Annotated in this window: 56 protein-coding genes (2 of these 56 running past the window's edge); 38 read left to right on the plus strand and 18 right to left on the minus strand. The window is 70.0% G+C overall.

Going from position 1 to position 56368, the window contains the following annotated elements:
* Nucleotides 1-118 carry the 5' portion of a glutamine synthetase gene (locus tag AB0F03_RS01495; protein ID WP_361985168.1) on the minus strand. 17 nt of this gene lie to the left of the window's left edge, so the window shows 118 of its 135 coding nt (coding positions 1-118); its start codon is at nt 116-118; the stop codon falls past the left edge of the window.
* A gap of 690 nt (nt 119-808) precedes the next feature.
* Here AB0F03_RS01495 and AB0F03_RS01500 point away from each other — a divergent pair.
* From AB0F03_RS01500 to AB0F03_RS01510, 3 genes are all read left to right on the plus strand, one after another.
* Nucleotides 809-2515: a tetratricopeptide repeat protein gene (locus AB0F03_RS01500; protein WP_361985170.1), complete on the plus strand. Its 1707-nt coding sequence runs from the start codon at nt 809-811 to the stop codon at nt 2513-2515.
* A 356-nt stretch (nt 2516-2871) separates the two neighbouring features.
* Nucleotides 2872-4107: a helix-turn-helix transcriptional regulator gene (locus AB0F03_RS01505; protein ID WP_361985173.1), complete on the plus strand. Its 1236-nt coding sequence runs from the start codon at nt 2872-2874 to the stop codon at nt 4105-4107.
* A gap of 50 nt (nt 4108-4157) precedes the next feature.
* Entirely contained in the window at nt 4158-4667 is a 510-nt protein-coding gene (locus tag AB0F03_RS01510) for a flavoprotein (protein ID WP_361985807.1), read from the plus strand.
* A gap of 216 nt (nt 4668-4883) precedes the next feature.
* Here AB0F03_RS01510 and AB0F03_RS01515 read toward each other — a convergent pair whose 3' ends face one another.
* The gene (locus AB0F03_RS01515; RefSeq protein WP_361985176.1) at nt 4884-5279 is read right to left on the minus strand and encodes a GntR family transcriptional regulator; all 396 of its coding nucleotides are present in this window, start codon (nt 5277-5279) and stop codon (nt 4884-4886) included.
* 447 nt (nt 5280-5726) lie between these two features.
* On the opposite strand from AB0F03_RS01515, the gene AB0F03_RS01520 reads away from it, so the two are divergent.
* From AB0F03_RS01520 to AB0F03_RS01600, 17 genes are all read left to right on the plus strand, one after another.
* Nucleotides 5727-5906 (plus strand): hypothetical protein, encoded by a 180-nt coding sequence (locus tag AB0F03_RS01520; protein ID WP_361985179.1) that lies wholly within the window; start codon nt 5727-5729, stop codon nt 5904-5906.
* An 89-nt stretch (nt 5907-5995) separates the two neighbouring features.
* Nucleotides 5996-6262 carry a DUF6284 family protein gene (locus AB0F03_RS01525; protein WP_361985182.1) on the plus strand — a complete coding sequence of 89 codons (267 nt, stop codon included), beginning with the start codon at nt 5996-5998 and terminating at the stop codon, nt 6260-6262.
* The gene (locus AB0F03_RS01530; protein ID WP_361985184.1) at nt 6259-6708 is read left to right on the plus strand and encodes a Pycsar system effector family protein; all 450 of its coding nucleotides are present in this window, start codon (nt 6259-6261) and stop codon (nt 6706-6708) included. Before AB0F03_RS01525 ends, AB0F03_RS01530 begins: the two co-directional genes overlap by 4 nt.
* The gene (locus AB0F03_RS01535; RefSeq protein WP_361985187.1) at nt 6705-7736 is read left to right on the plus strand and encodes a DUF2637 domain-containing protein; all 1032 of its coding nucleotides are present in this window, start codon (nt 6705-6707) and stop codon (nt 7734-7736) included. Before AB0F03_RS01530 ends, AB0F03_RS01535 begins: the two co-directional genes overlap by 4 nt.
* The gene (locus AB0F03_RS01540; RefSeq protein WP_361985189.1) at nt 7733-8068 is read left to right on the plus strand and encodes a hypothetical protein; all 336 of its coding nucleotides are present in this window, start codon (nt 7733-7735) and stop codon (nt 8066-8068) included. The genes AB0F03_RS01535 and AB0F03_RS01540 overlap by 4 nt, the downstream gene beginning before the upstream one ends.
* A 33-nt stretch (nt 8069-8101) precedes the next feature.
* The gene (locus AB0F03_RS01545) at nt 8102-9589 is read left to right on the plus strand and encodes a DNA cytosine methyltransferase (RefSeq protein WP_361985192.1); all 1488 of its coding nucleotides are present in this window, start codon (nt 8102-8104) and stop codon (nt 9587-9589) included.
* Nucleotides 9590-9752: 163 nt separating this feature from the next.
* Nucleotides 9753-11993 (plus strand): cell division protein FtsK, encoded by a 2241-nt coding sequence (locus AB0F03_RS01550; protein ID WP_361985195.1) that lies wholly within the window; start codon nt 9753-9755, stop codon nt 11991-11993.
* A gap of 141 nt (nt 11994-12134) precedes the next feature.
* Nucleotides 12135-12389, plus strand: a complete 255-nt coding sequence (locus AB0F03_RS01555) for a hypothetical protein (RefSeq protein WP_361985198.1) — start codon at nt 12135-12137, stop codon at nt 12387-12389.
* A gap of 16 nt (nt 12390-12405) precedes the next feature.
* Complete coding sequence (locus tag AB0F03_RS01560) at nt 12406-12600, plus strand: hypothetical protein (protein ID WP_361985201.1); 195 nt, start codon at nt 12406-12408, stop codon at nt 12598-12600.
* Between the two features lie 14 nt (nt 12601-12614).
* A complete protein-coding gene (locus AB0F03_RS01565; protein WP_361985204.1) occupies nt 12615-13076 on the plus strand; it encodes a hypothetical protein in 462 nt (153 codons plus the stop codon).
* Nucleotides 13077-13094: 18 nt separating this feature from the next.
* Nucleotides 13095-13283 carry a hypothetical protein gene (locus AB0F03_RS01570; RefSeq protein WP_361985207.1) on the plus strand — a complete coding sequence of 63 codons (189 nt, stop codon included), beginning with the start codon at nt 13095-13097 and terminating at the stop codon, nt 13281-13283.
* Nucleotides 13280-13639: a hypothetical protein gene (locus AB0F03_RS01575; protein ID WP_361985210.1), complete on the plus strand. Its 360-nt coding sequence runs from the start codon at nt 13280-13282 to the stop codon at nt 13637-13639. Before AB0F03_RS01570 ends, AB0F03_RS01575 begins: the two co-directional genes overlap by 4 nt.
* Before the next feature lie 91 nt (nt 13640-13730).
* Nucleotides 13731-14606: a DNA primase gene (locus tag AB0F03_RS01580; RefSeq protein WP_361985213.1), complete on the plus strand. Its 876-nt coding sequence runs from the start codon at nt 13731-13733 to the stop codon at nt 14604-14606.
* A 130-nt stretch (nt 14607-14736) separates the two neighbouring features.
* Nucleotides 14737-16143, plus strand: a complete 1407-nt coding sequence (locus AB0F03_RS01585) for a phage/plasmid primase, P4 family (protein ID WP_361985216.1) — start codon at nt 14737-14739, stop codon at nt 16141-16143.
* Nucleotides 16144-16250: 107 nt separating this feature from the next.
* A complete protein-coding gene (locus AB0F03_RS01590; RefSeq protein ID WP_361985219.1) occupies nt 16251-16493 on the plus strand; it encodes a helix-turn-helix domain-containing protein in 243 nt (80 codons plus the stop codon).
* Nucleotides 16494-16571: 78 nt separating this feature from the next.
* A complete protein-coding gene (locus tag AB0F03_RS01595; RefSeq protein ID WP_361985221.1) occupies nt 16572-17822 on the plus strand; it encodes a site-specific integrase in 1251 nt (416 codons plus the stop codon).
* Between the two features lie 108 nt (nt 17823-17930).
* On the plus strand, nt 17931-18824 hold the full coding sequence (locus AB0F03_RS01600) for a Shedu anti-phage system protein SduA domain-containing protein (protein ID WP_361985224.1): 894 nt from the start codon (nt 17931-17933) through the stop codon (nt 18822-18824).
* Between the two features lie 153 nt (nt 18825-18977).
* Here the strand turns inward: AB0F03_RS01600 and glnA are convergent, their stop codons facing one another.
* A complete protein-coding gene (glnA, locus tag AB0F03_RS01605) occupies nt 18978-20339 on the minus strand; it encodes a type I glutamate--ammonia ligase (protein ID WP_121791281.1) in 1362 nt (453 codons plus the stop codon).
* A 373-nt stretch (nt 20340-20712) separates the two neighbouring features.
* Between glnA and AB0F03_RS01610 the strand changes: the two genes are divergently transcribed.
* Nucleotides 20713-21897 carry a globin domain-containing protein gene (locus tag AB0F03_RS01610; RefSeq protein WP_361985227.1) on the plus strand — a complete coding sequence of 395 codons (1185 nt, stop codon included), beginning with the start codon at nt 20713-20715 and terminating at the stop codon, nt 21895-21897.
* Nucleotides 21898-21936: 39 nt separating this feature from the next.
* Here AB0F03_RS01610 and AB0F03_RS01615 read toward each other — a convergent pair whose 3' ends face one another.
* The gene (locus AB0F03_RS01615) at nt 21937-22380 is read right to left on the minus strand and encodes an Rrf2 family transcriptional regulator (RefSeq protein ID WP_361985230.1); all 444 of its coding nucleotides are present in this window, start codon (nt 22378-22380) and stop codon (nt 21937-21939) included.
* A gap of 138 nt (nt 22381-22518) precedes the next feature.
* Here AB0F03_RS01615 and AB0F03_RS01620 point away from each other — a divergent pair, with 138 nt between their 5' ends.
* The 3 genes from AB0F03_RS01620 (at nt 22519) to AB0F03_RS01630 (ending at nt 25979) form a co-directional block, all read left to right on the plus strand.
* Nucleotides 22519-23196, plus strand: a complete 678-nt coding sequence (locus AB0F03_RS01620) for a DUF3105 domain-containing protein (RefSeq protein WP_361985233.1) — start codon at nt 22519-22521, stop codon at nt 23194-23196.
* Nucleotides 23193-23825, plus strand: coding sequence for a DUF305 domain-containing protein (locus AB0F03_RS01625; protein WP_361985236.1), 633 nt, complete (start codon nt 23193-23195; stop codon nt 23823-23825). The genes AB0F03_RS01620 and AB0F03_RS01625 overlap by 4 nt, the downstream gene beginning before the upstream one ends.
* Before the next feature lie 210 nt (nt 23826-24035).
* The gene (locus tag AB0F03_RS01630; protein ID WP_361985239.1) at nt 24036-25979 is read left to right on the plus strand and encodes a S53 family peptidase; all 1944 of its coding nucleotides are present in this window, start codon (nt 24036-24038) and stop codon (nt 25977-25979) included.
* A gap of 65 nt (nt 25980-26044) precedes the next feature.
* On the opposite strand, the gene AB0F03_RS01635 is transcribed toward AB0F03_RS01630, so the two are convergent.
* Nucleotides 26045-26248 (minus strand): DUF397 domain-containing protein, encoded by a 204-nt coding sequence (locus AB0F03_RS01635; RefSeq protein WP_361985242.1) that lies wholly within the window; start codon nt 26246-26248, stop codon nt 26045-26047.
* Entirely contained in the window at nt 26220-27083 is an 864-nt protein-coding gene (locus AB0F03_RS01640) for a helix-turn-helix transcriptional regulator (RefSeq protein ID WP_361985244.1), read from the minus strand. The genes AB0F03_RS01635 and AB0F03_RS01640 overlap by 29 nt, the downstream gene beginning before the upstream one ends.
* A gap of 116 nt (nt 27084-27199) precedes the next feature.
* Between AB0F03_RS01640 and AB0F03_RS01645 the strand changes: the two genes are divergently transcribed.
* From AB0F03_RS01645 to AB0F03_RS01665, 5 genes are all read left to right on the plus strand, one after another.
* On the plus strand, nt 27200-27421 hold the full coding sequence (locus AB0F03_RS01645; protein WP_361985246.1) for a hypothetical protein: 222 nt from the start codon (nt 27200-27202) through the stop codon (nt 27419-27421).
* The gene (locus AB0F03_RS01650) at nt 27421-27720 is read left to right on the plus strand and encodes an ATP-binding protein (protein WP_361985249.1); all 300 of its coding nucleotides are present in this window, start codon (nt 27421-27423) and stop codon (nt 27718-27720) included. The genes AB0F03_RS01645 and AB0F03_RS01650 overlap by 1 nt, the downstream gene beginning before the upstream one ends.
* A 988-nt stretch (nt 27721-28708) precedes the next feature.
* Nucleotides 28709-33625, plus strand: a complete 4917-nt coding sequence (locus AB0F03_RS01655) for an RICIN domain-containing protein (protein ID WP_361985252.1) — start codon at nt 28709-28711, stop codon at nt 33623-33625.
* On the plus strand, nt 33618-34007 hold the full coding sequence (locus AB0F03_RS01660) for a hypothetical protein (RefSeq protein WP_361985255.1): 390 nt from the start codon (nt 33618-33620) through the stop codon (nt 34005-34007). The genes AB0F03_RS01655 and AB0F03_RS01660 overlap by 8 nt, the downstream gene beginning before the upstream one ends.
* Nucleotides 34008-34673: 666 nt before the next feature.
* Nucleotides 34674-35888: a cytochrome P450 gene (locus AB0F03_RS01665; RefSeq protein WP_361985258.1), complete on the plus strand. Its 1215-nt coding sequence runs from the start codon at nt 34674-34676 to the stop codon at nt 35886-35888.
* A gap of 21 nt (nt 35889-35909) precedes the next feature.
* On the opposite strand, the gene AB0F03_RS01670 is transcribed toward AB0F03_RS01665, so the two are convergent.
* The 5 genes from AB0F03_RS01670 to AB0F03_RS01690 form a co-directional block, all read right to left on the minus strand.
* The gene (locus AB0F03_RS01670) at nt 35910-36311 is read right to left on the minus strand and encodes a hypothetical protein (protein WP_361985260.1); all 402 of its coding nucleotides are present in this window, start codon (nt 36309-36311) and stop codon (nt 35910-35912) included.
* A gap of 79 nt (nt 36312-36390) precedes the next feature.
* Nucleotides 36391-37605, minus strand: coding sequence for an MFS transporter (locus tag AB0F03_RS01675; protein ID WP_361985262.1), 1215 nt, complete (start codon nt 37603-37605; stop codon nt 36391-36393).
* Nucleotides 37606-37747: 142 nt separating this feature from the next.
* Nucleotides 37748-38785 carry an endonuclease/exonuclease/phosphatase family protein gene (locus AB0F03_RS01680; RefSeq protein WP_361985265.1) on the minus strand — a complete coding sequence of 346 codons (1038 nt, stop codon included), beginning with the start codon at nt 38783-38785 and terminating at the stop codon, nt 37748-37750.
* Between the two features lie 182 nt (nt 38786-38967).
* Entirely contained in the window at nt 38968-39603 is a 636-nt protein-coding gene (locus tag AB0F03_RS01685) for a TetR/AcrR family transcriptional regulator (protein WP_361985268.1), read from the minus strand.
* 76 nt (nt 39604-39679) lie between these two features.
* Nucleotides 39680-41266, minus strand: a complete 1587-nt coding sequence (locus AB0F03_RS01690; protein WP_361985271.1) for an MFS transporter — start codon at nt 41264-41266, stop codon at nt 39680-39682.
* 170 nt (nt 41267-41436) lie between these two features.
* Here AB0F03_RS01690 and panB point away from each other — a divergent pair, with 170 nt between their 5' ends.
* From panB to AB0F03_RS01720, 6 genes are all read left to right on the plus strand, one after another.
* Nucleotides 41437-42303, plus strand: a complete 867-nt coding sequence (gene panB / locus AB0F03_RS01695) for a 3-methyl-2-oxobutanoate hydroxymethyltransferase (protein WP_361985274.1) — start codon at nt 41437-41439, stop codon at nt 42301-42303.
* A 223-nt stretch (nt 42304-42526) separates the two neighbouring features.
* Nucleotides 42527-44053, plus strand: a complete 1527-nt coding sequence (locus AB0F03_RS01700) for a zinc ribbon domain-containing protein (RefSeq protein WP_361985277.1) — start codon at nt 42527-42529, stop codon at nt 44051-44053.
* A gap of 37 nt (nt 44054-44090) precedes the next feature.
* The gene (locus AB0F03_RS01705; RefSeq protein WP_361985280.1) at nt 44091-44474 is read left to right on the plus strand and encodes a hypothetical protein; all 384 of its coding nucleotides are present in this window, start codon (nt 44091-44093) and stop codon (nt 44472-44474) included.
* A 14-nt stretch (nt 44475-44488) separates the two neighbouring features.
* Nucleotides 44489-45193 carry a hypothetical protein gene (locus AB0F03_RS01710; protein WP_361985283.1) on the plus strand — a complete coding sequence of 235 codons (705 nt, stop codon included), beginning with the start codon at nt 44489-44491 and terminating at the stop codon, nt 45191-45193.
* Nucleotides 45194-45291: 98 nt separating this feature from the next.
* Nucleotides 45292-46317 carry an ATP-binding cassette domain-containing protein gene (locus AB0F03_RS01715; RefSeq protein ID WP_361985285.1) on the plus strand — a complete coding sequence of 342 codons (1026 nt, stop codon included), beginning with the start codon at nt 45292-45294 and terminating at the stop codon, nt 46315-46317.
* On the plus strand, nt 46314-47135 hold the full coding sequence (locus tag AB0F03_RS01720; RefSeq protein ID WP_361985288.1) for an ABC transporter permease: 822 nt from the start codon (nt 46314-46316) through the stop codon (nt 47133-47135). Before AB0F03_RS01715 ends, AB0F03_RS01720 begins: the two co-directional genes overlap by 4 nt.
* A 13-nt stretch (nt 47136-47148) precedes the next feature.
* Here AB0F03_RS01720 and AB0F03_RS01725 read toward each other — a convergent pair whose 3' ends face one another.
* Entirely contained in the window at nt 47149-50403 is a 3255-nt protein-coding gene (locus tag AB0F03_RS01725) for a BTAD domain-containing putative transcriptional regulator (protein ID WP_361985291.1), read from the minus strand.
* 22 nt (nt 50404-50425) lie between these two features.
* The gene (locus tag AB0F03_RS01730; protein ID WP_361985293.1) at nt 50426-50953 is read right to left on the minus strand and encodes a DUF6578 domain-containing protein; all 528 of its coding nucleotides are present in this window, start codon (nt 50951-50953) and stop codon (nt 50426-50428) included.
* A gap of 107 nt (nt 50954-51060) precedes the next feature.
* On the opposite strand from AB0F03_RS01730, the gene AB0F03_RS01735 reads away from it, so the two are divergent.
* The gene (locus tag AB0F03_RS01735) at nt 51061-51861 is read left to right on the plus strand and encodes a site-2 protease family protein (protein WP_361985296.1); all 801 of its coding nucleotides are present in this window, start codon (nt 51061-51063) and stop codon (nt 51859-51861) included.
* Here AB0F03_RS01735 and AB0F03_RS01740 read toward each other — a convergent pair.
* The 3 genes from AB0F03_RS01740 to AB0F03_RS01750 are packed head-to-tail and all read right to left on the minus strand — an operon-like array spanning nt 51851 to nt 53927.
* Nucleotides 51851-52093, minus strand: a complete 243-nt coding sequence (locus tag AB0F03_RS01740) for a hypothetical protein (protein ID WP_361985299.1) — start codon at nt 52091-52093, stop codon at nt 51851-51853. The genes AB0F03_RS01735 and AB0F03_RS01740 overlap by 11 nt on opposite strands.
* Nucleotides 52094-52105: 12 nt before the next feature.
* Nucleotides 52106-52810, minus strand: coding sequence for an NADPH-dependent F420 reductase (gene npdG, locus AB0F03_RS01745; RefSeq protein WP_361985302.1), 705 nt, complete (start codon nt 52808-52810; stop codon nt 52106-52108).
* A 37-nt stretch (nt 52811-52847) separates the two neighbouring features.
* Nucleotides 52848-53927, minus strand: a complete 1080-nt coding sequence (locus AB0F03_RS01750; RefSeq protein ID WP_361985305.1) for a sialidase family protein — start codon at nt 53925-53927, stop codon at nt 52848-52850.
* A 108-nt stretch (nt 53928-54035) separates the two neighbouring features.
* Between AB0F03_RS01750 and AB0F03_RS01755 the strand changes: the two genes are divergently transcribed.
* A complete protein-coding gene (locus AB0F03_RS01755) occupies nt 54036-54638 on the plus strand; it encodes a hypothetical protein (protein ID WP_361985309.1) in 603 nt (200 codons plus the stop codon).
* Between the two features lie 35 nt (nt 54639-54673).
* Here AB0F03_RS01755 and AB0F03_RS01760 read toward each other — a convergent pair whose 3' ends face one another.
* A complete protein-coding gene (locus tag AB0F03_RS01760; protein ID WP_361985312.1) occupies nt 54674-54907 on the minus strand; it encodes a hypothetical protein in 234 nt (77 codons plus the stop codon).
* A 58-nt stretch (nt 54908-54965) separates the two neighbouring features.
* Here AB0F03_RS01760 and map point away from each other — a divergent pair, with 58 nt between their 5' ends.
* Entirely contained in the window at nt 54966-55823 is an 858-nt protein-coding gene (gene map / locus AB0F03_RS01765) for a type I methionyl aminopeptidase (RefSeq protein ID WP_361985315.1), read from the plus strand.
* Between the two features lie 210 nt (nt 55824-56033).
* Here map and AB0F03_RS01770 read toward each other — a convergent pair whose 3' ends face one another.
* On the minus strand, nt 56034-56368 hold the 3' portion of the coding sequence (locus AB0F03_RS01770) for a PhzF family phenazine biosynthesis protein (RefSeq protein WP_361985318.1). It continues 313 nt past the right edge of the window; the window shows 335 of its 648 coding nt (coding positions 314-648); the start codon falls outside the window, past its right edge; its stop codon occupies nt 56034-56036.

A 56368-nucleotide genomic window follows, 5' to 3' on the forward strand; every position in this document is an offset into this window, starting at 1 on the left:
TCTTCCGCAGCTCGAACGCCGTCACCTCGGAGCGGTACTCCTCCCACTCGCTCTTCTTGTTGCGCAGGAAGTGACGGCAGCCCGGAGCGACCTCAAACGATCGACGTCGGCGCAGCACCAACCTGGGATCGGACGGTCGTCGTTGGTCGCTGTTGGTCGCTGTAGGCCACCCTTCGACGGCCCACAGACGGCCCCGACTCGTGCGGGACAGCAGGTATCCAGCGGGTCGACGATCTACCCCCATGAGCAACGCCCTACTGGGACTATGGACCACATGAGACTGCGTGGCAGGAGCAGGTGGGTGGCCTTGGCTGGCCCTCTGTTCTTCGTGCTGGTACTTACCGTGGGCCCGCAAGCGCTTCAGGCCGCGAACGTTACCTGGCCAAAGTGGGCGGTAACCTCCCTCGCTGCAACGGGAGGCGTCTTGCTCCTGGTGGCTAGCGCCTTCATGCAAGTCAAGCTTGACGCTCTAACAGCACAGACAGCCGAGGCGAATCGGCTAGACATGCAGCAGGATTCCGCCCTCAAACGAATAATCGGATCCAGCGAGAACTTTCCACTTGTCAAGAATGTCTCAGATCGAGCCTTAATTGGAATCCACGCCGCTATCCCACTGCCTCACAATTCCAATTCCATCCTATCTCCAGAATTTCCTACTTACATCCCCCGCGATGTAGACGCCGACCTACGAGCCGCCTTGCATTCCAAGGCAGCGACTGGTGGATTTTTCTTGCTTGTAGGAAGAGCGGCCTCAGGGAAGACCCGATGCGCTTACGAAGCAATCAGAAGCACACTTGGGGAGTGGCGCTTGTGCATTCCCCCAAACGCAGAATCGCTCAACCTACTCGTCGAAAGCGACGTTGATTTCACCAAAACAGTGATCTGGCTCGACGATATACAGAGGTTCCTAGAGCCAGGGAACTTCTCGCTCGAGACAACACAACGTCTCCTACTTCAGCGGGACAGACCAGCAGTGATCATAGGGACTATCTGGCCCGAAAAATACAGTCAATTGCGCGGCACCGGCAGCGAGGAATATAGCGACGACATTAGGCGCGTTCTTGAGTTGGGGCGACGTTTCGATATTCTCGATTTCACTGAAGCCGAACAGGCTCGCGCGCGTGAAATTTCTCAAGTGGATCCGAGAGTCTCAGAAGCCTTGACCGACGGACCGTGCCCTAGATTGACAGAACATCTTGCCGCCGCACCAGAACTCGTCCACCGCTGGGTACAAGCAGATAACCCGTTGGGGGGTGCAGTGGTCACCGCAGCAGTTTCTGCACGGCTGTTGGGACACCCGCAACCAATGGACAGGGAAATGCTTCTGAATCTTTCACTTTCACAGCTCGACGGAACTCAACGTGCCACCGCGCCCGAGGACTGGTTCGAGCAAGCACTCAACTGGGCTACGCTACCCGTCCGCGGAGCTAGCGCTCCGCTGGCAGCTTACGCTCGTGAGATAGGGAACATCTCGGGTTACATCGCTTCAGACCTCCTAGTCCAGTACGCCCAAAATCTCCTTGCGCTTAAGAAATTCACAATCCCTAACACTTTTGGGGAACTTCTAATTTCCCTGTCCACACCCGAGGCCTGCGCTGCTATCGGGCTGACGACAGAGAAATGGGAAGATTCCCGACTCAGCCTTTTGGCATACAAGACTGCCGCAGAACGTGAAAACGCCTTCGCCTCGACGGTGTGGGCCACTCACCTGGACGGAGAGGGGCAAGCCGAAGAGGCACGGCAATACCTGTTGCGCGCCGCAGCATCTGGGTATGTGCCAGCAATGACCCTGTTGGCGATTTCCTTGTCTCGACTCGGAGAGACGGAAGAAGCTATTCTCTGGGGACGGCGTGCCGCTGCGTCTGGAAACGCGTCTGCCACTGGAACCCTCGGAGCCCTGCTTTACGCCCAAGGAAACAGGGAAGAGGCACTTACTTGGACGAAGACGTCGATACGGGCAGGAAGTCATGTGGCCGTCGAACAACTTGCGCTACTTCTAAACGACGCCAGCGACATTGAGCCGGACATCGTAGACCGTGTTCGCGTTCGAGCAGAAGAAGGCAGCGTAGCCGCCATGCAGGCGCTTGGCAGGATCCTGATCAGCAAGGATGATTTCGTTCCTGGATTTCATTGGCTAGAATCAGCCGCCAATAAGGGGGATGGCATTGCTGCCAGGATTCTATTTAAGTACCTGACTGAAAGAGGGGAGAGCGATAGGGCTCTCGACCTTATACAGGCGTCTGCGGAGTCCGGTGATACTTTTTCCATGACTCTCCTAGGGATGACCCTAATTGATCAGGGAGGCGCGGAGGACGCCCTAAATTGGCTACGCCGAGCCGCCGCTGAGGGTGGAGCAATCAGCTTGTTGGCTCTAGGCGTCACGCTGTGGGAGAGCGGTCACCAAGAGGAGGCTCGCGAATGGTTCGCCAGAGTCGATGCATCAGGTGACGAAAAGGCACGAGAAATTTTGTCTAACTATTTGCGGGAAGAAGGAATCTCATCAATTGAGCAGTAGGGGTGCGTTCGCCTGGTTGGCGGAGACCGCCTCCCTAGAAGGTCACGTCAGCACGCCCATCGTCGGCCGCGGCGACGACCGGCGAGCGATGCCACCACTTGGTGGTCACCTGCGAGGGCTTATTCCCGCACTGCTGGCATCCGTAGAGTCACCCCACAGGCTGCGCTCATCGTTGACTGATCAAGCCCGCCTGCTACGGCAAGCTCTTGGTGAAAGGACCCGGACACAGTGTCCGGGTCCTTTCACCAGGAGCCGCTCATCCTTGTTCTGGCCCGGGAACCAGCAGGGCCAACTACCTGCCCGGTCACAAGCTCTGTACCGTGAGACGGGTCGCTACCCGCAGGAGGCAGCACATCGTGCGTGGTCTAGGAGATCACCTCAGCATCGGTGAACGCATCGCGTTCTACCGGAAGCGTCGCGGCTACACGCAAGAGGTGCTCGCCGGTCTGGTCGGGCGCAGCACCGACTGGTTGGCGAAGATCGAGACGGGGCGCCGGAAGCCTCCTCGAATCGACATGCTCGCGGAGCTGTCGCGCATCCTGCGCGTGCCCCTCGGGGACCTGCTCGGTCAGACCGTGCTCATGGAGGGCGAGAAGCAGCAGGACGACGTTCCGGCCGTGCGAGACGCGCTTATGAGCCCGCGCCGGCTGTCCCGTCTACTCTTCGGCCCCGAGGCTGAGACGCAGCTTCCCACGCCCGCGCCCGTGGCCGTGCGTGTGGAGCAGGCATGGAACGACTACCAGGGTGGGCGGCTCGGCAGCGTCATCGCCGCGCTTCCCGCGCTCCTTCAGACAGCGCAAGAGCTGGAGGAGCGAGCCTCACGCCGCGGTGAGGATCGTAGCGACTGCTGGGCAGTGTCGGCGCGCACCCACCACCTCGCAGCAACGACCCTCGCAAAGATCGGCGAATCAGACATCTCCTGGCTTGCTGCCGAGCGTGCGATGCGTGCCGCAGACGAGTCCGACGACCCGCTCGTGTTGGCCTCCGCCGCACGGTCCGGCACGCACGCCCTGCTGGCCAATGGCCGGTACGACGACGCGTTAGAACTGGGCAACACGGCCGCCGCATGGCTCTCGTCTCGGGTGACCGACAACGACCCTGCGGCACTGAGTCTGCTGGGGATGATCCACCTGCGCGCCGCAGTCGCAGCCGCTCGTCACCAGGACCGGCCCACCGCAACCAGCCTGCTGCAACGAGCCGAGGAACTCGCGGATGACCTTGGCTCGGATGAGAACCACTGGCAGACCGGCTTCGGACCCACGAACGTCCTGCTTCACCGTCTCTCGATTGAACTGGACCTCGACAACGTGACGTACGTGGTGGAACACGGCCGGATCAACGTCGATCACATGCCACAGGAACGCAGCGTGTCGCACCGCATCGACTTCGCACGCGCTCTGTCGCTCAGCGGACAGGGCGATGAGGCATTCGCAGAACTCCGTACGGCTGAGCGCACATCACCGCAGCTCGTGCGAAACAATCCAAGGGTGCGCGAGACGCTGCGGGATCTGATCAAGCAATCACCGGTCACGGGCGGCTCGCGATCGTCCGAGGTGTTCGTGATGGCTCAGAGGTGCAGGGCGGTCCAGTGAGTTCAGGAAAGCGCGGGGTGCTTGGAGTCGTCGGGTCAGCAGCCGGAGGGGTGGAGGGGTTGCGCGCCGGCCTGGTCGAGCCCGCGATGGGACGCGGATGGCAGGTAGCCGTCACCCTGACTCCGACCGCCGGCCAATGGCTGCGGACAAGCGGCGAGGTCGAGCGACTGGAAAGGCTGACTGGCTTTCCCGTGCGAGATGAAGCCCGTCTGCCTGGCGAGACTCGCCCACACCCACCGGTTGACTGCTACGTGGTAGCTCCCGCGACGGCCAACATGGTGGCCAAGCTCGCCACGGGCCTGATGGACAATCAAGCGCTGACGCAGGTGGGGGAGGCAATCGGCACCATCGGGCTGCCGGTAGTCGTCTTCCCTAGGGTCAACGCGGCGCACGCTCGTCACCCGGCATGGCAGCGCCACATCGAGACCCTCGAAGTGGGCGGCGTGCGCATCGTCTCCGGACCAGAGGTCTGGCCACTGTACGAGCCGCGCGAGGCGTCGGCAGGGCGCGGCCTTCCCTGGAAGGCCGTCCTGGACGCCGTGGACGAGGTCACCGGGTGACGGCTGGTCAACACTCCTGACCTGCGAGGAAAGAGGACCCGGACACTCTGTCCGGGTCCTCTGCCGTTCACGGTTACATGCTCATTGGCATGCCAGGAATCACTGAGCGAAGCGGCGAGCTGGAATGCATGACTCCGGCTGAAATCGCGCTGATCAAGGTGAGTTTGCGGGACGCGCGTGTCACAGTCGAACGACTGCTGAGGCGTGCCGAGGAACTCACGGCGAGCGTGGAGTCTCGCTACCCACCAGCCGCTCAAGCCGGTCAAGCCGCTCCCCGAGCAAACGGAGAGCGTCATGAATCGTGCTGAGTTCCGCGGCGAGGGCTGCGAAAGCGGGACTGCTGCCCGGCTCGCTGCCGAGGGGTGCCGAGGGGTCACGGACGAACGTCCCGCGTCCCTGCTGGGTGAGAATCAACCCTTCGTCGCGCAGCTGGCCGTATGCGCTCTGAACCGTCATGAGCTGCACGCCCAGTTCCTTGGCAAGCGCGCGAGCTGCTGGGAGCCGGTCCCCTGCCCCGTACTCGCGGTCGGGGCCCGTGATCTTCTCGCGGAACTGCGCCGCAATCTCCCTGGCCGTCGGCGTGGGTGTAGGCACTTCCCGGCTCTGATCCATACCCCTGAGAGTAACCGGACCTAGGTCAATCTCCTGCCCGCCCAGTGCACCTCCTTGACATTAAGATTGACCTAGGTCAATCTGAACTCATCGCCGCAACGCGAGGCCCGAAAGGGCTTCACCGGCCTGTCAGTGCCCGGATGCAAGGCCCGGAATCCGCACTGCGAAGAACTCAACAGAGTGCCGACCCAGCCATCTGCACACGGGTGGTCGATGGGTGCGGGTTACCACCCCGACCGCCCATGTCGGGCCGGGTGACCTGCCCAGATCCGTCCTTCGGGGCGGTGATGGCATCGCATGAAGTGCGATCAGCGGACCTTCCGTGAAGCGCACCTCAACCTCTCCGCCTCGCTCGCCGAGGCGGTCGGTTGCCTCCTCCGCTCGTCTCGTACGAGCGGAGCTGAGGGGAGCCGAGCGAAGGCTTCGCACCTGCCGAGAGGACTGTTCATGGACCGTCTGAAGAAGGCCGCCGCCGCTAACCGCGAGGCCGCTGCCGTGCAGCGGGCTCACAGACGAGAGGGCGTGGCCGAGCGCTGGGAGGCCCGCGCCGACGAGCTGGAGTCGGGCGCGGTCACCGACGTCACCGACTCCGTCAGCGGCTTGGTCCGCTGGGCCTTTGGGCGTTGACCCACCTTCACCCATAAACGGCGCGCGGCTCCCGGGGTGCCTCCCGGGAGCCGCAGTGGGCCGTTCCGTCTGAGAGGAACCACGACCCAATGAAGCACATCGTCACTGTTCAGGACGCCGTTACCGCGTTCGCTCCGTGGATGGAGCCGACGGACGCGGAGCTGAACGCGATCGAGCAGGAGATGCCCGCCATCCTGGCGGAGGTCGAGCTGCTGGACGCGCACATCGTCACGCTGGACCGCTCCCCGTCCGAGCTGGACGCCCGCCGCATCCGCCGTGCCCGCCGCCGGTTCCTCGCGGAGCGGGCAGCGCTCGCCAACCGCGCCACCACAGTGCCGACGGATGGTGCCGCGTGACCGCCCCCGATCAGGCCCTTTCCGCCATGCACGCCGAGGTGAAGGCGGAGATCGCGCGGACGGACACCAAGACCGGGCTACTGCTGGCGTTCGTGGGAGCCGTGCTGGCCGGGGCCTGGTCCATCGGCAGGGACGTACCCCTGAATGTCATCGTCTGCATCGTGGGCGGTCTCGGGCTGGCGGTGCTGGCCACATCCGCCGGACTGCTGCTGCGATCGACGCGGCCGAACCTGCGCGGCCGGCACGGCTTCCCCCTGTGGGCCACGCTCACCGCCGACCAGGTCGCCACCGCCGCAGCGTCTCGCGAACTGTCCGCCGAAGTCGCCGGGCTCTCCCAGCTGGCGGTGGCCAAATTCGCCGACCTGCGGCGCGCGATCGACCTGGTCTATGTCGGCGGGGCCTTGCTCATCCTCGCGGTCCTGTTCGCCCTTGGAGGTGCGGCATGAGCCCAGGGAGTCCCGCCACGCTCGATGCTTCCACGGGGCCAGTGGGGGTGCCGCCGCTGACCCGCCCGGAGATGGGCCTTGCCGGTCTGGGGGCGCTGGCCGCCGCGGGTGTCGGTGCGCTCGGTTTGATCTCGTCGTTCGCCGCCGTCTCGCAAGCGGCCGCGCGGTGGGGGTTCGGTGAGCCGTGGATGCTGCCGGTCGGCATCGACACGGCCATCCCCGTATTCACGCTGGCCAACCTGCTGCTGATCCGGATGGACATGGCGCTTGCCTGGGTGCGGTTCGTGCCCTGGGTGCTCACACTGATCACCTGCGGCCTGAACGTCGCGGCCGGGCACAGCCTGTGGGCAAAGGTGGCCCACGGCACGATGCCGCTGCTGTGGGTGGTGTTTTCCGAGATCGGCGCGCACGTCTACGCGGTGCGGATCGGTGCCGCGACCGGTCGGCGCATGGAGAAGATCCGTTTCTCACGGTGGCTGCTGGCGCCGTTGTCGACGTTCGCGCTGTGGCGGCGGATGACGCTGTGGGAGGTCACCTCCTACGGCGTGGCGCTCGGTCTGGAGCGCGAGCGGCAGTTGGTCCGCGCGGACCTGCGCGAGCGTTACGGCTGGCGGTGGCGTTCGCGGACGCCCCGGCGTGAGCGGGTGATGCTCCGCATGGGCGACCATGCCCCGGCCGCGAGGGAAGAGGCCACCCCGCCCGCGCCGCCCACCGACACCGCCACGGACACGCCGGTGGACAGTGCTCCTCGGCCGTCGCGCCGTTCCGCACCGAAGGCGAAGGCGAAGACGAAGGCGAAGGCGGTGAAGCCGCGGGCCCGGTCGTTCGAGGACGTGCTGAGCGAGGCCCGCACCGTCACGGCCGGCTGGCCCGAGGGGGAACTGACCGCTGACCGGCTGCGGACCACGCTGCGGATCTCGCAGGACAACGCCCGCAAGGTCCGCGACGCCCTCAAGACCGAGCGCACCGGACCCACTCTGCACGCCGTGGATGCCACCGACGCCGGCGGCGAGGAGGTGGCGGCATGAAGTCACAGCCTCTCGCGGCGGTCGACACGTGGCTGCCGGTGATGGAAGCAGCCGGCTACCGCTGCCAGTGCGCGGGCGAGTGCGGCAACCCGCACGCCAAGACGGACGGGCGGTGCCCGCGCGAGCACGACGGCTACACCAGCAAGCACGGCCACCGCGTCCGCCTGATGGCCGCGCCCGCCGACCCGTCGACCCCGCCCACCAGGGCGGTCACACTGCCCGCCAGCGACCTGCGCGCCTGGTGCCCGGAGTGCTACGTCGCCGCCATCCGCCGGGCCCGCGCACAGTCGGCCCCGCCCGCCGACGATGCACCGGGCCTGTTCGACCTGTAACCCGCCTGCACTGCACCTGAAGGGAGTTCGGGCGTGAGCCTGACGTTCACCGACCTGTTCTGCGGCGCGGGCGGGTCCTCCACAGGCCTGGTCGCGGCCGGTCTGGAACTGCGCCTCGCGGCGAACCACTGGAAGCGCGCGGTCGAGACCCATGCGGCCAACCACCGCGACGCCGACCACCTGTGCGCGGACATCAACAACTACGACATGCGGCGCCTGCCCCGGACGGACATCCTGTGGGCCTCGCCGATCTGCACGGAGATCTCCCCGGCCGGCGGGCGCCGCCGCACCCACGGCCAGCTCGCCCTGGAGCTGGAGGAGTACGGCCGGGTGGACGACGCCGGGTGGGAGCGCACCAGGGCGACCGCCTACGACGTGATCCGGGCGACCGAGGTGCACCGCTACAAGGCGGTGCTGTGTGAGAACGTGCTGGAATTCGCCGTCGACTGGGAGCTGTTCGACTGGTGGCGCAAGGGCATGGAGATGCTCGGCTACCGCTCCCAGATCGTCTCCGCGTCCTCCGCCCACGTCGGCGGCGAGGGCAACGCCCCGGCCCCGCAGTGGCGGGACCGGATCTACATCGTCTTCACCCGCACCGACATCCCCGTCCCCGACCTGGCACCCCGGCCGGCCGCCTGGTGCCCCGATTGCGGTGAGGACGTGGCCGCGGTGCAGACGTGGCGCAACGGCCGCAGGGTGGGCAAGTACAAACAGCAGTACGACTACCGCTGCCCCAACACCACCTGCCGCCACGCCCTGGTGGAGCCATACGTACGGCCGGCCGCGTCCATCATCGACTGGACGAACCTGGGGGTGCGGATCGGCGACCGCCCCGCGCACGGGCTGCGGCCACTCGCGGCGAACACCATCAAGCGCATCCGCGCCGGGCTCAGCCTGCTCGGCAGTGAGCGGATGGTGCTCACCGTCAACCACGGCGGACACGACGGCCGCGCCGTGCCCGCCGACAGCGCCCCGCTCGCCGCCCGCACCGTGAAGATCGGGGACGCGGTACTGGTCCCCGCTGGCGGGACGTGGAACACGCAGCCGACGCACACGGGTGAGCCCATGCGGACGCGGCTGGCCAACCCCAAGGGGTTCGAGGCACTGCTGACCCCGCCGCAGGCCGATGACTCGTTCATCGTCACCCTGCGCCGCAACGCCACCGCCCGCCCGGTCTCCACCCCGGTCGACACCGTCACCGGGCAGGGACGGCATCACTGGCTGGTCATCCCCTACCGCAACGCCGCCAGCAAGTCGGCCGGCGAGCCGCTGCACACGCTCGGCACAAAGGACTCCGCCGCGCTGCTCGGCCCGGCACCCGAGCTGGACGACTGCCACTACCGGATGATCCAGCCGCGTGAACAGCTCCTCGCCCAGCGCTTCCCGGCCGACTACATCGTCCACGGCAACAAGGGCGAGCAGACCATGCAGGCCGGTAACGCCGTCTCCTGCAACGTCGCCCAGTGGATCGGCGAACGCGTCACCGACGCCCTCGCCCGCACCGCCGCCCACGCCGCCTGAGGCAGTGGCCTAAAGCAAGGGGCCCAAATTGGGACAGGGGTACAACCTGTACCCGTTACCGCCGAGTACGGCGCCCATCATCTGCGCACGGGCCCGGCCGCCCACCTCCTACAGCGTCGGCCGGGCCCGCTTTCCCTCACACCCGAAAGTGGAAGGACTCTCAGTGAAGCACCCCGACGACGACGAACTGTTCAACCGGCTGGAAGCCGAGATGGCCGCCGACACCGACCCCGACTCGGGAACCAACGTGGTCGACCTCGACAAGGCCCGATCCGCACGCGAGCAGTCGGCCGACCCGAGTGTCCCGGCCCATGGCGGGCAGTCGGCCGACTCGCCCGGACACGAGTCGGGTGAGGAGTCGGCCGACCCGACCCGCCGCGTGATGGTCGACCAGTCGGCACCGGCCGTGACCGGTCCCGGCTACCTCGGTCGGCTCGCCGCCGCAAGGCGCCGGGACGTGATCCCGCTGTGGCTGCACTCGGTCGCCGAACTCAAGACCGCGTCCGCGTGGGTGGCCCGCCACTACACCCACGCCACCGCCTACCACGCCCTTCGCTCCCCCGTGTACGCCGCGCGGCTGGCCATGCAGGCCCCCACGGGGCTGGCCCGGTTCGTCGGCGGCACCATGCGGTGGGTCGCCGACCGCGAGGGCGAACCGGTCCGGCTCGCCGCCGTGCGCCGCGAGGACGCCGCCGAATATCTCAAGCTCTCCCGCCAGCGTGACGGACGGGTCCGGCTGCGGACCCTGGTCGCCGTGCTGGCGATGTTCACCGGCATCGGCGCCGCGCTGGCCATCTACGTCCTCGCCCCCGACTGGCTGCAAGCCCTGTCGGTCAGTGCCCTGGTGCTCGCGCTGGGCTTCAACGGCCGCAAGGCCGACGACCCGGTCATCCACCGCGCGGTGGAGGTGCCGAAGGCCAGCAAGCTGACGTCGGACATCGTTCTGCGGGCGCTGGGGGCGCTCGGTATCCCGGCGATCAACCAGGCGCAGGCCAAGGGGCGGGACGGGTTCGAGTTCACTGCCCCGATCACCCGTGACGGCCCCGGCTGGCGTGCGGAGGGCAACCTGCCCTACGGCGTGACGGTGACGGACGTGATCGAGCGCCGGGAACGCCTCGCGTCGGGTCTGCGCCGGCCGCTGGGCTGTGTGTGGCCGGAGGCCGTCTCCGAAGAACACACCGGGCGCCTGGTGTTGTGGGTCGGTGACCAGGACCTCAAGTCCGCGCCCAAGCCCGCATGGCCGCTGCTGAAGTCCGGCACCGTGGACCTGTTCAAGGCCATCCCGTACGGCACCGACCAGCGCGGACGCTGGGTGTCGGTCACGCTCATGTTCATCGCCGGAGTGATCGGCGCGATCCCCCGCATGGGCAAGACCTTCCTCCTGCGGCTGCTGCTGCTCATCGCCGCCCTCGACCCGCGCGCCGAGCTGCACACCTACGACATGAAGGGCACCGGCGACCTCGACCCCGTGGGCGAGGCCGTCTCCCACCGCCACGGCGTCGGCGAGGAGGACGAGACGATCCTGTACGCGCTGCACGACTTCCGCGCCCTGCGCGAGGAACTGCGGCGCCGTACCAAGGTGATCCGCTCGCTGCCCCGGGACATCTGCCCCGAGTCGAAGGTGACCAGCCAGCTTGCCGACAAGCGCTCGCTCGGCCTGCACCCCATCGTGATCGGGGTGGACGAGTGCCAGGTGCTCTTCGAGCACGAGGAACACGGCAAGGAGTTCGAAGCCATCGCCACCGACCTGGTCAAGCGCGGTCCCGCCACCGGGATCGTGCTGCTGCTGGCCACTCAGCGACCCGACGCCAAGTCCCTGCCCACCGGCATCAGCGCGAACGCCGGCGCCCGCTGGTGCCTGAAGGTCATGGGCCAGACCGAGAACGACATGGTGCTGGGCACCTCCTCCTACAAGCGCGGCGTGCGCGCCACGATGTTCTCCTGGGGCGACAAGGGCCTGCACTACTTCGTCGGTGAGGGCGCGGACGCCCGGATCGTCTACGGCGCGTTCATCGACGCCCCCGGCGCGGTGGCCGTCGCCGCCCGCGCCCGCACCGTCCGCGAGAAGGCGGGACTGCTGTCCGGCTACGCGCTCGGAGAGGCACCGGAGGCGGTCACGGGTCCGTCCTACGACCTGCTCGCCGACGTGGCGGCGGTCGTACCGGAGAAGGAAGAGCGGGTGTGGAACGAGCGGATCGCCGCCCGTCTCGCCGAACTGCGGCCCGAGGTCTACGGCGGCTGGAAGGGCGAGAACGTCACCTCCGCACTGAAGCCGCACGGCATCAAGACCCGCGACGTGGCGGGCACCACGGAGGACGGCACCCGCACCACACGGCGCGGCATCGTCCGCGCCGACCTCCTCAAGATGATTGCGGAGCGTAACGAAAAGCCGGGCGCGGCATAGGCCCGACACGGTGCTACCGGTAGCACCCACACCTGCTACCGGTAGCACCCCTGCTAGCGCCCCAAACCCGCACTGATCTGCGATCTAGCGGATAGCACCCCACCTGCGGAAACCTCTGCGAACCCACCCGGAGGGCCCTTCATGACCCCCATCCTCCTTGCTATCGCCTGCCTGATAGCCGTCACTTTCGGTTACAGCGGGCTGTGTGCGGCCTCGCCGTTCGGCGACTGCCGCAGGTGCCGTGGCATGGGCCACGCGCTCAAGCACGACCGCAAGGGACGCCTCAAGCGCGGCAAGGACTGCCGCCGCTGCCGCGCGACCGGCAAGCGCATCCGCGTCGGCCGCTGGCTCTACAACCGCGCCGCGCGCATCCACCGCGCCGGCACCACCGACTGAACCAGGAAGGCCCCTGATGACCCTGAACATCTCCGCCGTGCTCCTGTTCGGCGCCGCGTCCGCCTTCGCCGTCAGGACCAGGTCCGCCGGGGGCGGCGCCGCCCTGGTGCTGTTCCTCTTCGGCTTCTTCACCGCCGGGACCGGCGCCTACGAGCCCATTCACAACCTCGTGCAGGCATCCGCCGAGGCCCTCTCCGCGCTCGGCAAGTGACGGGAGACGACGACGTGAACCAGCCCACCCACTACCCGGCCGCACACGAGATGTCGGCCCTGGAGATTCACCGCCTCGTCCCGCTCGTGCCCTCCCCCACCGCGCCGCTCGCACCTGTGCAGTCCGGCGGCGTCCCGGCGGTCGCGAGCATCGTCCTCCCGGACGGCCGCGTCGTCACCGGCTACGCCGTCGCCCCCGCACAGCCCGAGCCGATCACCGCCAAGCCGGCCGTCTCCCGCGCGGCGGTGAACGTCGCTCTCGGGGGCGTCGGGTTCCTCGCCGTCTGCGGCGGGCTGTTCCTGCTCACCGCGTTCATCACCACCCTGACCGCCCTGGTCACCCAGCTCATCATCCTCGCCGCCGTCATCTTCGGCGGATGGATCGCCGTGCAGGTGTTCAGCAGGAGCGGCCACCGGGGCGGGACCACGGTCAACATCCGCAAGGCCGTCATCAAGCGCAGCCACTTTCACGGCTGACCGCGAGGAGACCCACCCGTGTTCGAGATCCGCGTGATCTGCCCGCCCGGCGACGCCGACCAGATCGCGGCCACCCTCACCGCCGCGTTCCGCGTTGGCGGCTTCCGCCGCTACCCCGCCCGCGACGGACAGCGCATGCGCATGCGCCTGTACGTCACCGCCGAACCCCACCCCATCCCCGACCATGCACCGAAGGACACCGCATGAGTGGCGACACCCAGTCCGCCCCCGGCCCGGTGTGGCCGGCGCCGGAACAGGCGTACGCACTCGCACCGAACCTCATCCGAGAGATCGGCTGGACCGCGCGCACCGCCCGGCTCGCCGCCGGCGAGTCGTTTCGCGAGGAGGACGCCCGCGAGTACTGGCTGCGCAAGGCCGCCGTGCTGGACCGCATCGCCCTGCACGGCGAGGCCGACGGCATTCACGACAACGACGCCGCCGAACTCGCCGACGCCGCCGCCGCGCACCTGATCGACACCGACCAGGCCCGTACCCCCGCGACCGACGCCGATCCGCGCGGCTACGTCCGCCAGGAGTATGCCCGCTGGATCAGGCACCACTAGCTACGCCAAGGGCGGCCCCCAGCATCTCGCCAAAGAACCCGGGGCCGCCCTTGCCAACGAGTCCACAACAGACCTGTTGGAGGTCCCCAGCATGACCCAATCCGTCCCCATCCGGCGAGTGGCCCTCAGCCTCGCCGCAGCCCGTGTGCCTGTGCTGCCCCTGCGGGAGGGCAAGGTGCCCGTCGGCAACTGCCCCGCCTGCACGGGCAACGCGTGCGGCGGACGACCGAACATGAAAGCCGCGGGTCCCTGCACCTGCCCGGCACCCTGCCACGCCTGGGCTGCCGCCACCACCGACCCGCGCGTCATCGCCTCACCCGCATGGGCGCCGGCATGGCGGGAGGCTGCGGCCGTCGCCTACCACCCCGGCGGCGCCGGACTCACCGTGGTGGACCTCGACAACGCCGACGCCATTGCGTGGGCACGGCAGAACCTGCCCGCCACCCGAACCGTGCCGACCACGCGCGGCCAGCACTGGATCTACCGAGGCACCATGCCCTCCGCCAACGCCGTCCGCCCCGGCATCGACATCAAGTCCCGAAATCAGTACGCCCGCTGGCTCGGTCCCGGCACCGGACGCATGACCGCGTTGCCCCCTGCCGTGCGCGCCCTGGTGGTGAAGGAAGAGGCCACCCCCGCCCGGCGGGGGGTGGCCTCTTCACCTCCCCGCACCACATGGGACAGCACCGTCGCCACCGGCTGCCGCCACACCCAGCGCTACGTGCGCACCGGGCTCGACCGCGGCCTCGCCCTGATCCGCTCACACACCGAATCCGGCGCCGGATCAAAAGCGTTCGGAGTCGCCCGCTTCATCGCCGCCCAGCACACCCACTGCCCCGGCCCCTGCGGCCTCGACGCCATCGGCGACGAGATCACCGCCGCCGCCGTCCTGGTCGGCGTCCCCGAGCCCTACGCCCGCCGCGCGGTCGCCAACGGCTTCAAGACGGCAGCGGAGCGTACGGCATGACCATCGCACCGCGTGACACCACCTGCGGCCGCCAGCGCGCCGTACGGGCCGCGCCACAGCCGTGCGTGGGCGCACGAGAGGTCGCCGCCCGTAAGGGCGCCCGCATTGTCCTTGAGGGGAGGGCCGCAGCATGACCGACGAACCCGCCACCGAGAACGAGGAACTGCCACCACCGTCCAACCCTCTCGCCGTCGCCCGCCGGCTCCTGCCGGATTGGCAGACCGAGGACGGACACCTGGTGTGCCACCGCTGGCGGGCATCCTGGATGCGCTGGACCGGAACCCACTGGCGCGAGGTGGATGAAGCCCAGGTACGCAAGGCGATGTACGAGCGCCTGGAACACGCCATCTACCTGGTGCCTGTCAAGGACGGCCAGATAGAGGAACGCGAGTGGGCACCGACGAAGCAGAAGATCAGCAACCTGCTCGACGCCCTCGGCTCGATCACGCTGCTGCCCTCCGACGTGGACGCTCCCGCATGGCTGGAGAGCGGTGGGGCTGGCTTCACCGATGGAGGACCCATCGTGGCATGCGCGAACGGACTGCTGCGCATCCGCGACCGCGCCCTACTGCCGCACACCCCCGGGTTCTTCAACCACGTCTCCGTGCCGTTCGCCTACGACCCGGACGCCACCGCCCCGGAGTGGGAACGGTTTCTGGCGAAGATCTGGCCCGACGCCCCTGACGCCATCGCCGCGCTTCAGGAGTGGTTCGGCTACATCCTGTCCGGGCGCACCGACCAGCAGAAAATCCTGCTCATGGTCGGCCCGTCACGCTCGGGCAAGGGCACGATCGCGCGTGTGCTGAAAGAGTTGGTCGGCAAGGAAAATCTCGCAGGCCCCACGCTCGCCGGGCTTGGCACGAACTTTGGGTTGTCGACCCTGGTGGGCAAGCCGCTCGCGGTCATCTCGGATGCCCGTCTGTCCGGCCACGACAGCAGCCAGGTCGTAGAACGGCTCCTGACCATCTCCGGTGAGGACACCATCGACGTGGACCGTAAGTACCGAGCGGTGTGGACCGGCAAGCTTCCGACCCGGCTGATGATTCTTTCCAACGAGTTGCCGCACTTCGGCGACTCCTCCGGGGTCATCGCCCGTCGGTTCGTGGTGCTCAACATGACCGTGTCGTGGCTGGGCAAGGAAGATCCCACCCTGTTCGACCGGCTTGTCACCGAGATGCCCGGCATCTTGAACTGGGCTTTGGCCGGACTCGCCCGCCTGGAGGCCAAGGGGCGCATCACGGAACCGGAATGTAGCCGCGAGGCAGTCACAACCATGCAGGACACCGCCTCACCCACCAGCGCCTTCATCCGGGAACGCTGCATCACCGGGCCCGCATGCAGCGTCCCGGTGGACACCCTGTGGGTGGTCTGGCGCGAGTGGGCCGAGGACAACGGCGTCCGCGCGGTCGGCACCAAGCAGATGTTCGGCCGCAACCTGCTCTCTGTCATTCCCCAGCTCCACCGCACCCGACCACGCGACGCCTACGGCCGACAGGTGATCACCTACAACGGGATCACGGTGAAGCAGTCCGACTGACATTGGCCTGAGTCGCGTCTCATCGCGTCTCACAGCCTCTCGAAGCGCCTTTGAGTGCCGATGAGTCGCGACTCAGCGCAATGTGACTCCAACCCTCGGAGGACACAGTGACTCCCCAGATCTTGCAGGAGACCGGCTCCCCCGCCACCCTCCGGAGCGGCCTTCCGGATCGGTACCTCACCCCTGACGACATCGCCGAGATCTTCGGCGTGCCCGTCGAGACGGTCTACCAATGGCGCAAGAAACGCACCGGCCCGCTCGGTTTCCGTGTCGGCAAGCACCTCCGGTACGACCCGGCCGACGTACGCGCCTACGTCACCGAACGTAAGAGCGCCGACACCGCCGCATAACCCCACACACCTCAAGACAGCAGGGCGAGCCGACCGCGGCTCGCCCTGCTGCGCGTCGCGAGAGGACTCCGTCACCGCATGGCAGGCCATATCCAAGACCGCTGGTACAAGACCGACACCGACACCAACGGCAAGCCCCGGCGCGTGCGTACCGAGCGACACGGCACGGGCCTGCGATACCGCGCTCGGTACATCGGCCCCGATGGAACCGAGAAGAGCAAATCCTTCCCTGACGGCCAGAAGCGGTTGGCTGATCAATGGCTGGCTGCCATCGAGGCGGACATGTCGCGCGGACAGTATGTGGACCCCGCCGCCGGCCGCGTGACGTTCGGGCAGTACGCCGAGAAATGGTTGAAGACCCAGACCACCGACATGACGACCCGCGAATCGGTCGAATCGGCAATCCGGGGCCACGCCATTCCCTACCTGGGGCCGCGGCCCCTGGGTTCCTTCAAGCCGGAGCACATCCGGGACTGGCTGAGCAACCTGGAACAGGTCGTCCCCGCATCCTCGTATCGGCGCGTGATCTACAACAACGTCTCCACGATCCTCAGCGCCGCCGTTGATGACGGTCACCTGTCCAAGAACCCATGTCGTGCTCAGTCCGTACGTCCCCCCGCCGCGGGCACCGGACGAGTCGTCCCCTGGAGCGCGGATCGGGTCTTCGCCGTGCGAGCGGCCCTGCCCGAGCAGTACCACGCGGTGGTCGATCTGGGCGCCGGGTGCGGTCTTCGCCAAGGGGAGATCTTCGGACTCACCGCTGATGCGCTCGGCTTCGACTCGGGATGGCTTCACGTCGGGAACCAGGTGAAGGTGAGCAGGGGACGTCTCGTGTTCTCTCCGCCGAAGCGGAACAAGGTGCGGGACGTTCCCTTGCCCGATCGAGTGGCGCACGTCCTCAAGGCGCACATGGAAGCGTTTCCCTCGGTGGAGGTCGCTCTTCCATGGCTTCGGCCGGACGGTCCGCTCGTCACGAAACGACTGTTGTTCACTCGGCTGGATGGTGCCGGCGCCGTTCGGCGAACCGACTTCAACGTCCACGCGTGGAAGCCCGCCCTCGTGGCGGCCGGCGTGATCCCGCAGCCCAAGCAGGGCCAGAGGCACCAGGCCGCCCGCGAGCACGGCATGCACGCCCTGAGGCACTTCTATGCCTCAGTCCTGCTGGACGCCGGCGAGAACATCAAGGCCCTGAGCCACTACCTCGGACACAACGATCCGGGGTTCACGCTCCGGGTCTACACGCACCTCATGCCGAGCAGCGACGCACGGGCCCGGAAGTCGGTGGACAGCATGTACGACGCCTTCAGCACCGCCGTAGACCGGACCTGAGCGACCGGACGTCAGGGAGAAATGCGCATTCTATATGCTCTCCCAGACGTCCGGCCGGTTTTCTCGTTTTCGCTACCCAGGCCGTCAGCGATCCCCCAGAATCGGACCATGGACCTGCTTCGCCATGCAGTAACCGACGAGAATCCCGACCGCCCTCTGGCGCCGACCTGGGACGAATACCGGGATTGGCTTCTACCTAAGTGGAATACGTTGCTGGATTCGAACCCCGATGAGCGACAGATGCAGGAGTTTCTGGAGTCACACCCCTGTCTCCTGCCCGGAGCGACTGACAGTGTCGGCCACGGAGGACACCATGGGGCTTCTTTCAGTTCAGTAATCAGGCAGCCTCCTCTGCAGGGCCTTGGGCCGAAGCGTGTACCAGACTTCATGTGGGTGAGGCGAGACACGGGCGCTATCAGACCTATCTGCATCGAAATCGAAAGCCCTGGAAAGTCATGGTTCAACAAGAACAGAACTCCGACAGCCGAGCTAACTCAGGCCATTGATCAACTTACGGAATGGAAAATCTGGTTCAACTCCCCTGAGAACCGCTTAATCTTCGCTAAAACCTACGCCCCCTCGTACTCTCATCGTCCAATCGAACCTCAATTCGTACTTGTCTTCGGCAGGAATGCCGAGTTCAAAGTCGGATCATCCAAGCATGATGATCCGGACTACATGCGCCTAAAACGTGACCACATGCTTCGCAGGGATGAGCACTTCTTCACTTACGATCAACTGCGACCGGAACGTGAGGCGGAAGACTACGCAACGATTACCAATAGCGTCTATGAGTGGTTCCTGAACTCCATTCCGCCAACTTTCGGCACTGGCGCCCACATCACGGAATTGAGCAGAATCGTGAGCGACCCGTCTGAGGCCATCACTAAAACTGCCCTCGCCAGTCCGGCGCGGAAGGCGTATCTGCTGGAGCGCTGGAAGTACTGGCGCTCGGTGGCGCTGGCCCCTGAGTCGTATGCCTACGGCTTGGGACGGGAGTAACCCGGATAGCCGCGATCACCGTCGCCTAACGCGCCCACAGCAGCGTTGGACGGCCCAGAGACGGCCCAGGGGCAGTGAGACGCCATGGGGCCGACGGTCCGCGACCGTCGGCCCCATCCGGCCGATCAGGGGGAAAACAGCCCTGACCTGGGCTTACAGCACCGGCAGGTTCTTGCGCAGCTCGAACGCGGTGACCTCGCTGCGGTACTCCTCCCACTCCGACTTCTTGTTGCGCAGGAAGAAGTCGAAGACGTGTTCGCCGAGGGTCTCGGCGACCAGGTCGCTGCTCTCCATGAGGGTCAAGGCCTCGCCGAGGTTCTGCGGGAGGGGTTCGATGCCCATGGCGCGGCGCTCGGCGTTGGAGAGGGCCCAGACGTCGTCCTCGGCGCCCGGCGGGAGTTCGTAGCCCTCCTCGATGCCCTTCAGGCCGGCGGCCAGGAGCACCGCGTAGGCCAGGTAGGGGTTGGAGCCGGAGTCGATGGAGCGGACCTCCACGCGGGCGGAGCCGGTCTTGCCGGGCTTGTACATGGGGACGCGGACGAGGGCGCTGCGGTTGTTGTGGCCCCAGCAGATGTACGAGGGGGCCTCGCCGCCGGCGCCGGCGGTGCGCTCGGAGCCGCCCCAGATGCGCTTGTAGGAGTTCACCCACTGGTTGGTGACCGCGGAGATCTCCGCCGCGTGCCGGAGCAGGCCGGCGATGAAGGAGCGGCCGACCTTGGAGAGCTGGTACTCCGCGCCGGACTCGTAGAAGGCGTTGCGGTCGCCCTCGAAGAGGGAGAGGTGCGTGTGCATGCCCGAGCCGGGGTGCTCGGAGAACGGCTTGGGCATGAAGGTCGCCTGGACCCCCTGCTCCAGCGCCACCTGCTTCATGACCAGGCGGAACGTCATGATGTTGTCGGCCGTGGAGAGGGCGTCGGCGTAGCGCAGGTCGATCTCCTGCTGGCCCGGGGCGCCCTCGTGGTGGGAGAACTCCACGGAGATGCCCATCGACTCCAGCATGGTGATCGCCTGGCGGCGGAAGTCCATGCCGACGTTGGTGGGCGTGTGGTCGAAGTAGCCGGAGTTGTCGGCGGGGGTGGGGCGGGAGCCGTCGAGGGGGCGGTCCTTCAGCAGGAAGAACTCGATCTCCGGGTGGGTGTAGAAGGTGAAGCCCAGGTCGGAGGTGCGGGCGAGGGCGCGCTTGAGGACGTAGCGCGGGTCGGCGAAGGACGGGGAGCCGTCCGGCATGAGGATGTCGCAGAACATGCGGGCCGTGCCGGGGGTCTCCGCGCGCCAGGGCAGGACCTGGAAGGTGGACGGGTCCGGCTTGGCGATCATGTCGGACTCGTAGACCCGGGCGAAGCCCTCGATGGCGGAGCCGTCGAAGCCGATGCCCTCGTCGAAGGCCTGTTCCAGCTCGGCGGGGGCCACGGCGACGGACTTGAGGAAGCCCAGCACGTCCGTGAACCACAGGCGTACGAACCGGATGTCGCGCTCCTCCAACGTCCGGAGCACGAACTCCTGCTGCTTGTCCATCTTCCGCTTCCCCATCCTTGCTGGTCAGGCCGCCTGTCTCCCGCATCACGGGAGGCGGTCGGGCACCTGAGCATCCCACCACAACACCATTTCGTGCGCGTTGCGGACCTTGATCGCCCGAGCGTCCTGGATCTGAACGCCTCTCTTACGGCCGGTGTACCGCTCTGCTGCCCATCTTGCCTGCTCGGGCCGCCATCCGTAATGGCCGGTCCGCTCCGCCCCGACGGCCGGCCCGCACCGCCCCGACAGCCGGTCCGCTCGGCCCCGATGGCCGGTCCGGTTCCCCGGTGAGCGACACCACGTCCGTTTAATTTGCATCTCATATGCAAGTTTTCATAGCGTGCCGGTCAGCCGAGTCCTCCGAGGAGTCCCGATGCTGACCGAGCAGTCCGCAGCCACCGTCCGCGCCACCCTGCCCGCCGTCGGCGCGGCCATCGGCGAGATCACCGAGCGCTTCTACAGCCGTCTGTTCGCCGCCCACCCCGAACTGCTGCGGGACCTGTTCAACCGCGGCAACCAGGCTTCCGGCGCCCAGAAGCAGGCCCTCGCCGGTTCGATCGCCGCGTTCGCCACCCACCTGCTGGACCACCCGGACCGGCGGCCCGACGCGATGCTGGCCCGGATCGCGCACAAGCACGCCTCCCTCGGGGTGAGCGCCGAGCAGTACGAGGTCGTCCACGAGCACCTCTTCGCCGCCATCGCCGAGGTCCTCGGTGACGCCGTCACGCCCCAGGTGGCCGCCGCCTGGGACGAGGTGTACTGGCTGATGGCGCACGCCCTCGTCGCTGTCGAGAAGCGGCTGTACGAGGAGAGCGCCGGCCGGGGCTTCAGGGAGTTCGAGGTGGTGGAGCGGGTGACGGAGACCGCGGACGTCGTCACCTTCCGGCTGCGGCCGGCCGACGGCGGCCCGGTGGCCGGTTTCCGCGCCGGGCAGTACGTCTCCGTCCGCGTCACCCTGGACGACGGGGCCCGGCAGATACGGCAGTACAGCCTGTCCGGCGCGCCGGGCGAGACGGTGCGGCAGATCAGCGTCAAGCGGGTGGACGGCGGTACCGCCCCCGACGGCGAGGTCTCGAACCACCTGCACGCGCGCGTGCGCCCCGGTGACCTGCTGGAGCTGTCCGAGCCGTACGGCGACCTCGTCCTGGCCGGCGGACCGGACACGCCCCTGCTGCTCGCGTCGGCGGGCATCGGCGTGACCCCGATGGCCGCGATGCTGGCGCACCTCGCCGCCTCGGGCCACCGCGGCCCGGTCACCGTCGTGCACGGCGACCGCTCCCCCGCCGACCACGCCCTGCGCGCCGACCAGACGGCGTACGCCGGCAAGCTGCCGGAGTCGGCCGTGCACCTCTTCTACGAGCGGGACGCCGAGCCGGGCACCCGGACCGGTCTGGTCGACCTGGCCGGCATCGCCGTGCCGCCCGGCACGCACGCGTACCTGTGCGGCCCGCTGCCCTTCCTGCGCGCGGTCCGCGCCCAGCTGATCGCGCGGGGCGTGGCTCCGGCGGACGTGCACTACGAGGTGTTCGGTCCCGACCTGTGGCTCGCCCAGGACTGAGCGGCGGCACCGGCGGCGCCGGGGCCGGCCGCGGAGTGTTCAGGCCGGTCCCGGTCCCCGGGTCAGGCCCAGCAGCAGCGGCCCGGTCGGCTCGGCGACGATCTCGGCGACCGTGACGGAGTCCAGCGTGGCGTAGAAAGCCTCCTGGGCGCGGCGCAGGGCACCGCGCAGGCGGCAGCCGTCGCGCAGCGGGCAGGGGGCCGCGCCCTCGCACTCGACCACGTCGCCGTCCCCCTCGAAGGCGCGCACCACCGCGCCGACCGACGCCGTCCGCCCCCGTTCGGACAGGGCCAGGCCGCCGCCCCTGCCGCGGCGGGCGTCGACGAGACCCAGGTGCCGGAGTTCGGCGACGACCTTCGCGGCGTGCGTGTAGGGCACGTCCATGTCCGCGGCGACCTGGCGCGTGGTGGGCGTGGCTCCGGCGGCTACGGCGAGTCGCATCAGGACACGCAGAGCCAGGTCGGTGGAGCGCAGCAGCCGCATACCGCGAGGGTAGGTAACGCGCATCCGTGCTCCAAATCAGCCGGTTCCCGCGCCCTCCCTACGGAAGTACGGCCCCCGCGCATTACGATCAGCGGGCCCCACCGTCCACGTCCCCCCTTCCGCAGAAGGACACGCCTCATGGGTTCCGGCAAGAACAGCAGCACCGCGGCGCGCAAGGCGCGCATAGAGGAGATGCGGCGCGCGGAGCGTGTCCGCGACCGCCGTAACCGGGTGCTCACCATCGCCGCGAGTGTGGTGGTCGTCGCCGGTCTCGTCGTCGGCGGTGTGGTCCTCGTGCACAAGCAGTCCGGCGACAAGGACACGGCCGCGAGCGGCGACGCCAAGGGTGCCGGGGACTCCGGGCACTTCACCACCGGCAAGGACGGGGTGCGGACCTGGTCGGGCAAGCTGTCGCGGACGCACGTGACGACCAAGGTGTCGTACCCGATGCATCCGCCGGTCGGCGGCAACCACAACCCGGTCTGGCTGAACTGCAACGGTGACGTGTACACCAAGCCCGTGCAGGACGAGAACGCCGTGCACGCGCTGGAGCACGGCGCGGTCTGGGTGACGTACACGGGCAAGGCGCCGAAGGCGGACGTCGACGCGCTGGCGGCGAAGGTGAAGAAGACGCCGTACTCGCTGATGAGCCCGTACGAGAACCAGGCCGCCCCGCTGATCCTGTCGGCCTGGGGCCACCAGGTGGCGGTGAAGAGCGCGAGCGACCCCGAGGTGGACAAGTTCTTCTCCACCTACGTGCAGGGCCGCCAGACGCCCGAGCCGGGTGCCTCGTGCACCGGCGGGGCCATGAAGTGAGGCGCCGGCACGTCGGCTGGACCGCGGGGGCCGCGGCGGCGGTGCTCGTCGCGGCCGGTGCGATCACGTACGCGGTGGCCGAGGACACGGGCGGGACGGGCACGCGGACGCCGGGCGCGGAGTCGGCGGACGCCGGGTTCGCCCGGGACATGGCCGTCCACCACCAGCAGGCCGTCGAGATGTCGTACATCGTGCGGGACCGCACGAAGAACGCGGAGGTCCGGCGCCTCGCGTACGACATCGCGCAGACCCAGGCCAACCAGCGCGGCATGCTGCTGGGCTGGCTGGACCTGTGGGAGCTGCCGAAGGTGTCGGCGCAGCCGCCGATGACCTGGATGGGCATGGGGGACATGCCCGCCGGCAAGGACGGCGCGCTGATGCCGGGCATGGCGACCAACTCCGACCTGAAGAAGCTCGGCACGCTGAGCGGGAAGCAGGCCGAGGTCTTCTACCTCCAGCTGATGACGGACCATCACAAGGGCGGCGTCCACATGGCCGAGGGGTGTGTCGCCAAGTGCACCGTCGGCGTGGAGAAGCGGCTCGCCAAGGGCATGGTGGAGGCCCAGCGGTCGGAGATCCAGCTGATGGCCGACATGCTCAAGGAGCGGGGCGCGCAAGCCCCTTCGTAACACCACCGTCAGGACGAACGACTCAAAACGCCCTGGATGACGGCTCCTTGGGCTTCTCTTGACTTTTACGTTCCCCTGACATGAACGGTTCATCGCAAGAGTGACCCCCATCGTGTGATCCCTTCGCCGGCCGACACCGCCGCGGGCCGGCGCGCGGAACCGCGACGTACCGACCACTACATGCATGCGAAACGCATCGCAGGGGGTTCTATGAGATCCAACCGTGCCACCGTGCGCGCCGGTGTGAGCATGGCAGCGACACTGCCCATGATCGCCGGCGCGCTGGCGCTCGGCATGCCCGCGGCCCACGCCGCGGACTCCCCGGCCCGCGACACCCTCAAGGGCTCCAAGCCCGCGTGGGCCACGGCCAAGGCGGACAAGGGCGCGACGTCCGACCGCGCCCAGGTCAAGGCCCGGGTCTACCTGGCCGGCCGGGACGCGGCGGGCCTCGCCGCCTACGCCAAGGCGGTGTCCGACCCCGGCTCACCGCTGTACGGCAAGTACCTCGGCGCCAAGAAGGCACAGGCCCGCTTCGGGGCCACCAAGGCCCAGGTGGCCGCGGTCACGTCCTGGCTGCGGTCGGCCGGCCTGACCGTCACCGGGGTCACCCCGCACTACGTCGCCGTCTCCGGTGACGTGGCCGCCGCCGAGAAGGCGTTCGGCACCCAGCTGCACAACTTCGCCAAGGGTGCGAAGACGTACCGCGCCCCCGCGCGGACCGCGTCGGTGCCGGCCGGCCTGAAGGGCGCCGTCCTGACCGTCACCGGCCTGGACAACGCCCCGCACAAGGCGACGCACGACGACGAACTGCCGCCCCCGGACGCCGTGTACCGGAACTCGGGGCCGTTCTCCTCGTACTACGGCTCGAACATCGCCAGCACGCTGCCGGACGCCTACGGCCACAAGATCCCGTACGCGGTCAAGGGCTACACCGGCGAGCAGCTGCGCGCGGCGTACGGCGCCGGCACGTACACCGGCAAGCACGTCCGCGTCGCCATCACGGACGCGTACGCCTCGCCGACCATCGCCTTCGACGCGGGCAGCTACGCGAAGAAGCACGGTGACGCGGCCTGGACGACCGGGCAGCTGCACCAGGTGCTGCCGAAGAACTACACCAAGACCGAGGAGTGCGGCGCGGCCGGCTGGTACGGCGAGGAGACCCTCGACGTCGAGGCCGTGCACGCGGTCGCGCCGGCCGCGGACGTCACGTACGTGGGCGCCGCGTCCTGCTACGACGAGGACCTGCTGGACTCCCTCAACAAGGTCGTCGACAACCACCTGGCCGACATCGTCTCCAACTCCTGGGGCGACATAGAGGCCAACCAGACGCCGGACCTGGCCGCCGCCTACGACCAGGTCTTCCAGCTGGGCGCGGTGCAGGGCATCGGCTTCTACTTCTCCTCCGGTGACGACGGCGACCAGGTCGCCAACAGCGGTACGAAGCAGGTCGACACCCCCGCCAACTCGGCGTGGGTGACCGCGGTCGGCGGTACCTCGCTGGCCGTCGGCAAGGGCGACGCCTACCAGTGGGAGACCGGCTGGGGCACCGAGAAGGCCACGCTTTCTGCCGACGGCAAGAGCTGGGCCAACTTCCCCGGCGCCTTCACCTCGGGCGCGGGCGGCGGCACCAGCAAGACGGTCGCCGAGCCGTACTACCAGAAGGGCGTCGTCCCGGACTCGCTCGCCAAGGCCAACAACGCCACCGGCAACCGCGTCGTCCCGGACATCGCGGCCATCGCCGACCCGAACACCGGCTTCCTGGTCGGCCAGACCCAGACCTTCCCGGACGGATCGCAGCAGTACAGCGAGTACCGCATCGGCGGCACCTCGCTGGCCGCTCCGGTCATCGCGGCGGTCCAGGCCCTGGCCCAGGAGGCACGCGGCGGCAAGGCGATCGGCTTCGCCAACCCGACGATCTACGCCAAGTACGGCAAGAAGGGCGTCTTCCACGACGTCACGGACAACCCGACCGGCTCCGGCCTGGCGGTCGTCCGCGTCGACTTCGCCAACGGCTTCGACGCGTCCGGCGGCCTGCTGTACTCGGCCCGCAGCCTCGGCAAGGACAGCTCGCTGTCCGCGGTCAAGGGCTACGACGACGTGACGGGCGTGGGCTCGCCCGCGAACGGCTACGTGAAGTCGTACGTCAAGCACTGACGCTCCGCTGAGCTGAGCGAGGGGCGTGGGGTCCGGGTGGACCCCACGCCCCTTCGCGTTGCCCGCTACTCCGACTTGAGGGAGGCGATGAAGGGGGCCCAGGCGGTGGCGGGGAGGAGCAGGGCGGGGCCGTCGGGGGACTTGGAGTCCCGGACGGGGACGAGACCGGGGAGGTTGTCGGCGACTTCGACGCAGTCCCCGCCACCCGCGTTGCTGTACCTGCTCTTGAACCAGAGCGCGTCACTCAAGTCGATCCGGCTGCTTGCCATTTCGGTAATCCTCTGCCGCTGATTTGATCTTGGCCAGGGACGCCTTAGGCGATAGCGCGACGGCCCTGAGCTGATCGTACGACCAGCGGTACTGCGCTACGAGTGCCGGATCTTCGATGGTGTCACCGCTGTGCAGCGCCTCCGTGTAGAACAGCGGCGGGGCGTCGATGAAGGTCATGATCTTCGCCGGGCCGGTCATGAGCGGGTGCGCACCGACACTCCGCAGGATGAGCTGCGGAGTGATCCGGCGACGCTCTGCCAACCTCACGATCTGGCCGAGCTGTTCCGCCATCTCAGGCGGCGGCAGGATGGGGTCCGTGATCAGCGATTCGTGCAAGATCGCCCAGTACTCTGGAGTTCGGTGGTCCAGCTCGAAGAGGACAGCACGCGTCATACGACCGCTGACCTTCTCCTCCACCTCCTCCTCGAGGGACAGCGGGAATCCCGCCGTGATGACGGCTCGCGCGTAGGCCGCAGTTTGAAGCAACCCCGGGATCAGGATCGGGCACCACTCCTCGATGGTCCGGGCGTGCTTCTCCGCCTCCAGGACCCTCTCGAAGTACGCGGCATGCCCGCCCCTCCGTGCCTTCCTTACATCCTCGCAGCGCCGCTCGAAGAACCCGTCGGTTCCCAGCACCCGGTCCGCGTGCCGGGCCAGTTCGACCGGCATCCTCCGTTCCCCGTGCTCGATGTCGCTGAGGTACGTCTTGCCGTAGAAGCTGCCTTCGAGGAACGCCTCCAGCGACAGCCCCGCCGCCTCCCTCTTCCACCGCAACTCCTTGCCGTAGAAGGTCGGGACGCTGACCGAGCCGTCGATGTCCTTGCCGCGAGCCACCACTCGCCCTCCTCCGCTGCCCTGGTCGCGAACGCGAAACCCCTTTCACGGTAGCGACCCGGGCGACACTCTGTGAGGTGTTCGTCACACACCGCACAGAAGGTCAACACACCCCCATGCGCGACCGCTCCCCCACCGCCTACGACGTCACCCTGTGCGTCGAGGAACTCCGTACCGCCCTCGCCCTGCACGGCATCACGCTGCCCTCCCTCCGCGTCGACCTGCCGGCCTTCGCCGGTACGTACGCGCCGCCCGCCGGGCTGGTCGCGCTCGGCGGCTGCAACACGGCCACGGCACGTGCGCTCGCCGCCGCGCTGCGGAAGACGGCGGCCGGCTGATGACACCGCTGGAACTGCGTCTGCTCGCCACGCCGAAGGCGGCGCCGGAGCTGCGCCGCCACCTGCGTGAACACGGCTTCGGGGTCCGGCTCTGTGCCACGGAGCTGCTGACGAACGTGATCGACCACCTGGGCGAGGGCACCCCGGTGACCGTGCGGGTCACGGGTGCCGCCCACAGCCACACCCGGGTCGAGGTCACCGATCCGGGTGCACACGCAATGCCCGCGATTCTGTCCGCCACCGGCATGGCGGAGTCCGGCCGCGGCCTGGCCCTGGTCGCCCAACTCGCCACGCGTTGAGGGGTGGTTCAGGAAGCGGACCGCAAGATGGTCTGGTGCGAGGTACCCGAACCGGAACAGCGGGCTGTCACGCGGACCGGGGAAAGCCGTCCACGCACCCATTGAGCGGAAGAGGCGTTGACGTGCAGCAGGCCACGGCGACGGCCGACCCGCCGGACGCGAGGCCGTCGGGCTCGCACCACCAGTCTGGCCCGCCGAAGATTCACGCCATACGCTTCCACATGAATGTGAACGCCTGTACGACTCCTTCTCCGTGTTTCTACAGTGATATCGCGCGCCGACGGGGCCTGATCACTCCGTATGCGCATGTCCGTCAGCGACCGGGGGCACTGTCGCCTACGGGGAAACGTGCATGGTCATGCCATCAGCCCAGCCGTCCGGACGCATCGATCCACCACCCACCGGCACACCCAACCGAGCCTGTTGAGGGCGACCGCAGTCCACCGCTCTCCGTCCTCCGGCTCCTCGGCGGCCCGTCCAACTGCGACCCGTTGTGGAATCACACCCGGCCTGTCGACGGCCGTGTGCGCGCGTACACGCTGCTGCGGAGCCAGCATGCGTGACGCCAGCCACGCGGCCGCCCGCTTGACTATGGGTATCGAAGACCAGCCATGGAATCCATGACTCTGCTGTGGACCGGTGAGTGACTGGCGGTTCCCGGCCAAGGCGCCCAGTCCGGCGCAGAAATCGCTGTACTGACACGTGTGTTCTGCATACAGTTGTCGCGCGCCTGACGGGTACCTGACCAGCCCGCTTCTTCTCGCGCACATCACTCGGCGGCCGGGATACGTCGTCGTTCTGGGGGAGGGGCTGTATCGCTATGCCGTCACATCGACCATCGGTACGCCTTCACTCGAGGCACGTCCCGAACTCCTGATGCCCTGACAGGTCGGCTGCGCTTCGGAGTCTGTCGCCACCCATAGCCCGGCCCTGCGATTCCCTCAAGAAGGAAAGAGACGCTCCGTTGCGCTCAAGACCCTGGTTCCGCATGCCCGGAACACGAAAATCGTCGTGGTTGACCTCCGCCGTCACCTCGGCGGCCACGCTGGCGGTGCTGGCCGGTCTCGCCGTCCAGCCAGGTTCGGTACGGCTCGATGCCGAAGGCGTGAGTGATTCGGACCCGTGGTTCGAAGACACGGCTGCCGAGCAGTTGCGCCAGGACGAGTGCCTGATGGGCGAGGTTCTGCGGCTGGGCGGGCCGTCGATGGCCGCGACAGCGCAGGACGGTCTGAACCAGCCTGCCGACAAGTTGCATGTCCTGGCCAATCGAGAGTTCTGGGAGAAGACTCCGCTGGCGGGCGCGTTCACGAAGGACCGGGATGCGGCGCACCAGGAGATGGACGCGCTCCATGACCAGCTGAGCACGTGGCAGAAGCCCCTGGACGGCCTGGAGACGCCGGTGGGTTTTTCCGACACCGGCTTCCACTGGCCACCCGGTACGTCGAACGACGGCAAGCAGACCTTCTACGACCAGACGGGTCTGACATCCTGGGTTGCGGACCGGTTCTGGAAGGACGAATCGGACTTCTACAAGGACTCCACACCGAAGGCTGACGACAAGACCGTCAAGGCCGTCGATGACATCGGCGGCCCGCTGTACGGAAAGGACCCGGACCCGGCGGGGACCACGTCGGAGGAGTGGAACCGGGCGCTGGACGAACACAACGCCTTCAGATGGATGCACGACCCCATCACCCCGGCCGGTGCGGACGACGCGCGTATCTTCCTGTCGTCGGGCGGTTTCCCGCGCACGGCCCCGCAGCCGGGCACGCCGGAGTACCGCGTCGCGGTGGAGGACATCAAGACGCGTTTCGCCTCGTGTGCGTGGCGTGACCCGCTCGACCCGGACCGGGTGCTGGACGGCATCACGTCCACCGCCGCCGGTGAGTGGCAGCAGGAGATCTCTTCGCAGGCCACGCAGCGCAACCAGGTCATGGAGGCGAACAAGTCAGCGGTCGGTGCCCTGGCCAAGGGGGCGAAGGCCCTCTCCGACATGCTGGGGCAGTCCTGGGTGGCCGACCATCTCACCAGTTGGCAGGACTACTGGTCCCCGGGTGGCCTCGGTTACATCGGTGACGCACCGCTCGTCATCCAGGTGCCGGGTGCTGCCGGCAAGTGCCTCGACATCCAGGGCGCCGGCACGACCAATGGCACTCCGGTGCAGATCTACACCTGCAACAGCGGAGCCGCCCAGAAGTGGGAGCTGTACGGCTACTACGACGGCGGCTACTCCCTGCGCAACAGCAACTCGGGCAAGTGCCTGGAGGTGCTGAACGGCAACAGCGCCGAGGGCACGAAGATCCAGATCCGGCAATGCAGCGACGCCAAGGCCCAGCAGTGGAAGTTCGACGTCCGCTCGGCGGGCGAACTGCGCAATGCGGCCACCGGCAAGTGCGTGCACCTGCCGTCGTTCGACAACAGCAAGGACGCGGTGCTGTCGACGTGCAACGGCTCCGCCGCGCAGACGTTCCGGATCGTGCCCCAGGGGCACACGGGTGACGGCAAGCTCGGCTACCCGGACAAGGCGCAGTTCGCCAAGGCCAAGGCCAACCTCGCCGCTGCCCAGACCGCCGCGAAGAACCAACTGGTCGCGCTCAAGGCGCAGCTCGCTGCCGGGCAGAAGGCCGCGACCGCGTCGGACACCGCCCTTCAGGCCGCCTACGGCATCGCCGACGCGAACGGCGCGCCGCGGGGTCGTGGTCTGCTGGTCGGTCAGCAGAAGGACCAGGTCACCAAGGGCGCGGCTGCCGCGCTCGTGGCCCTGGAGAAGGCCGGTGAGACGGCTGAGGCCGCCACCCGCGCCGCCGCCGGGGACAGCGCCACCATCGCTCAGCGCGCGTTGGCGCAGGCCGCGCAGTCCAAGGCGGAGTTCCGCAAGAAGGCCGCGGAGACGGCCGAGTTGCAGGCCAAGGCCGCCGCGGACGCCGCGAAGATCCACCGGGACAACGCCAAGAAGGACAAGGAGACCGCACAGGCCAAGCTCGCCGAGACGGTGAAGGCCGAGGGCGACGCCAAGGCGGCCGCCGCCGACGCGCACGCCAAGCGGCTGGCCGCCGAGGCCGAGGAGAAGACGGCCAAGGCGGAGAAGGAGAAGGCGGCGGCCAAGCGGGCCGAAGCCGCGGAGCACAAGAAGAACGCCGAGTCCGAGGCGACGAGGGCGAAGGACGCCAAGGACAAGGCCGAGGCCGCCGAGAAGACGGCCGACGACCGCCGCGACGACGCGGTCAAGGCCAAGGACCACGCCAAGGCCATGCGCGACGACGCCTGGGACGCCGAGCAGAAGGCGGCGGCCTCGCGTGCCAAGGCCGACGCCAAGGAGGCCTACGCCGACTCCCTCGACGCCGGCGACGCGGCCGACGGCGCACGCGCCGCGGCGAACCAGGCGGACAAGGCGGCCGACGACGCCGAAACCGCGGCGGGCCGCGCCCGTTCCGAGGCCGACGCCGCGACCAAGGCGGCGGCCGACGCCGACGCCGCGGCCACCCGCGCCGAGGCTGCCGCCAAGCGGGCCCGCTCCGACGCGGACGCCGCCCAGGCCGACAAGGAGAAGGCCGACGCGGCGGTGAAGACCGCGACCAGCGCGGCGGCCGATGCCATCAACGCGGCGAAGGATGCCGCGACCGAGGCAAAGACGGCGGTGAAACTCGCCGACGAGGCCGAACAGCACGCCAAGGACGCCAAGACACAGGCCGACGCCGCCAACACGGAGGCCGGCAAGGCGGTTGCCGCCGCGGCCAAGGCCGCCGGGTTCGCCCACGTCACCGCGCAAGCGGCCGTGGACGCCGGGGAAGCGGCCAAGAAGGTCGCCGCCCCCGCCAACGACGCCGTCCAGCTGGGTTCGCCCTACGTCGACACCGACTCCGCCGCCGGCCTGGTCGTGCTGACCGGACAGGCGTCGAAGTCGATCGCCGACCAGCAGCAGGCCGTCGCCGACGTGCACGCCAAGAACGCCGCCGCCGAGGCCGACGCCGCGAAGAACCTCGCCGACCAGGCCAAGGGCGACGCCAAGGAGGCGTACACCCACGCGGCGAACGCGGCCAAGTACGCGGCCGACGCCCGCACCTACTCCAAGGACGCCCTCGGCTACGCCGCCGACGCCGCCAAGGCAGCGGCAGCCGCGCAGGCCTCACTGGCCCGCTCCATCGACTACGACCAGCAGGCCACCGACGACGCGGCAGCAGCCGACAAGGCGGCCGGCAACGCCGAGGGCTACGCCAAGGACGCCCGCGACTCGGCCGACGCCGCCGAACTCGACGCCGAAGCCGCCCGCTCCGCCGCCTCCCAGGCCGAACAGGACGCCAAGGACGCCCGCACGGCAGCCGACCGCGCCGACGCCGCGGCCACCGAAGCCGAACAGGCCGCCAAGGACGCCGACAAGTACGCCAAGGAGGCCCAGGAGGCGGCCGACAAGGCGGAAAGGGCGGAGGCCGACAAGGGACGCTCCGATGGGGCCGGTACAGGCATTCCCGGTGTCTTCGCCGTTCCGGACGAGTCCACTGTCAAGATCGTCAGCTCGAAGCAGATCGGTACGTGCCCGCCGATGCCAGAGGCGGCCTTCCAAGGCTGCAACGCGATGTACGACCTGGTAGTCACCTACGAAGCCGACTTCTACCTGTGCACGGATGGCCAGGCCCAGGCCACGACCGACGGGTGCCCGAAGGCGGCATGGCAGTTCCTCCAGCGGGCGACGCTGAAGAACATTAAGATCGACGGCTGGACGCACAAGTTCTCCGGGAAGGACATCGTCCGCGCCGGATGGCAGAGCCTATTCGGTGATGTGGCCGGATCAGTCCTGTTCTCCTTCTTCGCCGAAGACTTGATGGACTGCTGGCACGGCAGCAAGACCGCCTGCGCCTGGAGCTTCGCCACCTACGTGCCGGTCGAGGGCCTGCTGGAACCGATTGCGCGTGCCGTCAAGGCCCTCGACGCAGCTGCCGCGACCGGCATCGGCTTCACCGACGCGTGGAAAGCCCTTCGCTCGCTCCACCTGTCCGACGAGGCCATCGCCGGGATCGGTGCTAAGGCGATCGAGGCTCTCGGTAAGGCGCGGAAATGGTGCGCTGGCAACAGCTTCCCCGGCAACACGCGAGTGCTGATGGCCGACGGCACGACCAAAGAGATCAAGGACATCAGGATCGGTGATGCGGTTGTCGCCACTGATCCTGAAAGTGGGCGTACCGAGACCCACACCGTCTCCGACACCAACTACACACCGGACGACACCGACTTCGCCGACATCACGATCGACGTCGGGCATGCGCGGATCACCGCCACGCAGCACCACCCCTTCTGGTCGCCCAGCGCCCACCGCTGGATCGACGGGGGCGACCTCCGGCCCGGGCAGACGCTGCGTACCAACAGTGGTGCGACCGTCACCGTGCTCCGCGTCCACCGCTTCCACCGGCTTCGCTCGGCCTACAACCTCACTGTCGACAGCCTCCACACTTATTACGTGTTGGCCGGGACGACACCGGTTCTGGTGCACAATACAAATGGGTGCCCGACCGGAACCATGGTGCTCGGAATCGGCGAGCACTCGGAAGCGCTGGCCAAGGAAATACAGGGGGGTTACACCTTCAACGGCGACGCGTTCCGAGAAGTGGTCGGCAGGTCCAACGGGAAGCCGATCGCCCTGTGGATGGCCGAGGTGTCGAACGTCCTGCGCAACAACGGGAAGGTCGCAGTCAGCCTTAAGGGATTCGATGGCGATACACCGGCTGAGCAATTCGCGCTCGCTTACAAGGCCTGGCGCTCGGGCGACTGGGCGGCCACCCAGTGGGAAATGGGCCAGATCGGCCTTCAGATACAGCTGGAGAACTTCGAGTGGCGCAATATCACATTCTACAGCAAAGAGGGCAAAATAGTGAATATTACCGAACCGAACTGGGATGCACTGAATGGGTGAGGTGACGCCGCAGTTCGGCGGTTCCGAGATGTTCCGGTCGGACAGGTACTTCAAAGTCTGGCAATATGCTGTCGGTCATCGCAGGCTGCTCCTCCGCAGTAGCCGGGACAGGCCGCCGGAGACCCGGATCGACATCCACTTCGCGAATGTCGATCTCATGCTTCTACGTCCCGGTTACGACGGTTTGGTAATCCGCCAGGGAGACGACAAGGAATGCGCGAAGGTCGGCCTCGACCACGGGGTGGAAGTGAAGCCCGGGCGTCTTTTCGTGTTGGGTGGTGGCCTGAAGAGCTTCATCGTCTCGGCGTCTCCACAGTGGCACGAAGACGAGGGAGCGATGGACGATCCCTCATGGTTCGGCCCAATGCGGGGAACGCGCTGAGACTGGTCGGGAGGCCGCTTCGCGAGGGGCCTCACGATGCTGTCCAACCGCTTCCCGGACCCCGACAGGCCACCCCGGTCATCAAAGACCGGAAGTTCAGCACGGACGGTCGCGGCCCGCGTCAGCCGGACGGGCACGGGAGCATGGTGCACGTGAAGGGACTCCGGTCCTGATCCACCCGCTGGTCAGGCCCCGCCGCAGCCGGTTGTCCCGGTCGCGGCGGGGTCCGCTGCGTGCTCCGCTCCCGATCAGTCGCCGGACCCGCCGGCCCGGATACCGCGATCGGTGTCTTGGAGGCAGTCAGCGATCACCTGGCTCACGTCAGTGCCGGAAGAGGTACGCCACCGACCTCGTCCATCCGCGCGCTCGCCGACCGGTGGGGCGTGGACCGGGGGCCGGAGTGCAAGACGGCCTGGTGCGAGGTGCCCGAACCGGAACAGCTTGCCTGAAGCTCCTGTTCTGCGAGGCGCGCCGAACTGTCGCATATTGGCAGGTGATGACCTTTTCCAGGGACGGGGTGGCACCCTGTGGCGCCGCCGCCGCGACAGACCGGCTCCGAGAGGCAGCCGGCCGTGTCGGCGTTTTCTCGTATCGCGTCCGGGGTCCACGGCCGTCCCCCTCGCACCCTCGCAAGTGATGCGCCCCGCGGCGCACCAAGGAGGCTGTATGTCGTTCCATGACCCGGCAGTGCTCGACTGCCCCTTCGACTTCGCCGACGCGCTGGAGTTCGACCCCTCGCTGGCCTCGCTGGCGGAGCGCGGCCCGGTCAGCCGGATCCGGTTGCCCTACGGTGAGGCCGAGGCGTGGCTGGTGACCAGCTTCGCCGGAGTGCGCCAGGTGACGTGCGATCCGAGGTTCAGCCGGGCGGCGATCATCGGGCGGGACTATCCGCGGATGACGCCGGAGCCGATCGTGTCACCGGAATCGATCAACGTGACGGACCCGCCGTACGTCACCCGGTTGCGGCAGGCGGCGGCTCAGGCGTTCACCCGGGAGCGAGTGGCGGCCATGCGGCCGGCTGTGGACGGGGTCGTCGCCAAGCTGCTGTCGGCGGTGGCCGAGGCGGGGCCGCCCGCGGACCTGGTGACGTCCCTGTCGGTCCCCCTGCCCCACCTGACGATCTGCGAGCTGCTGGCCGTACCGGAGGCCGACCGCGAGCGGCTGCGCACGTACACGATGCGGCTGCTGGCGACCTCTCCGGCCGCCCGGAAGGACGCGGCCGACGCCAAGGCGGCCCTGCGGGAGTACTTCGCCGGGCTGATCCCGGCCCGGCGGAGCACGCCGGGCGAGGACCTGCTCAGCGCGATGGCCACCGCCGAGGTGCCGCCGGGCGAGGAGCCACTGACGGACGACGAGTTGGCGGTCATGGCCGTGACGCTCATCCTCAGCGGCAACGACACCGCGACCTGCCAGATCAGCAACATCGTCTACCTGCTGCTGACCCGGTCCGAGGAGCGTGCCGCGCTGGTGTGCGACTCCGACCGGTTTCCCGGCGCGCTGGAGGAGCTGCTGCGGTTCATCCCGTTCCGCAAGGGCGTGGGCATCCCGCGGATCGCGCTGGAGGACGCCGAGGTCGAGGGAACCACCATCGAGGCCGGCGACTACGTGCACGTGTCCTACCTGGCGGCCAACCGCGATCCGGCCGTCTTCCCCGATCCGCACAGGCTGGACCTCGACCGGCCGGTGCACCCGCACATGACGTTCGGGTGGGGCGGGCACCACTGCCTCGCCGCGCCGCTCGCGCGGGCGGAGCTGGAGAGCGCGGTCACCGGCCTGCTGACCCGCTTCCCCCACCTGCGTCTCGCCGCCCCGCCCGAGGAGATCGAGTGGGACACCGGCACCATCCGCCGCTTCCCGGTGCGGCTGCCCGTCACCTGGTGACCCCCTGAGCGGGCTCGCGGTTCAGACCGCGGGCCCGGGCCGGCGGTCGAGGAGCAGGAAGACCAGGACGCCGGCGGCGAGCAGCAGCGCGCCGCCGGCCAGGAAGGGCACCGGGGCGTACTCGTCGGTGCAGGTCTGCGCGACGGCCGTCGTGCGGCACACGGTGCCGGGGCCGCCCCGGTTCAGATAGGCCAGGAGGAACAGGGGCAGGGCCAGCCCCGCGAGGCCTCCGGCGGCGGCGCTCCGGTGCCCCCTGCGGAGCAGGAACACGGCGGCCGCCACGGCCAGGGCGATCAGGACCACGCCGACCGACAGCAGGGCGGCCACGCCCAGGGCGAGGCAGGCGCCCACCGCCAGCCAGGCCAGGAACCAGCCCCACCGCGCCCCCGGCCGGTTCTCGGCCGGGACAGTCGTCCGTTGCACCGTGCCTCCCGTGGAGGTGAGCCCGCGCGTGCCCCCGGGACGGTGTCCGGGGCCCGTCCAGGGTAGCGCCAGAGATGGGTCAGTGGTGCAACGCCCCGGATTCCTCGGGCACATGGGAGGTGACCACGCGGCCCGCCGACGGAGTCGCCCGGCGCCGGTCCACCATGTGGGCCGCGCCCGCGACACCCAGGCCCAGGACGGCCAGGGCGGCGCCCGCCGGCGCCGGGGAGGTCACGCCGAAGCCGGCCGCGAGGGCCAGGCCGCCGATCCAGGCGCCGCCGGCGTTGGCCAGGTTGAAGGCGGCCTGGTTGGCCGAGGAGGCGAGGGAGGGGGCCGCCGAGGCCTTCTCCATGACCATCAGCTGGAGCGGGGAGCCGGTGACGAACGCCGCCGCGCCGAGCAGGGTCACGGCGAGGGCGGCGCTCCACTCCGCGCGCATCAGCAGCGGGAACAGCCCGAGCACCACGGCCAGGGAGGCCAGGCCGGCGAAGAGGGTGCCCCGCAGGGAGTGGTCGGCGAGCCGGCCGCCGAGGAGGTTGCCGGCGGTGGCGCCGACGCCGAAGAGCGCGAGGAGCAGGGTGACGTTCGTCTCGGCGAAGCCGGCGGTGTCCGTGAGCATCGGGGTGACGTAGCTGTAGGCGGCGAAGAGCGCGCCGAACCCGGCCACCGTGGTGCCGAGGGCCAGCCAGACCGGCAGGGACTTCAGCGCCGCCAGCTCGCCGCGCAGGCCGGTCCCGGAGGCCTGGGTGCGGTCGTGCGGGATCAGCAGGGCGAGCGCGGCTATCGCGACCAGGCCGATCGCGCTGACGCCGAGGAACGTGGCCCGCCAGCCGAGGTGCTGGCCCATGAGGGTGGCGGCGGGCACACCCGCGACGTTGGCGACGGTCAGGCCGAGGAACATCAGGGACACCGAGCGGGCCTTGCGCTCCGGCGGGACCATGGCCGTGGCGACGACCGCGCCGACGCCGAAGAAGGCGCCGTGCGGCAGTCCGCTGAGGAAGCGGGCGGCGAGCAGGGAGCCGTTGCCGGGGGCGAACGCGGAGAGCGCGTTGCCCACGACGAACAGGGCCATCAGGGCGATCAGGACCGTGCGCCGGGACATCCGGGCCGTCACGGCGGCCAGCAGCGGGGCGCCGATGACGACACCCAGCGCGTACGCCGAGACCAGGTGCCCGGCGCTGGGGATCGAGATGTGCAGGTCGTCCGCGACATCGGGCAGCAGGCCCATCATCACGAACTCGGTCGTACCGATGCCGAAGGCGCCCACGGCGAGGGCGAGCAGGGCCAGGGGCATGAAGGGCCTTTCAGAGAGGTGGTGCCGTACAGATCCGCGGGTATGTTCCCGTACGGAACAAAGCCTCTCCGGCCCAGTATTCCAGCAGATGACGCCCTGGTTGCCGATGTGAGTGCCGTCACCGGCCGAGCTGTGGGACGGCTCACATCCTCACGCGGGCCGCCACCGGCAGATGGTCACTGTTCGTGCGGGGCAGCGTCCAGGAACTCTGCGGGCGCACGCCCTTGACCATGATCTGGTCGATCCGCGCCATCGGGAACGACGCCGGCCAGCTGAACCCGAAGCCGCTGCCGGCCGCGCCCTGCGTGGAGCGCAGCTGCGAGGTGACGGCGTTGAGCGAACGGTCGTTCATCGTGCCGTTCAGGTCGCCGAGCAGCACGACGCGCTTGAGCGGCTCGTCGGCGATGGCCTCGCCGAGCGCGTCGGCGCTCTTGTCGCGCTGCCGGGCGGTGAACCCGGCCTTCAACTTCACCCGCACCGAGGGCAGGTGGGCGACGTAGACCGCGACCGGGCCCTTCGGAGTGGTGACCGTGGCGCGCATCGCCCGCGTCCAGCCGAGCTTGATGTCGACGGGCTCGACGCCGGCCATCGGGTACCGGCTCCACAGGCCGACCGTACCGGCCACCGCGTGGTACTTGTACGTCGCCGCCAGCGCCTTCTCGTAGACGGGGACGGCGGAGCCGGGCAGCTCCTCCAGGGCCAGGACGTCCGCGCCCGAGGCGGCCACGTCGCGGGCGGTCGCGGCCGGATCGGGGTTGTCGGCGTTGACGTTGTGGGTGGCCACCATCAGGTCGCCGCCGCCGCCCGACCGGTCGGTGAGCAGCCCGCCGAACAGGTTCAGCCACACGACCGCCGGGAGGAGCACGGCGACCAGCGCGGTCGCCGACCGGCGCAGCACGCCGAGGACCAGCAGCACCGGGACGGCCAGGCCCAGCCAGGGCAGGAAAGTCTCGGTGAGACTGCCGAGGTTGCCCACCCGGTTCGGGATGCGGGAGTGCACCAGCATCACCAGGCCGAGAAGCAGGGCCAGCGCGGCCAGCACGAGGCCACGGCGCCAGACGCGTGGATCACCTCTCCAGCCGGCGGTCAGCCGGTGCGCGAGGCGCCGAAGCCGGGATCCCGGTCGCTCGGGCCCCGAGCCGCCGTTGTCCGTCTCCGTCATGTACGCCTGCTGCGCCATACCGTCTGCCTCACTGCCTGCCGTGCACACCGTTCGTCCCCCGTCCGCTTCCGACCCTAGGGGATGATCGGCTCCGTTCCCGCCGTCGCGTGACGGCCTTACGGAAGAGGAGGACGACCGGGGCGGGACGAGGAGTTCCGGTTAGTGCCCGTCCAGGCGGGGTCTGTGACGAAACGCGCACATCAGCGTGACGAGGTTGTGGAGCTGACGGGCCGTAGGCCGGCCAGGACCGTGTCGACGATCTGCTCCGCCAGCCCCTCGGGCAGGTCCCCGTCCGGGCGCATGACGGCGCGGACGAGCATGGGGCCGACGAACATGTCGTTGGCCAGTTCCAGGTCGACGTCCGCGCGCAGTTCGCCGTTCTCCCGCCCCCGGCGCAGCACGTCCAGGCCGAGGACGCGGCGGGGCTCTATGACGCTGGCGTGGTAGGCGGCCCAGATCCGGGGGCTGCTCTTCATCTGCGCGTACACGTTGTGCAGGATCGCCGAGGAGCGGCTGGCCAGACCGCGCCGGCGCAGCGACTCCAGCAGCACGACGAGGTCGTCGCGCAGGGAGGTGCCGGGGAGTTCGGGGTCGGGGGGTTCGGCGGCGCGTACGACGTCGACGAACAGTTCCTCCTTGCCGCTCCAGCGGCGGTAGATGGTGGCCTTGCCGACCCCGGCCGTGCGCGCGACGCGCTCGATGGACAGCTCGGCGAGGGGGACGCCCTCCTCCAGGAGCTTCATCACGCCTTCCAGGATGGCGTGTTCCACCGCTTCGCTGCGCGGCCGGCCCCGTGCGGGTCCCTCCGGCCGGGGCCGGCTGTCGGCAAGGCTCACGTCGTACCGTCCTCTCACTGGCTGCGGGAATTGTCCCGCAGCGGGCTCCTTCCCCCGTGAAAGTCGCGCCGGACCGTCAGTCCTTCGCGCCGACCAGCTCCGTCTCCTTGTCCTTGGGCTGCCCGGCCGGCGGCCTGCCCGGCAGGAACAGGGCCACGACCACGGCTCCGACCAGCGCGACACCCGTACCGCACAGGGCGGTGACGTGCATGGCGTGCAGGAAGGCGTCGTGGGCGGGGGTGACCAGGGCCTGGCCCCGCGGGCCCAGCTTCTCGGCGATGCCGAGGGTGGCCTCGATGGACTCGCCCGCGGTGTCACGCAGGGCCGGCGGCAGCGCGCCGAGCCTGCCCTCGATCCCGTCGCGGTACGAGGTGGCGAGCACCGAGCCGAGGACGGCGATGCCGAGGGCGCCGCCGACCTGGCGGAAGGTGTTGCTGAGCGCGGAGGCGGAGCCGGCCTTCTCGCGCGGCAGGGCCTGCATGATGACGACCGAGGTGGGGGTCATGATGTGCGCCATGCCGGTGCCCATCAGGAAGAACACGACCTCCAGCAGCCAGATCGGGGTGTCGGCCTCGAAGCCGGCGAACGCGGCCAGCGTCGCCGCGATCAGCAGCAGACCGGCGGTGGTGGTGGCCTTGTTGCCGAACCGGTCGACCACCAGGCGGGCGCGCGGCGCGAAGATCAGCTGGGCGACGGCCAGGGGCAGCATCAGCACGCCCGACTCCAGCGGGGAGTAGCCGCGCACGCTCTGGGTGTAGAAGACGCCGAAGAACGTGACGCCCATCAGCGCGAAGAAGACCAGCGCGATGGCGCTCATGGCGGCCGAGAAGGCCTTGTTCCTGAAGTAGCTGACGTCCAGCGACGGATGGTCGCTGCGCTTCTCGAAGACGACGAACCCGGCGAGGACGACGAGGCCGGCGATGATGGTCGCCAGGACCTTCGGGTCGGTGAAGTCGGCCAGCTCGCCGCCCTTGATGATGCCGTAGACCAGCAGGACGAGGCCGACGACGGACAGGACCACACCGATGGGGTCGAGGCGGCCGGGGCTGGGGTCGCGGGAGTCGGGCACCAGCCACACCATCAGCACGAGCGCGAGGATGACGATCGGCACGTTGACGAAGAAGACCGAGCCCCACCAGAAGTGGTCGAGGAGGGCTCCGCCGGTGATCGGGCCGATGGCGATGGCGAGGCCGACGCCGCCGGCCCAGATGCCGATGGCCTTGGGCTGCTCGTCGCGCTCGAAGACGTTCATCAGTACGGCGAGGGTGGCGGGCATGACGAAGGCGGCGCCGACGGCCATCAGCGCGCGGTAGGCGATCAGCTGGGTCGGGGAGCCGGACTCGGCGGCGAGCGCCGAGCCGATGCCGAACACGGCGATGCCGCCGAGGAGCACCTTCTTGCGGCCGATCCGGTCGCCGACGAGGCCGGAGGTGAACAGCAGGCCGGCGAAGACCAGGGTGTAGGCGTTGATCGCCCATTCGATCTGGCTCTGGGTGGCGCCGAGGCCGGTGGGCGCCGGGGTGGAGATGGTCTTGATGGCGACGTTCAGGATCGAGTTGTCGAGCACCACGATGAGCAGGCTCAGCATCAACACGCCCAGGATCGCCCAGCGGCGCCGGTGCACCGCCTCCGGTATCCGGGGGGCAGGGACGGGACTTGTCATGGGTCCGACCCTATGACCATTTCGATACGGAACCGTCTCGTATCTTATTTTCTTTGCCAAGGCCTTAATCACAGGGACCCCCTCTGGCCGTGTCTGGCACGAGGTGCCACCATGGAGGCGGTCCGGGGACGCCGTCAGGGCGCCTCGAGATGACTGAAGGAGCCGTTGCCATGACGCAGCTCTCGGCTGCCCAGAACAAGCCCTCCGACGGCAGCAAGGCGCTGTACGGGGGGAAGGGCACGCGTCGCATCACCGTCCGCGACATCGCCCTCGCCAAGGACCGGGGCGAGAAGTGGCCCATGCTCACCGCCTACGACGCGATGACCGCGTCCGTCTTCGACGAGGCCGGGATCCCGGTGATCCTCGTCGGTGACTCGGCGGGCAACTGTCACCTCGGCTACGAGACCACCGTGCCCGTCACCCTCGACGAGATGACCATGCTCTCGGCGGCCGTCGTCCGCGGCACGACCCGCTCCCTGATCGTCGGCGACCTGCCCTTCGGCTCCTACCAGGAGGGTCCGGTGCAGGCGCTGCGCTCGGCGACCCGGCTGGTGAAGGAGGCCGGGGTCGGCGCGGTCAAGCTGGAGGGCGGCGAGCGCTCGCACGAGCAGATCCGCCTCCTGGTGGAGTCCGGCATCCCGGTCATGGCCCACATCGGCCTGACCCCGCAGTCCGTCAACGCGATGGGCTACCGCGTGCAGGGCCGGGGCGAGGAGGCGGCGCAGCAGCTGCTGCGGGACGCGAAGGCCGTGCAGGACGCGGGCGCCTTCGCGGTCGTCCTGGAGCTGGTCCCGGCGGAGCTGGCGGCCGAGGTGACCCGGGTGCTGCACATCCCGACCGTGGGCATCGGGGCCGGCCCGGAGACGGACGCGCAGGTGCTGGTGTGGACCGACATGCTCGGTCTGACGTCCGGCCGGATGCCGAAGTTCGTGAAGAAGTACGCCGACCTGCGTGAGGTCATGGGCACGGCGGTCAAGGCGTTCGCGGAGGACGTCGTCGGCGGAACGTTCCCGCTGGAGGAGCACTCCGTCCACTAGCCACTGCGGCACCACCCCGGGCAGCCCGCCGATCGTCCCCCGTCGGCGGGCTGCCCCTTTTCCGGCCGGCACCGTGCACCTCTGACCTCAACTTCCCCGTGCGTAAGGGGAATTGTCGAACTCCACGTAACGGAGTGGCCTCGAAAACGCTCCTGGGGCCTCCCGGTCCCCCGTGAGTGGTGCACTTGACGATGTGGGCCGTCTCACATCCGGGGGAGCGACGATGATCCAGACGCAGGCCACCTGTCCCGACTGCTCCGCCGCCACCGTGCCGGAGGCGGCCTTCTGCGGCGGCTGCGGGGCCACGCTGGCCGTCGCCGGACCGGCGCGCCCGGCACGCGGCCTCGCCGTTCCCCGCTGGACCGGCGGCCGGGACCTGACCCGGTACATGTGCGCGGCCGTCTTCCTGGACCGGCAGTACGCCGACTCACTGATCCGGGACATCGCCGCCGAACCCCATCTGGGCGTGGCACCGGCTCCCGGGTGCGACGTACCCGTGGTCCTGCGGTACGCCTACGAGGCCAACGCGCGGCGGCACGCCAGGGACCTGCTGCTGGCGGCCGAGTTCCTGATCCTGGCCATCGGGCTGCTGGTGCTGCACAGCGGCACGGCCGTCCTGCTGATGCTCCTGTTCGCCTGGCTGACGACGCTGGTCTTCGCGCTCTCCACCCAGTACGGCGAGCGCCTCCAGCGGCTGCGGCCGGACCGGTTCGACCCGGCGCAGGCGCCCCCGCCGCCCAACGAGTCCGCGGCCCGGCGGCTGCGCCAGATCGACGAGTACGCACACGGCAACCTCACCGTCTACAGCGACTACTCCCCGTTCACCGGCTACGGCCAGGAACTCGACTCCTGGTCGCTGATCTTCGACGTGACCACCTCGGGACGCGAAGGCGTGCGGCCGCGGGAGTTCGACGTCGCGGACCTGTACGCCCACATCGCCCGGCGGGTCGGCGAGCTGTCGCTGCCCTGCCTGGAACTGGAGGAGCGGGTCTTCGTGGAGGGGTCGGCGCTGCTGGGTGACACCCGCTTCCTGCCGGACCCGCTCGGCCGCCCCGCCGCCCAGATCGGCCCCGACCGGCTGGACGCCCTGAAGCGGGCCCCGGAGGAGACCGCGCGCGTCTACCTCGTCACGCACTCCTCGGGCTGGGGCGGGGAGCTGATCACCTCGATGTTCCTGCGGCTCGTGCGCTCGGACTCCAACCTGTTCGTGGAGGCCCTGCCCACCGTGCTGTGCCCGCTGCTGGACCGCTACCGGACCATCGACAGCCTCATGCCGTACCCCTCGCCACGCCAGTTCCTGACCATGGTGTTCCAGACCCTGGCCAGCACACCGTTCGTGCTGCTCGCCTCGCCGCCGCGCGCGGTCATGGGCTTCTTCCCGGACTTCCGGCTGCGCAGCCGGCTGAAGAAGCAGCACCGGCAGATCACCCGGCTGAGGATGTTCGACTACGGGGCGCGCGACAGCGTGCGGCAGCTCGCCTCCGCCACGGACCACCGGCGGTACTTCCAGAAGGTCGACTCCGGCATGGTCCTCAAGACCGTCGAACGGCGCATCCTGGACGCCCTGGTGGAGTTCGCCCTGGCACACGACATCGACGCCGGTGACCTGATCAAGCGTCAGGAGACCATCATCAACAACGGCATCATCGCCACCGCGGGGGCGAAGGTCGAGTCCAGCTCGGTCGCCTCGGGCGACAGGTCCCGCATCTCGACCATCCTCAGCAAGATCCCGCGGCCCAACACGGACTGACGGCGACGGCACACCGAACGGACGAACGGGGACCGGCATGGACGGACGCAGCAACGACGGCGTCATCGCGACGGGGAACGCACAGGTCAGGAACGCGGTGGTCGCGAGCGGCAGCAACGCGCGCGTCGACTTCCGGGTCACGGAACGGGCAGCGGCCGAGGCCGCCGACGGCCCGGTGGCGACCCCGCAGGAGATCAGCGAGCTGCTGGCCCGGTTCATCGAGGAACTGCGCGGCTCGGACCACCCGGAACGGGAGGACCTGGCGGAGTTCGCCCAGGACGCGCGCGAGGAGCTGGCCGCGCCGGAACCCCGTACGGGAAAGCTCCGCCGGGTCGCGAGGGCGCTGGTGGAGGCCGTGCCCGGCGTCACCGCGCTGGCCTCCCTCGCGGTGACGATCGAAGAGGCCGTCCGGGGCCTGTAAAGGAGGACGGGGCCATGCACTTCTGCGTTCACTGCGGCGCGCGCGCCGAGGACACCGCGCGGCCGGACTGTCCCCGCTGCGGGGCGCCGTACGCCGCCGGGGAACCGGCCGAGGCCGCCGGCCGGGGCACGTATCTGCGGGTGGGCGCCACGCGGCTGCCGGGCTGGCTGCCCTGGGCCCTGGTGGCCGTCCTGGCGGCCGGCGGCGTGACGCTCGCGGTGACCGTCGCCGACCGCCCCGGCACCCCCTCGGCGGGCGGCTTCCCCACCGCTCCCCTGTCCCCCGGGTCCACGTACGACGGCTCGGACGTCACCTGGTCCCCCTACGACGACGGGAACGGCGCGGCGGAGACCTACCCCGCCGACAGCTCCCCGTCCTACGACAGCGCCGCCTCGGACACCGGGACGCCCGAGTCCACGGCCGGTGTCCAGGACGCGCGCACGGTCGTGCTGACGTACTACGACTACATCAACGCCGGGAACTACTCGGCGGCCTGGGACATGGGCGGTTCCCACCTCGCCCCGGGCACCTACTCGGACTGGGTGACGGGTTTCGCCTCCACGGCGCACGTCGACGTCACCGCCTCCGACGACGGCTACGGCGAGGTGAGCGTCGACCTCCGAGCGAGCCAGCACGACGGCAGCGTGCGCGAGTTCCGGGGCACCTACACCGTGGCGGGCGGGGAGATCGTCAGCGGCCGCATCCAGCAGGTGCCGTAGCGGCCGGCGGAGCGCCTACGGGCCGCCGACAGACGGCGGGCGGGAGCTGTAGGCGCTCTGTCGGCCGTTTGTCGGTGGGCCCTGGCACTGTCATCCCCATGACACGCATCGACGACGACCCCGCAGGCGTGACCCACGCCGTGACCGTACGGGGACTGGTCAAGCACTACGGCGAGACCAAAGCGCTGGACGGTGTCGACCTGGACGTGCGCGAGGGCACCGTGATGGGTGTGCTCGGGCCGAACGGCGCCGGCAAGACCACCCTCGTACGCATCCTGTCCACCCTGATCACCCCCGACGCCGGACGGGCCACCGTGGCCGGTTACGACGTCGTCCGCCAGCCCCGGCAGCTGCGCCGGGTCATCGGCCTCACCGGCCAGTACGCCTCGGTGGACGAGAAGCTCCCCGGCTGGGAGAACCTCTACCTGATCGGCCGGCTGCTGGACCTGTCCCGCAAGGACGCCCGCACCCGCGCCGACGAACTGCTGGAGCGGTTCTCGCTGACCGAGGCGGCCCGGCGCCCGGCGAGCACCTACTCCGGCGGCATGCGGCGCCGGCTGGACCTCGCCGCCTCGATGATCGGCCGCCCGGCCGTGCTGTACCTGGACGAGCCGACGACCGGCCTGGACCCCCGCACCCGCAACGAGGTGTGGGACGAGGTCAAGGCGATGGTCGGCGAGGGCGTCACCGTGCTGCTCACCACCCAGTACATGGAGGAGGCCGAGCAGCTCGCCTCCGAGCTGACCGTCGTGGACCGCGGCCGGGTCATCGCCAAGGGCGGGATCGAGGAGCTGAAGGCCCGGGTCGGCGGACGCACCCTGCGGGTCCGCCCGCTGGACCCGCTCCAGCTGCGGCCCCTCGCCGTCATGCTGGACGAGCTGGGCATCACCGGGCTCGCGACCACCACCGTGGACAGCGAGACCGGCACCCTGCTGGTGCCGATCCTGAGCGACGAGCAGCTGACCGCGGTGGTCGGCGCCGTCACCGCGCGCGGCATCACGATCTCCGCCATCACCACCGAACTGCCGAGCCTGGACGAGGTGTTCCTGTCCCTCACCGGCCACCGTGCCAGTGCCCCGAAGGACGCCGTACCCGCCGACGACCGTCAGGAGGTCGCCGTATGAGCGCCGCCACTCTCGCGCCGGCCGCGCACCCGGCCGACACGCCCATCTCGCTCCGCGCCCATCTGCGCCACACCGGCGCGCTGATCCGCCGCAACCTGCTGTGGATCCGGCAGGACCCGGAGTCGATGTTCGACGCCATCCTGTTCCCGGTCGTCTTCACGCTGCTGTTCGTGTACGTCTTCGGCGGTTCCATCGGGCAGTCGCTGGGCGGCGGCCAGGACCGGTACGTCCAGTACGTGGTGCCCGGCCTCATGGCCATGATGGGCATGAACATGGCCCAGGGCGTGGGCACCGGCTTCAACCAGGACTTCAACTCCGGTGTCATGGACCGCTTCCGCTCGCTGCCCATCGGGCGCGGCTCCGTGCTCTTCGCGAAGATCGCGGTGGAGCTGATGCGGATGCTGTTCGCGACGGCGGTCCTGATGGTGGTCGCCGTCCTGGTCGGCTACGACATCAACCACTGGAGCGGCCTGCTCGCCGCCGTGGGGCTGTCCGCGCTGTTCGGGTCGGCCCTGATGTGGGTGTTCCTCACGCTCGGCGTGATGATGAAGAGCGCGCAGTCCGTGCAGGCCATGGGCTTCCTCGTGCTGATGCCCTTGCAGTTCGGCTCGTCGATCTTCGCGCCGACCGCCTCCATGCCGGGCTGGCTCCAGTCGTTCACCGACTACAACCCGCTCTCCGCGCTGGCCGACACCGCCCGCGGCCTGATGGAGGGCGGCCCGGTCGCCCACCATCTGTGGGTGACGCTGATCTGGTCGGTGGGTCTCACCGCGGTCATGGCACCGGTCGCCATCCACAAGTTCCGTACGAAGAGCTGACGTTCACCGGCGCTCACACCAGGGCGGTGGCCTCCACGAGGGAGAGGCCACCGCCCTCGGCGTACGCGGCCGCGTACCCGGGGCCGAGCGCCTCGCGGACGCGGGCCTCGGTCATGTCGTAGGCCCGCTGCTCCGCGCGGGAGGCGACATGGCCGGGCGGCAGCAGTGCCCGGGCGGCGCCCAGACAGCGGGCGGCATCCGCGGTGCGGCTGCCGCCGGCGCCGTCGCCGGCGCCCGTGAGGGCCATCGCGGCGAAGGTCAGGCACAGGGAATGCAGGTGCGGGGCGATGGCCTGGGAGAGCGGGTCGGCGGCGAGCCGCAACGCCCTGCGGACCCGGGGGAGGGCCTCCTCGGTGCGCCCTTCCAGGGCGTCCAGCCAGGCCTGCTGGCCGACGATCATGGCGTCGAACACGACGAAGTGCGCGACCGGCAGCTCCTCGCGCAGCAGCCGCAGCTGTTCGCGCGCCTCGGCGGTGCGGTCGGTCAGACCGAGCCAGGCGGCGAGGAGCAGCCGGGCGGCGGGCATCGCCTCGTGCAGGGTGCCGGCATCGCTGTCGATGACCTCGCGGAGCAGCCGCTCGCCGCGCTCGGCGTCGCCCGACTCCAGGAGCACGCCCCCGAGCCGGGCGCGGAGCACGGCCATCTGGGCTGGGGCGCCGAGGCGTTCGGCCTGCCTGATGGCCGCCCGGTAGTCGGCGGCGGCCTCCTGGCAGGCGCCCTTGCGTTCGTGGGCCTCGCCGCGGGCGGACAGGGCCTCCGTGGTGCCCCAGGCGTCACCGAGGCGGCGGTAGATCTCCAGGGACTCGTCGGCGTCGCGGGTGGCGTCGCCGGCCCAGGCGGTCCGGTTGGCGAGGAGACCCGCGCGCATCTGCAGCGCGCCGGCCAGCTCCCACTCGTAACCCGGGGTGTCCCGGCAGGTCCGCACGCAGGCGTCGACGATCGTGAGCAGGCGCTCCGCGTGGCCGGTCAGCAGCTCGGCGAAGAACCACAGCATGCCGGGGGCCCGGCAGGTCTGCGGCAGGCCGGGCTCATAGGCCCGGGTGACCGCGCGCAGCTTCGCCTGCGCCGCGGGCGTCTGCCAGGTGTCGATCTCGGTGTCCATGCAGGCCAGGTGGGCCAGATGGACACCGCGCCGGGCCTCGGCGAGGTCCTCGCCGGCGTAGGGGGGCGGGGTCTCGGTGCAGCGCCGCCACACCGGCCGGGCGCGGCGCACCGGCTCGGCGAACGGGTCGGGGCCGAGCGCCATGACCTCCTGGCACCAGGTGCGGGTCTCGATGCGCTGGTCGCGCATCTGCCAGAACCACACCAGGGACAGCACCAGGCACAGCCCTTCCTGTTCGTCGCCGAGGGCGACCGCGAACCGGAAGGCGGTGCGCAGGTTCTCGTACTCCAGCTCCAACCGGTCGATGGCGGCCCGCTGTTCGGGTCCGCGCAGCAACGGGTCGGTGGTGCGGGCGAGTTCGCGGTAGTACGTCAGGTGGGCGCGGCCGGCGCCGGCACGGCGGCCCGTCTCGGCGAGCCGTTCCGCGGCGTACTCGGCGACGGTCTCCAGCAGCCGGTAGCGCATGCCGCCGCCGGATGACGGGGCGGCCACCACGAGGGACTTGTCGACCAGGGAACCGAGGGCGTCCAGGGCTACGGGCCCGCACACGGCCTCGGCGGCGGCCAGGTCGCAGCCGCCCGCGAAGACCGACAGCCGGGCCAGCACGTCCCGTTCGTCCGCGTCCAGCAGCTCCCAGGACCAGTCCACGACGGCGCGCAGGGTCTGCTGGCGGGGCAGCACGGTGCGGCTGCCGGAGGTGAGCAGCCGGAAGCGGTCGTCCAGCCGGTCGGCTATCTGACGGGGGGTCAGCATGCGCAGCCGGGCCGCGGCCAGCTCGATGGCGAGGGGGAGCCCGTCCAGCCGGCGGCAGATCTCCGCGCACGCCTCGGGGTCGTCCCCGACCCGGAATCCGGGGCGGGCCGCCGCGCCGCGCTCGGCGAGCAGCCGCAGCGCGACCGGCTCGGGCAGCGGCTCCACCGGCCGGACCAGCTCCCCGGGCACGCCCAGGGGTTCGCGGCTGGTGGCGAGGACGGTCAGCTCCGGGCAGCGCGCCAGCAGCCGTTCGGCCAGCCGGGCGGCGGCGTCGACGACATGCTCGCAGTTGTCCAGGACGATCAGCATCCGGCGCCGGGCGCAGTGCTCCACGAGCCGTTCGAGGGGGTCGCCGTGCCGGTCGGCGACCGCGCGCATGGTCTCCACGCCGGCGCCGTGCAGCACGGTCTCGCGGGCGCCGATCGCGGTGAGCACGGCCTGCGGCACGGCGTCCGGGTCGTCCACGGGGGCCAGTTCGGCGAGCCAGACCCCGTCCCGGACGGTGTGCCGTACCGCCGCCGCGGCCTCCTGGGACAGCCGGGTCTTGCCGGCGCCGCCGGGCCCGAGCAGGGTGACCAGGCGGTGTCTGCCGAGGTCGGCGCCGAGGGCCGCGAGGTCGGTTTCCCGGCCGACGAAGGAGGTGAGCCGGGCGGGCAGGTTGCCCGGGCCCGCCGCGGGCCGCGCGTCCACCGGCTCCTCCGCCAGCAACTCGGCGTGCAGAGCGCGTAGTTCGGGGCCGGGGTCGGAGCCGAGCCGGTCCGCGAGGAGCCGTCGTACGTCCTCGTAGGCGGCGAGTGCCCGGGCCGGGCGGCCGGTGTCGCGCAGGGCGCGCAGCCGCAGCGCCTGGAGCGGCTCGTCCAGCGGGTGACCGTCGCACAGGGCGGTCAGCTCGGGCAGCGACTGCTCGGCTTGGCCGAGGGCGAGGGCGGCGGTGTGCCGGGCGCGCAGGGCGTCGAGGCGGCGGGCGTCCCAGCGGGCCGCCTGCGCGGTGCGGTCGGGCAGGTCGGCGAGGGCGGGGCCGCGCCACAGGGCGAGGGCGTCGTCGAGGACGGCGGCGGCCTTGGCCGGGTCGCCGTCGGCGAGCGCCCGCAGCCCGTCGCCGGTCAGCCGGTCGAAGCGGGCGAGGTCGATGTCGTCGGGCGCGGCGGTGAGCCGGTAGCCGCCGTCCGCGGAGGCCACGGCGCCGGCGCCGAGGGCCCGCCGCAGCCGGCCGACGAGCGCCTGGAGCGCCCCGGCGGCGTCGGCGGGCGGATCGTCCCCCCAGACCTCGTCCACCAGCACTGCCACGGGCACGGGCCGGCCGGCCCGGAGCGCGAGCACGCTCAGCAGGGCACGCAGCCGCGCCCCGCCGACCGGGACGGCCGTACCGTCGGGGCGGAGGGCCTGGGTGGTGCCGAGCAGCGAATAGCGCACGGGTCCATTGTCCCTGCGGCGATCAGCGGCGGTCACCGGGTTCGTCCGGCGTGGCGCCGGGCACCTCGGCGACGGCGTACCTGACCCCCGTGACGTCCAGCGTGACGAGGGCGCCCTCGGTGCGCCGCACCCGCCGGGGGCCGGGCCCCCGGCCGGGTTCCTCGCTCCCGAACCACCTCGGGCAGGCGTCGACGGGTTCCCTGGTCCACGCGCCGGGCACCTGCTCCATGCGGTAGGGGGACGGCAGCAGGACCACTCCCCCGGCTTCCGTGTCCGGGTGCCGCGCACGGTCGAGCAGCTCGCGCGGGCGCGGATCGGTGTGGACCAGGTACTCCTGGTGCACCAGCTCGACGGCGTGGACGCGGCCGAGCGTCTCCTGCTCGGGGGCGGCGTGGTTCTCGACCTCGGCCTCGGCGCCGTACCCGGCGTTCTCCCGCCGCTCCTCCTCGGCGTAGGGGACCAGCATCCAGGCCACCTCGTCGCCGACCGCGAACGGCGTGCCGCAGCACTCCATCTGCCAGTTCCCGTAGAACACCCGCATGCGCGCCATCGCCCCACCTTCCAGGAACCGGACGGCCACCGCCAGACGTTTTCCCCACGGGCCCGCGGCCGGTACGGTCGCCTGACCGACCGTCCCCGCACTCCAGGAGCGCCCCCATGACCACCGCCACCACCCGCCACGGCGACCGCAGGGTCAGTCCCGTGTTCGTCGGGATCCTGGCCGTGACGGCGGTGACCGGCTGGGCCACCTGGACCGGGTTCGCCGCGCAGCCGGGCATAGCGGTGTTCCTGTTCGTGACCGCGGCCTGGATCGTCTCCCTGTGCCTGCACGAGTACGCGCACGCCCGCACCGCCCTGCACAGCGGGGACATCTCGGTCGGCGCGAAGGGCTATCTGACGCTCAACCCGCTGAAGTACACGCACGCGCTGCTGAGCATCGTGCTGCCCGTGGTGTTCGTGATCATGGGCGGGATCGGTCTGCCGGGCGGCGCGGTCTTCATCGAGCGGGACCGGATCCGGGGCCGCTGGCGGCACAGCCTGATCTCGGCGGCCGGCCCGCTGACGAACGTGCTGTTCGCGGCCGTGTGCACGGCCCCGTTCTGGCTGCACGCCCTGGACGGCGTGCCCGGGACGTTCCGCGACGCGCTGGCGTTCCTGGCGCTGCTCCAGGTGACGGCGGCGATCCTGAACTTCCTGCCGGTGCCCGGCCTGGACGGCTACGGCGTGATCGAGCCGTGGCTGTCCTACGGCGTCAAGCGGCAGGTGGAGCCGTTCGCGCCGTTCGGGCTGCTGTTCGTGTTCGCGGTGCTGTGGCTGCCGTCGGTCAACGGCGTGTTCTTCGACGGGGTCGACGCGATCCTGCGCGGTCTGGGCGTGGACGGCTTCTCCCGGTACTGCGGCGAGGTGGTCTACCGCTTCTGGGAGGACAGCCCGGAGATCTGCACGCTCAGCTCGTGACGGACGGGCCGTCGCCCCCGGCGGGCCGGCCGCGCTTCACGTAGTACCAGGTCATGTTGGACGTGACACCCGCCAGCAGCACCCAGACGACGCCCAGCCAGCTGCCCTGGACGAACGAGACGACCGCGGCGGCCACGGCGAGGACGCAGAGGACGAGAGGGTAGAGGGCGATGCGGGGCATGGGGGTCGGCTCCTGTCGGGGGACACTGCTTCGACGACCAGTGTCCCCCATGCCCGTCCGGTCTCACACGTCGGTGACGCGGAGCCCGGCGTGCGCCTTGTACCGGCGGTTGACGGAGATCAGGTTCGCGACCAGCGACTCGACCTGGTGGGCGTTGCGCAGCCGGCCGGCGAAGACGCCGCGCATGCCGGGGATGCGCCCGGCCAGCGCCTGCACGATCTCCACGTCGGCGCGCTCCTCGCCGAGCACCATCACGTCGGTGTCGATCCGCTCGACCCCGGGGTCGAGGAGCAGGACGGCCGACAGGTGGTGGAAGGCGGCGGCGACCCGGGAGTCCGGCAGCAGGGCGGCGGCCTGCTCGGCGGCGCTGCCCTCCTCGGGCCGGAGGGCGTAGGCGCCCTTCTTGTCGAAGCCGAGCGGGTTGACGCAGTCCACGACGAGCTTGCCGGCCAGTTCCTCGCGCAGGCCCTTGAGCGTGTCGCCGTGGCCGTCCCACGGTACGGCCACGATCACGATGTCGCTGCGGCGCGCGGTCTCGGCGTTGTCCGCGCCCTCGACGCCGTCGCCGAGTTCCGCGGCGGCGGCCTCGGCGCGCTCGGCGGACCGGGACCCGATGATCACCTTCTGGCCGGCCCGGGCGAGCCGGTGGGCGAGGCCCTTGCCCTGCGGTCCGGTGCCGCCGAGCACGCCGACGACGTACCCGGAGACGTCGGGCAGGTCCCAGGGGTCCTTGGCGGGGGCCTTCTGTGCGCTGTCGGTAGAGGTCATGGCCCGACTCTACGTCCGCCTCCGGGCCCGCAGCGGCTCAGGTCAGCCGCTGTACGGGCACCCGGCGGAAGGTGATCGTCTCGTAGGCGCCGAAGTCGCCGGTCTCGTACAGCAGCCCGACCGTGTGCCGGTCGACGCGGACCAGGTCGGAGTAGGCGGCGGGCAGCCCGTCGACGGTGAACGCCGTGCGCCAGGTGGTGCCGCCGTCGGCGGAGGCGCGGATCGTCATCAGGGCGCGGGCGGCCGGGTCGGCCGGACCCGAGTACAGGAGCAGGTCGGGGTCGCGGAGCTGGAGGAGGGAGGCCTCGCAGACCGGTGCGCTCAGCCCGGCCTGCGGGCGGAAGGGCTTCACGAGGGTGCGGCCGCCGTCCCTGGAGTGGGCGTCGGCGCGGTTGCCGGGCGAGGGCGAGTCGTTGCGGGTGTTGAGGTAGACACGGCCGTCGGGGAGTTCGGCGGCGGTGGTCTCGTTGACGTTGACGTAGCCGTCGGTGTTCTCGTCCACGTAGCCGAGGTACCAGTTCGCGCCGCGGTCGTCGCTGAGCAGGCAGTGCCCGCTGTTGTAGCGGGCCTCGGCGCCGGTGTCGGTGCCGGTGCCGGTGGGCGGCAGGGTGTGGTTGGCGGGGACGAGGACGCGTCCGCCGCTCAGCTGGAGGGCGTGCCCGGGGGTGGTGGCGTACCAGCGCCAGCCGGGCTTCTTCACCCGCGCGGTGATCTCCGTCGGCGCGGACCAGGTGAGGCCGTCGTCGTCGCTGTGCCGCACCCATACGCGGCGTCCGTCGGCGTCCTTGACCTGCCCGCGCAGGATGGCGGCCTCGGTGGCCGAGGCCGCGGCGCGGATGTGCACGAGCAGGATGCGGCCGGTGTCGAGCACGACGGGCACGGGGTTGCCGGCGAGGTTCTTGCCGTTGCTCGCCGCGACCAGGAGCGGCCCCCAGGTCCGGCCGCCGTCCGTGGACCGCCTCAGCACGATGTCGATTCGCCCGTGGTCGGCCGGGGAGTCGGCCCGGCCCTCGCAGAACGCGAGCAGGGTGCCGGCTCCGGTGGCGACGACGGCCGGGATGCGGAAGGCGGCGTACCCGTCGTGGCCCGCGCGGAAGGGGACGGTCGCGTCGGTCATGGACGGCTCCTCACTTCTGACGGAACGGGCCCCGTCCCCTTCCCCGGTCGGGCGAATTCCGGGTGAACTCCATGTCACGAACGGCCGGTTCCGGCAGGATGCGGTCGCATGGACGCCGTACGGGTCGCGTTGCTGCGGGAAGTGCTCGCCGGAACCGAGTGGCTGGGCGCCACCCGCAGATTCGCGGGGCTGCTGCGCGGGTCGGTGGTGGCGCACGGGGGCGGGCTGCTGTTGGTGGGCACGCCGGCGTACGAGCCGTGGCATCTGGCCGCGCATCTGGTGGACGAGGCCGCGTGGTCGGGCACACCGGAGCTGGCCCCGACGCTCGTACGGCACCACGTGCGCCCCTGCGATCCCGCGCACCTGGCCGTCGGGCCGGGCCGGATCGCGGCGGCGCGGCGCGGTGACACCCTGCTGGTCGTGGCGCCCGAGGAGCCCGCGTCGCTGCTGGAGCGGGTGCACGACGCCCGGCGGGCCGGGGTGACGGTGCTGGCGCTGGGCGCGGGCGGGGGCGAGCTGGCCGCGATGGCGCACGACACGCTGGCCGTGCCCGAGGGGGCGGAGCTGGACCTGGACAGCGTGCAGCACCTGGTCGGTGCGGCGGCCGGGGAGAACCCGGCCGGGGAGCGCCCGCGGGGCCGGCGTCATCTGCGGGACCGCCTGTCGAGGCTGGCGGAGGCGCTGACGGCACCCCCGCCGGCCCCCTGGTGAGCCCCGCCGGGCCGGCCGGGGCGGCGCGGGCCGGGTCAGTCGTCCTGGGTGTCCTGGCCCGTCGGCGCATCGTGCCAGCGCGGGTCGTTCTCCCACTGGAGGTTGCGCTCGCGGGCGGCCTCCATCGCGTGCCCGGCCTCCTGGGCGGAGGCGTAGGGGCCGAAGCGGTCCTTGCCCGGGCAGTCCGGGCCCTCCTCGACCTTCTGGTGTTCCAGGCAGTAGTACCACTCGCCCGGCTTGCCGGCGGTGTGCTTCTTGAACAGGGCCATCGACAGCTCCTCTCGCCACCGTCATGTTCCCCCATGTCCGCTCGCTAGACTCGCCGGTATGTCTGGCCAGTCGCTGCTCGTACCGGGGGAGCTGTCCCCCATCCGCCCGGTCCCCGGAAACATCCGCCGCCCCGAGTACGTCGGCAAGCCCGCGCCGGCGCCGTACACCGGGCCGGAGGTGCAGACGCCGGAGACCGTCGAGGCCATGCGGACCGCCGGCCGGATCGCCGCGCGGGCGATGGCGGAGGCCGCGAAGATCATCGCTCCCGGGGTCACCACGGACCGGCTCGACCAGGTCGCCCACGCGTACATGTGCGACCACGGCGCCTACCCGTCCACGCTCGGCTACCGCGGCTTCCCCAAGTCGCTGTGCACCTCGGTCAACGAGGTCATCTGTCACGGCATCCCCGACTCGACGGTCCTCAGGGACGGCGACATCGTCAACCTGGACGTGACGGCGTACATCGGCGGGGTGCACGGCGACAACAACGCCACCTACCTGGTCGGCGAGGTGGACGAGGAGTCACGGCTGCTGGTGGAGCGGACGCGGGAGGCCCTGGACCGTGCCATCAAGGCCGTCAGGCCCGGCCGGCAGATCAACATCATCGGCCGGGTCATCGAGTCGTACGCCAAGCGCTTCGGCTACGGCGTCGTCCGGGACTTCACCGGGCACGGCATCAACTCCTCCTTCCACTCCGGCCTGATCGTCCCGCACTACGACAGCCCGCACGCGACGACGGTCATGCGGCCCGGGATGACCTTCACGATCGAGCCGATGCTGACGCTCGGGACGCACGAGTACGACATGTGGGACGACGGCTGGACGGTCGTGACCAAGGACCGCAGGCGGACCGCGCAGTTCGAGCACACGCTGGTGGTGACGGAGACCGGCGCGGACATCCTGACCCTGCCGTGACGCCGCACGCCCGTGGGCCCGCCCTCTCCGGAGGGCGGGCTCCTTCTTCGACCGGGAGGGGACGGCCGGGCCCCCCGCCGCGTGCGGGAGGGACCCGGTCCCGCTCGGCGCAGGCAGTCGCCACGGCGGGCACGTCCCCGTTCGTCATCGTGCGCACACGCGGATCCACCCGAACGGGGGTGTACGGGGCCACCCGGACGCGCGCACGTGTCAGCGTTCGAGGAACACCCGCCCGCCGATCTCCGTCCAGCCGTGCGGCTGCGGGGCGGTGAGGATCTGGGAGCCCGCGCCCTGGGCGATGTTCAGGGCGCGGCCCAGCCGGTCGGTGAGCAGCAGCGCGGCGGCGCCCGTCGCCTCGTCCTCCCCGGCGTCCGCCTCCCCGTCCGGGAAGGCGCGGGCACGCACCCGGCCGGCCGCCTCGTCCTCCCAGGCCCAGGCGTAGAGCGCCGCCCCGGCCGGCGCGGGCGCGCCGAGCGCGTCCACCTCGGCGGCGCCGGCGTACCGGCGCAGGGTGCGCGGCGCCGCCCACTCGGCGCGGGCCTCGA

The organism is Streptomyces sp. NPDC028722, assembly GCF_040637655.1.
Classification (GTDB): Bacteria; Actinomycetota; Actinomycetes; order Streptomycetales; family Streptomycetaceae; genus Streptomyces.

Coding starts and splice junctions, on each gene's coding strand:
- AB0F03_RS01520 (WP_361985179.1), top strand. CDS start 5,727: ATGGACCGTCTGAAGAAGGCCGCCGCCGCTAACCGCGAGGCCGCTGCC.
- AB0F03_RS01600 (WP_361985224.1), top strand. CDS start 17,931: ATGGACCTGCTTCGCCATGCAGTAACCGACGAGAATCCCGACCGCCCT.
- AB0F03_RS01690 (WP_361985271.1), bottom strand. CDS start 41,266: ATGACAAGTCCCGTCCCTGCCCCCCGGATACCGGAGGCGGTGCACCGG.
- AB0F03_RS01585 (WP_361985216.1), top strand. CDS start 14,737: ATGACCGACGAACCCGCCACCGAGAACGAGGAACTGCCACCACCGTCC.
- AB0F03_RS01630 (WP_361985239.1), top strand. CDS start 24,036: ATGAGATCCAACCGTGCCACCGTGCGCGCCGGTGTGAGCATGGCAGCG.
- AB0F03_RS01680 (WP_361985265.1), bottom strand. CDS start 38,785: ATGGCGCAGCAGGCGTACATGACGGAGACGGACAACGGCGGCTCGGGG.
- AB0F03_RS01620 (WP_361985233.1), top strand. CDS start 22,519: ATGGGTTCCGGCAAGAACAGCAGCACCGCGGCGCGCAAGGCGCGCATA.
- AB0F03_RS01555 (WP_361985198.1), top strand. CDS start 12,135: ATGACCCCCATCCTCCTTGCTATCGCCTGCCTGATAGCCGTCACTTTC.
- AB0F03_RS01710 (WP_361985283.1), top strand. CDS start 44,489: ATGCACTTCTGCGTTCACTGCGGCGCGCGCGCCGAGGACACCGCGCGG.
- AB0F03_RS01560 (WP_361985201.1), top strand. CDS start 12,406: ATGACCCTGAACATCTCCGCCGTGCTCCTGTTCGGCGCCGCGTCCGCC.
- AB0F03_RS01665 (WP_361985258.1), top strand. CDS start 34,674: ATGTCGTTCCATGACCCGGCAGTGCTCGACTGCCCCTTCGACTTCGCC.
- AB0F03_RS01645 (WP_361985246.1), top strand. CDS start 27,200: ATGCGCGACCGCTCCCCCACCGCCTACGACGTCACCCTGTGCGTCGAG.
- AB0F03_RS01655 (WP_361985252.1), top strand. CDS start 28,709: ATGCCCGGAACACGAAAATCGTCGTGGTTGACCTCCGCCGTCACCTCG.
- AB0F03_RS01595 (WP_361985221.1), top strand. CDS start 16,572: ATGGCAGGCCATATCCAAGACCGCTGGTACAAGACCGACACCGACACC.
- AB0F03_RS01735 (WP_361985296.1), top strand. CDS start 51,061: ATGACCACCGCCACCACCCGCCACGGCGACCGCAGGGTCAGTCCCGTG.
- AB0F03_RS01575 (WP_361985210.1), top strand. CDS start 13,280: ATGAGTGGCGACACCCAGTCCGCCCCCGGCCCGGTGTGGCCGGCGCCG.
- AB0F03_RS01635 (WP_361985242.1), bottom strand. CDS start 26,248: ATGGCAAGCAGCCGGATCGACTTGAGTGACGCGCTCTGGTTCAAGAGC.
- npdG (WP_361985302.1), bottom strand. CDS start 52,810: ATGACCTCTACCGACAGCGCACAGAAGGCCCCCGCCAAGGACCCCTGG.
- AB0F03_RS01715 (WP_361985285.1), top strand. CDS start 45,292: ATGACACGCATCGACGACGACCCCGCAGGCGTGACCCACGCCGTGACC.
- AB0F03_RS01580 (WP_361985213.1), top strand. CDS start 13,731: ATGACCCAATCCGTCCCCATCCGGCGAGTGGCCCTCAGCCTCGCCGCA.
- AB0F03_RS01660 (WP_361985255.1), top strand. CDS start 33,618: ATGGGTGAGGTGACGCCGCAGTTCGGCGGTTCCGAGATGTTCCGGTCG.
- AB0F03_RS01675 (WP_361985262.1), bottom strand. CDS start 37,605: ATGCCCCTGGCCCTGCTCGCCCTCGCCGTGGGCGCCTTCGGCATCGGT.
- AB0F03_RS01540 (WP_361985189.1), top strand. CDS start 7,733: ATGAAGTCACAGCCTCTCGCGGCGGTCGACACGTGGCTGCCGGTGATG.
- map (WP_361985315.1), top strand. CDS start 54,966: ATGTCTGGCCAGTCGCTGCTCGTACCGGGGGAGCTGTCCCCCATCCGC.
- AB0F03_RS01740 (WP_361985299.1), bottom strand. CDS start 52,093: ATGGGGGACACTGGTCGTCGAAGCAGTGTCCCCCGACAGGAGCCGACC.
- AB0F03_RS01720 (WP_361985288.1), top strand. CDS start 46,314: ATGAGCGCCGCCACTCTCGCGCCGGCCGCGCACCCGGCCGACACGCCC.
- AB0F03_RS01755 (WP_361985309.1), top strand. CDS start 54,036: ATGGACGCCGTACGGGTCGCGTTGCTGCGGGAAGTGCTCGCCGGAACC.
- AB0F03_RS01615 (WP_361985230.1), bottom strand. CDS start 22,380: ATGCGGCTGCTGCGCTCCACCGACCTGGCTCTGCGTGTCCTGATGCGA.
- AB0F03_RS01700 (WP_361985277.1), top strand. CDS start 42,527: ATGATCCAGACGCAGGCCACCTGTCCCGACTGCTCCGCCGCCACCGTG.
- AB0F03_RS01525 (WP_361985182.1), top strand. CDS start 5,996: ATGAAGCACATCGTCACTGTTCAGGACGCCGTTACCGCGTTCGCTCCG.
- AB0F03_RS01535 (WP_361985187.1), top strand. CDS start 6,705: ATGAGCCCAGGGAGTCCCGCCACGCTCGATGCTTCCACGGGGCCAGTG.
- AB0F03_RS01730 (WP_361985293.1), bottom strand. CDS start 50,953: ATGGCGCGCATGCGGGTGTTCTACGGGAACTGGCAGATGGAGTGCTGC.
- AB0F03_RS01750 (WP_361985305.1), bottom strand. CDS start 53,927: ATGACCGACGCGACCGTCCCCTTCCGCGCGGGCCACGACGGGTACGCC.
- AB0F03_RS01650 (WP_361985249.1), top strand. CDS start 27,421: ATGACACCGCTGGAACTGCGTCTGCTCGCCACGCCGAAGGCGGCGCCG.
- AB0F03_RS01610 (WP_361985227.1), top strand. CDS start 20,713: ATGCTGACCGAGCAGTCCGCAGCCACCGTCCGCGCCACCCTGCCCGCC.
- AB0F03_RS01705 (WP_361985280.1), top strand. CDS start 44,091: ATGGACGGACGCAGCAACGACGGCGTCATCGCGACGGGGAACGCACAG.
- AB0F03_RS01515 (WP_361985176.1), bottom strand. CDS start 5,279: ATGGATCAGAGCCGGGAAGTGCCTACACCCACGCCGACGGCCAGGGAG.
- glnA (WP_121791281.1), bottom strand. CDS start 20,339: ATGGACAAGCAGCAGGAGTTCGTGCTCCGGACGTTGGAGGAGCGCGAC.
- panB (WP_361985274.1), top strand. CDS start 41,437: ATGACGCAGCTCTCGGCTGCCCAGAACAAGCCCTCCGACGGCAGCAAG.
- AB0F03_RS01760 (WP_361985312.1), bottom strand. CDS start 54,907: ATGGCCCTGTTCAAGAAGCACACCGCCGGCAAGCCGGGCGAGTGGTAC.